The following is a 52011-nucleotide window of genomic DNA, read 5'->3' on the forward strand; positions in this document are numbered from 1 at the left end:
ATGCCAGCTTTTCTCCGTCGTGCCCGAGACAAGAATGTTTCTGCGGAAGAGTTGCTAGAAATGCTCGATAAGATCACCAAGCAGGAGTGATCATGCACGTCCCATATCGCCGAAAAACAGAAATAGATGCAATGGCGATGGATCTTCTTCAGAAGTATTACGTCTGGAAGGGAAAGAAGATTACTGTCCCTATCAATGTCGACGATATAATTGAAGGCTATTTCAATCTGGACCTGCAGTTTACAGACCTGAAGTCCTTGTTGCAGATCCCAGACGTCCTCGGAGCTACTTGGTTCGAGGATAATGTTATGAGGATTGATTCTTCTCTGGAAGATAGAGAGGGGAGACTGGCCTTTACGATGGCGCATGAAATCGGCCATTGGTGGGTGCACCGTCCGATCTACGAAATGGAAAAGGTAAGCCTTCCGTTATTTAGTTACGGAGAAAATTATCCACCAACACCCGCGCTGGTTTGTAGATCAGCCAGAAAAAAAGAACCTGCTGAATGGCAGGCAGATCAATTCGCTGCCATGCTCTTAATGCCGGCCCCCCTAGTCCGGGCCGCTGTAGCGAACATGCATGGTCCTGGTCCTATACTTATCGAGAAGCTGGAAGAATACAGTAGGAATGCAGCAGATAATCCAATATTGAGACAGACTGCAAAACTGTTCATTGATGAGCATGACTTCTCAAACGTATCAATTGAGGCCATGTGCTACCGCCTTACTGATCTGAAATGCGTGGCGGATGCTAACCCGCGACAACACACTCTTTTCAGCTGAACGTTATATTTTTTTGCCTGTGCTGTTTAGTGTTTAGGCAACAATCTACACAGAAAGGAGGTGATACTTATGGCGACAAACCCACCATCCGGTGATGGCCACAGGAATGGAGCAGTACGAGACAGGTCCCAAGTTCAGAATCCGATCAACAATAACTGGACAAAACGGGACACGAACACTGGTAGATTCATTGACCAGAAGGTTGACGGGACCCCTTTCAAAGGGGTGAGGAAAGAAAAGTAACAGTGAGAAGGTAGCAGTGTCATGCTGAATGGAGTATGACCATGGCTGATCCATACAGAATGCTGGGGGAACTAGGGAGTGTGACTCGATGCGGAAATTCCCCACGCATTAAACCCCAAACATGGTGGCGCTGCTATCCCTCCTTTTCTAATCTTCCTCTTTTCAGCAGTCGATACCTGATGTTGTGGCGTGCAGCGTTTGTGACGTATTTTGTCGCAGAATTAGTAAATAATAGCCAATATTTACATGTGCGGTGATGAGGATAGGGAGGATGTATGCAACCAGAGTTTGAGAAGAAAGTACAGGTGTCTGGGTTGTTGGAACGGGTTGCGACGCGGCTTGAGCTTTCGGATGCACAATACGATTTAGCAAAAAAACGATATGAGGAAGCCGGTAGCTGGCTTGCGGAATCCACAAACCCTCTTCTTAAATATCTCCAGATATACCCCCAGGGTTCAGCAAGCATTGGTACAACGGTTCGACCGCTCAAAAAGAATGAATTTGATATTGATCTTGTGAGTCACGTTCCCGACTTTCCTTCAACTATGCCACCTCATGTACTTAAACGCAGCATTGGTGAACGTCTTAAATTAGAAGGAGGGCCGTACGCCAAAATCGTTGAAGAAAAGCCACGCTGCTGGCGACTGAATTATGCCAATGAGTTTCACCTTGATATCACCCCCTCGGTCCCAAATCCACAGTGCGGACGAAATGGTGAACTCGTTCCAGATAAAAAAGTTCAGGACTGGAAGGAGTCAAATCCAAAAGGATTCCGAGATTGGTTTTCTAGTGCTGCGGAAAAGCAACCGCGGTTCCGTATTCTTGAAGCCGCTTTCGGGGAAAGAATGATCAAAGCAGCGAATATCGAAGCACTCCCAGAAAACGCGCCGTTGAAAGGCATTCTTAGGAGAACGATTCAGATATGTAAGCATCATCGGGACAAGTTTTTTTATGATAGGAATCCAGCTCATGCGCCTATATCTATAATCCTGACAACGTTAGGGACTCAAAGCTACTTGAATTGCATCTCCCGTTTTGAATATGACACAGAAATTGATGCCCTCAGAGATACCATAAAATATATGCCCGATTTTATTGACGTCAGGACTACCCCCCATGGCGTGAGATATCATGTATGGAATCCTACGACGAATAATGAAAACTTTGCGGAACGCTGGAATTATGACGTTGAACTTCCAAGGGCATTCTATGAGTGGCATACGAATGCCTTAGTAACCATAGATGGTTTCCTCGCTGCCGTGGGCGTTGATACTCTTCAGAAATCAATGAATGCTTGCTTTTCCGAACCCATCGTGGAATCAGCTTTTGCCGAAGTAATGGATTCTGTTGGCAGAGCTAGATTTACCGGTTCTCTGGGAATTGTCACTGGAGTGGGAGTTGGGATTTCTGGAGGGGCAAAAATTCCATCGAATACCTTTTATGGTCGCTAACAATGGCTTTTAAATTCGCACCAAGACATCTACCCATTTCGATACAGTACGAGTTACTACGGGCAGCTAGGCTGGAGGGAGGCAAAGGCAAAATTGACCATGGCGGATTTATATGGGATTTTCTTGCGCAGCCATCACCAATCGGTAGGATGTACAGAGTTAGAATCAAATATTCAAATAGAACTCAACCCAAAGTTTACGTTGTCTCACCAGACCTAAACGAGCTTGCTGAGGGGAGGAAGATACCTCATCTCTACTCGCAATACCCTCCTCACCTTTGTCTCTATCTTCCGAATTCAGGTGAATGGGACTCGAGTAAGGCCATCGCTGATTACATCGTTAGGTGGGCATATTTATGGCTGTATTACTTTGAGGATTGGTTGGCAACCGACGTATGGAAGGGAGGGGGGATTCATCCTGAAGATTTACCCACTTCGCGTTGGCGGCGTCGCAATCTCAAACGTTGAATTTGATTTGGAGAACGTATGTCATTTAAAATATTAAGCATCGACGGAGGAGGTTTTCGAGGACTTTATGCAGCACATATCCTTGAGAGAATGGAAGATGTATTCGGTGAATTATATCCGAAGTTCGACCTTATCGCTGGCACAAGTACGGGATCGATTATAGCTTCGTCGATATGCTGCAGAATTAGTGCAAAGGAAATCTCTCAGCTTTACATCCAACATGGGAAAAAGATCTTTTCTAGAAAACTTCACACATGGATTCCATTCACAGGTGGACTCTTCACCAGCCAATATCATAATCAGCATTTGTATTCCCTCTTGCTAGAAAGGTTTAGCGACGTAAGACTTGGTGAAATTGAAAAGCCATTAATTGTGCCTGCAACAGATATTGGCAATGGAACTGTGCATGTATTCAAATCTGGTTATGACAAGGGGTTTTACCGCGACACCAATGTTCTTGTAGCAGATGCAGTTTTAGCTTCATGCGCAGCTCCTATGTATTTCGATCCAGTGATGGTAAGTGGTAAGTATTGTTTGTCAGATGGTGGGCTTTGGGCAAACAGCCCCGCTCTAGTTGCAGTAATCGATGCCCATAAGCGGCTGGGAATCGATTTCAAAGACATAAAAATATTAACAATTGGCTCCGGTACAGTAAATGAGATGTACTCTCAAAAGCCCAACGTGTTAAAACTTTTTGCTGGCTGGGGCTTCTTGACAAAATGGGGGAGGAAAAAATTTATTAATACCCTTCTTCATCTTCAAAGCACAACTGCTAACAATATGCTTGGTCTGATCCTCCAACGTGAGCAGATCATGAGAATCGACTTTCCAACTGACAAGGAAATGCCCCTTGATGATGTTTCATTGCGACAAGATCTTCTTTCTCGTGCAGACAAAGATTTTACTCATCTATCGGCACAGATACGTGGTTTTCTGGAAATACCGTAACCAACAACTGTTTGGTAACAAGCTTGGGTGCAAGGTAATCTAGTGGGACGGTGCACTATTTACTGACTTGCCCATCAAAGATGTCTACCAACCTGTAAATCCTCGAGGGTAACCGGAGACGTTAGTCGTGCCATAGCAGTATTGATAGTCGGATGCCCATGCGCCCTGATTCTGGCTGCTCCGACGGCGATAGTCGCCACTATCGGCCGGGCGGCACGGGCAGGAATTCTTGTCAAGGGGGGAGGATTTCTTGAGGAGATCAGCCGGGCCAACGTGGTTTTGTTCGATAAAACTGGCACGTTGACCGAAGGCAAACCACGGATCGATGCCATTGTCACGGTCGATGGCGTTACCAGAGATGACATTCTGGCAAAGGCGGCAAGTGTCGAGCAGCACAGTACTCACCCCCTTGCCCGCGCCGTGCTGAAAGCTGCCCACTATGCGCGCGTTACAATCCAGCATGCAGAAGAGGTGTTCACCGAGATTGGCCTTGGTGTCCGTGCTCAGGTTGGCGGACGGCTCGTTGAGGTAGGGAGCGCATATCTGGGAGGGGGCAGTATGCAGGTGCCTATAACCTTGAGGAGTCATTTCGAGGCATTCAAGGATACCGGCGCAACACCACTGGTAATTTACGAAGAACGCAAGCCGCTTGCCGTGATGAGCGTAGCCGATCACGTACGGGAGATGGCATTGCTTACGGTTTCGAATCTTAAGTCCTTGGGAATTGAGCGTATAGGCATACTTTCCGGCGATCATGAGAAGTCAGTCAAGAGGGTGGCCGATACGGTAGGTATTAAAGATACGTGGTCGTGTTTGAAGCCGCAGGACAAGCTTAATGTGATTACGGACCTACAGGATAAAGATCATACCGTTATCTTTGTCGGAGACGGCATTAATGACGCTCCTGCACTGACAGTAGCCAACGTAGGCATTGCCATGGGAGCTGCAGGAACCCATGTGGCTTTAGAAACGGCCGACATTGCATTAATGAAAGACGATATTTCCAAGATTCCGTTTTTGATTAGTTTGAGCCGCAGAATGGTGAAAACCATCAAATGGAACATTGCTTTCGGAATGACCTTCAACGTCATTGCGGTCGTGGCAAGCGCTGCCGGTATGCTGACTCCCATCATGGGGGCGGTGGTACATAATGTTGGCTCAGTGCTGGTTGTGCTCTCCTCTGCCAGCTTGGCGTTCACCTCGGAATGACAGATGTAGGCTTTCTCATGGCAAAAACAGGAGGATCGTAAACTGCTTGAGCTATCCGGACAATTTCTGGCCATCCTTTCCGCAGCACTGTTCGGCGTTTCACCGGTTTTCTGCAAACTGATGATCGGCGAAATGTCCCCGGCGCTCCTGGCAGGACTCCTTTACCTCGGTTCAGGAATCGGCCTGCAGCTTCTGCTTCTTTTCCAACGCAAGAATCCTCTGCAGGAGTTAAGGCAGCTTTCCCCGCAGCATCGCATCAAGCTGCTGGGCGCGATTCTGTCCGGCGGTGTCATTGCCCCGGTATGCCTTACCTATGGCATCAAGTATGGCACTGCATCTGAGGTAACTCTGTTGCTCAACCTGGAGACAGTTGCGACAACGGTGATTGCCTGGCTGATCTTCAAAGAACACATCGGGCCGCGAGTCTGGATGGGCAAGATCCTTATCCTGATGGCAGCGTGTGTTGTAGTTCTGAAGACAGAGGGAGGATTGGCATTTTCGCTCTCCGGTCTGCTGGTCGTTCTTGCCTGTATTTTCTGGGGAATTGACAACAACCTGACCCGTGACGTGGAGGATTTGTCTTCAACGGTCCTTGCCTGCATCAAGGGTTTTAGCGCTGGTATTTTCACTATTGTGCTGACGTTTCTGTTTTCTTCCGGTTCCGCGGCCGGCTATCAAATCGGTGGCGCTTTGGCAATAGGTGCGCTGAGTTACGGCCTGAGTCTTGTCCTGTTTGTTGAGGCGCTGCGCAAAATCGGTTCAGCCAGGACCACGACTTTTTTTGCTGTCGGGCCGTTTATCGGCACACTGCTCTCAGTGGCCATACTTGGCGAACGTCCGCCCGTGTCTTACTGGTTTGCCGTATCGTTGATGCTTGCCGGCATCTTCTTGCTGTACAGGGAAATTCACAGGCATCTGCACACCCATGAAGTCATTGTCCACCGCCACATGCATATTCATGACGAACATCACCGCCATGACCATGTTGAGACCGAAACTGCCGAACCGCATGAACATATCCACGTCCATGAACTGATCACTCATTCTCATGTTCACTGGCCCGACATTCATCACCGTCATGAACATCGAACAAGGGAATAAGAATATGCCGGTGCACTGGCTTCCCTAGAACTGAAAAGGGACCTCAAAATCTGGTCCCTTTCAGTTTGCGCGATGATGCCTGGTGTTACGGCTGACTATGGTAAAGGATTCAATTTTTACGCTGTTGAGACGGCAGACTCCGTCATCTTGTCCGCTGCAGAAGCCTTGGTTGAGCCTCCCTTTTTCGCTTTTTCCTTTTCATCCATCGTAACGAGCGGATTAGTGAACCCTTTAGGCGGCTTGTACGTGTACCCCATTAATCCGCACATCTCCGCGTTCAGGAGGTTGATATCCTCCTTGATCCTCTGGCTGCGCTCGATAAATTCCTGAGCCTTGTCAAACGTGATCACCTTGATCCGCCCCATGTTCATCCGGAGTTGGTAGAGATAATAATCGAGCGAGTTGAGGATGTTGATGAAATCGCCCTGATCCAAGGTGCGCTTGGAGATGACATCGATGTCGTCCCGTTTTGCCTTCTCCAGCTTTCTTTCCTGCCAGGCATCGTGTTTCGAAATGCGGTCGTTGCCCTGGCTCCCCTTGCCATTGTTCTTTTCGTCTGCCATGTTCACTCCTTTTCTGGTTAACTTCTTCCGGTAGCCCTGCGGGCCACCCCTGTTCCAAAACGGCCTGCCAGTTCCGAGAAGACAGTGTCATCGAATCTCTTCATCGTAAGGACCAGCATCTCGATTGCGTTCATTTCGTTAACGACGTTGGCGTATCCCTGTTGCGCCGTGGTCAGAAGGACCCTTGTCCTGTTGGTCAACTGATCGACGTTTTTCATTCCGTCGAATAGCAATGCGAGCTGGCAGCTGCTGGGGCTGGCTCCCGCTTTGTTGTCCTTGTTCTGGGATTGGATCTGGGCGGAGAGGTTCTGTAGTTGGGTCGCCTCCTGCAGGAGGTCCAGCAGCATGTAGTAGGCGAATGCCCTGGCTGTTACTGCGGAAAGCTTGCCGATTACCTCTCCCTCGGTATTGGTGGCGATGGCGGTTTTCAGCACAAGGCTGATGGAGAGGGGAGTTGCGTTGAGAAACGGCACGTCGTTGGCCGCGTCGAGGGTCTGTTTTGCTTTCATCTTCGTCGATATCGTCTGCATCCTGGTTGAGACGTATTGCATGAGATTCGCGTTGGCGTCCGTTATGGTGCTGCATACTCCGGCTGAATCCTTCCCCTGGGCCGAGCCGTCGATGAAGGTATCGAAATCGGTATTCTTGTCGCAGGGGGGGATGTAGCTGGCGACATAGGTGCTGTTCGTCGTGGTGGGAGACTGAACTACCACGTCGCCGATGAACCCCCGGATGAGCTTCACGTAGTTGGCGTTCATCCCTTTCTTTGTGGCCAGGTTGTCGAGCACCGAGCCACCCCCGAAGATATCGGTGATGTCGCTGGGACAACCTGCCGTACCTCCCTGGGATGCCTGGGCAACGACGTTGCCGACCGGTGGCGCGTTCCCCATGGCGGAATTCATCACCGCCGTAAGGTTTGTTTTCGAGGTCTGATAGAGATCATTGACGCCGCTCGATACCATGAAGTCGTTCATGGAATTGCTCATCTCGTTTTTCACGCTTTGGCTCATGATCGGCGAGAAGGGTTCGGATGCGACGGCGACGAGGGCTTTTGCCGCCTTGCAGTCGTTCAACTGGATATTGTTCAGGCGGTCCGCGATCGCCTCCAGGGACTTGATGGTGTCCGATACCTGTGGCGCCAGGGTCTTCATGGCAATGTCGAAGGCTGCTGCCGGCGCTGCCGACAGAATCCGCTGCAACTTCTGGACGAGGTAATCGACATTCATGAAGCTGAAGCCCCCCAGAAAGGCGTCGATTCCGCCGCAGCCGCTCTTGATCGAGGGCATGGTGACGGTGACCGGGTAGTCAGTGCCATTGGGCCAGCGGGCGGAAAAGCTTCCGCCGGTATAGTAGCCGCGCTTTGCCCCCTCGTAGTAGCTGGGGGAGGTCGAGGTTTTCTGGGTCATCCAGTCATCGACCCAGCCGCTCCATGACAGTGCGGGCATTGTGGCTATCGAAAGGGCGAGAGTTGCTGCAATAGTTTTCTTTGCTGTTTGTTGTTTCACTGTTGAATCACCTCCTTTCAACGGTTGCTTGAAGTCTCTTGTTCCAGATCCATCACGGTCTGTCGAGGTTCGACGGCCTCTTCCTGACATCGAAGCCACCTCCTTTCTGGAAGTCATACAGGCTGAACTCCTCTGGAGTAATCTCGTCTTTCAGCAGGCGCACCGCCCGATAGGTCTTGTCCTCGATCTCCTCGGCAGTTATCAGTCCGCTTGATACCGGGAAGGAATTCCGGTTGCCTTTCTGGATCAGGATCATCGTTGGAGTTATCTCGACGCCGAACCTTCCGGCCAAGCCAGGGCTTTCCTCGATGTTGATCTTTTTTACCTGCCAGCCGGTGGAGTTGGTGAACCAGTCGATGATCGGTTGTTGCTGCTGGCAGTACTGTAGCGACATCTTTCATGGAGAGGCTGGTAGCGCACCGGACATTCGCCGGCCAGGATCAGGTGACTGAAAACGTCTGAGATCTCCAGGGCGACGTACAGCGTGCCGTCTTCGGCGATCCGGGAAATTTCTCCTGCGACGTTTTTCCCACGCAGTTCCTTCAACTCCTCAGCTTCACGCATGACTTGCCGCTTTTGCAGTTCCAGTTCGACATGGTGGATGATGAAACGACGCACCTTGCTTTTGATAACCGCCGGGGAGAGATCAATCGGTTCCCCCTGATCCGGGAAAACGGTTATCTCCATCCTGTCTTCGATCCTGACAGCGAGGCTTTTTCGCAGGGCAACGGTCAATGCTCGAGTAATTGCGAACTTGATGACCTCCATCGCTTCGGCTTCCTGAAGTCCGTATTTTGTCAGGAGGTCAGCGGGGAGCATGGCCAAAAACCGCTTCCCAGGGCGAGTCTTCCAGAGAACCGGCGGCAATTGCCACCTGCCTTTGTTCCTGCCGGGGACGCTGGAACGCTACCGGCTCTCGGCTCATCAGCCTGGCGATCCTGGACGCGTACCTGTTCCGTTTCGACGGGGTGCGCGAGTTGTAGCAACCGACCGCGGCCCACGTGTAGCCATAGTCCTGAACGCACTGGGCGAGCACCCAGGCCCCGACCTTGACGTTGGTACAGGGATCGGCGAGCATTTCCCAGGGGATGCCCATCTTCCGCAGAGTAGGCGCCCATGAGGAGTTGATCTGCATGAGACCGAAGTCGTAGCTCCCGTTGGTGTTGTAGTTAACGGCAGCAGGGTTGAAGTTACTTTCCCCCTTGGAGATGGTCCAGAGGAGGCTGGGGGCGATGCCGTACATGGCTCCTGCCTCCTCATAGCAGAAGGCGTTTGCCGAACCGCTGAAACCAATGGCTCCCAAGAGTATTGCCAGGATGAATCCACGCATAATCCCCCCATGTATATAATCACGAGGGGGGGAAGGTGTTTTGGGCGATTCAAAGAAAAATTGGAAAAGAGTTATGCCGGGCTCGATTTGGTGTGGCGGTAAGAAAGGTTCGTTCGTTATTCAAGGTCTGTGGGAATCAGGAAGGTAGGTAAACGAAGAGGGCCGGGACGCCGTTGGCCCGGTCCTGTATGATTTGAAAAGAATGATTACTTTGCGGGTTGTACCAGCAGGGCGGAATTTTCCTTCTTGGCGATGTCGCCCACCTTTATTTCACCTTTGACGATTTCCGCTTCGAAATAGTGTTCGCCCATAAAGCCAATAACTTTAACCTGTCCCACTTCTTTCTGTTGCTGGGCCTTACCGCTCAGACGATAGACAGGAAGAACGTCGCCGACTGCGATTTCCTTTTGTGCTTCCACGTTACTGCTATGGAAGAGATGCACCTTGTTGCCCATCTTCATGACAACCTCGCTCTTCGCCTTTTTGCCGGCGGCGTAGACGGTCAGAGGTGCGGCAACCATTACCAACAGGGTTAATATGGGGATAATTCTGGCGATTCTTTTCATTTTCTGCCTCCTTAGTGTATTTTGCTAATCTAAATGAAGACTATATCATATAAACGATAAAATTCATGAACGCGCTCCTAAATATTTTCAATATGCTTGGGCACTAAACCCTATGGGAAGATGATTGGCCAGTTGTCAGCAGTGTTTCCCGCAGTCTTCGGTCTGCATGATGAAGGAACAAATCCTCTGCGTTCCCTGATGAGCAAGGATTGCAGCCGGTTTTGCGAGCGTCAGGGAGAGTACGATGACTGACAAAATAAGCAATTTTAAGCCAAGCAACTTTTCCACGAATTTAACAGGTAAATCTTTCATGTTTGTTGTCTCCTTTACTGCTTTGTTAATGAGAATGGCCGCCGCTTGTGCCGCTTACGTTTCCGCCTCCATACTGTGGCCGATCATAATCGCGGGTGTGATCCAGATGTTTTCCGTCAAGGAAATCAATTACTGCGCAACCGGAGAGAACGGAAAGGTTGCTTGAAAGAAGAAACGCCAACAATATTCTTTTCCTGCTGCCTCCTGATGCGCGTTGAAATCTATTTCAATTATTCAGCGAGAAAAAGCGGGCGTACCCCAACAAAGGAGTATTTAAAACAGGGTACGCCCCATTACATCGGGATGTTGCGCACCCTAAGGAGGCTGAAAAGGAGTGCGCTCGAAGCATTTTTACAGCAAAAATGGAACAGAGCTTTTTGCCGGCAGGGAGTACACCAGCTGCCGGCAAGGGCCGGGTAGTATCCCCGGCCCCTATGAGCATGCGTTCCGTCATTAACTGAGGCAACAATTAGGAAGACCATATTTATCTGCAACCAGCTTGATCTTGCTCTTCAACTCTTTGATATCCGCTTCAAGGTCGTTTACTTTGCGAATATCTATTCCTTCGTAGCCGTACTGTTCGCGCAGTTCGCGCTCTTTTGCCTTCAGTGTGCTTGACAGTGGTGCCGTTTCCTGGCTGAACTGCTGAACGACCTGCTTATCGGTACATTTGGCACTGCTGCAGCATGAGCCATCTGCCGAAGCTGATACGGCGCCAACAGACAAAATCCCCATTGTCATTGCAATCCCGACGATCATGATCTTTTTCATTGTCTTCTCTCCTTTGAGTAGATTCGTTGTGTCAGGCGTGAGCCCGTTTGTTATGATTAACCCTATCAACTTGCATGCCACTTTTTAATACACTTGATAAGGTATCGTAAAAGCTAGCCAAACTGTAATTGTGTGTTGGCTGGATTGATTGTTTTGATAACGAATATGCTACAGTGCTTCTATGGAAACGGAGGATTTTCTGCAGTTATGCATTAAGGAATGGATGTCGTGATATATTTAGAGCGGATACACTGGCTTGGACAAGGGGGTGCTGGTGAACAAACAAAACGGGACTCGAAGCAAGATCATTTTCCTGGCTTGCGTGATCGGAATAATCGCTCTGCTGCATTACCTGACGCCGACCGAGCCGCATACCTATCACAAGCTGCATATCATCCTCAGAAAGCTATACTTTCTGCCGCCGGTCATGGCAGCTGCCTGGTTCGGGCTGAGGGGGGCGTGCGTAACGGCATTGGTTGTCAGTTTGCTCTTTATCATGCACGCGTTTTTGGATTGGCCGGGCAACTACATGGAACAGGCAAACCAGGTTGGAGAGTTGGCAGGATTCTGGGTGGCAGGGGTTATCCCTGGTTGGCTGTTCGATCGGCAACGGACACTTCTTCGGGAACTCGCCAATGCCAATGAGGAGACTCTTCTTGGTCTGGTCTCGGCGCTGGATCTTCGCGAGCACAACACCCGCCTGCATTCACAGCGGGTAAGGGAATATACCGAGCTGATTGCCAGCCGGTTCGGCGTCGATGAAAAGACTCGGCGAGAGATCGGTTTCGGCGCGTTGCTGCACGATGTGGGGAAAATCGCCGTGCCCGACCATATTCTCTTGAAACCCGGCAAACTGACTGATGAAGAGTGGCAGGAGATGCGCAAACATCCGGACGCAGGATACAGGATAGTGAAGCGTATAGGCTTTCTCAAGGACGCAGCGGAGATGGTTCATGCCCACCACGAACGGTACGACGGCAAGGGATACCCCTCTGGCCTGAAGGGGGAGGAAATTCCCTTGGGGGCGAGGCTGTTCGTTGTGGCTGACGTATATGACGCACTGACCTCACATCGCCCCTACAGATCGCCACTGTCATACGAAGAGGCCGCGACCGAGATACTGAGCCAGAAAGGCAAGCAGTTTGATCCCGCTGCTGTGGCGACATTTTTGGCGATACCACCTGAGGAACTGCGAATAATTGCTGAACGCTATCGGGACAGCAATAATGGCCTTTAGAATTTACTCCGCTGATATCTACGGAGTTCCGGCTTTTGCCAGTTTAAACAGTATCCGGTAATCATCGCCGAACTTGCAGAGCCCCCGGCAATGCTCCTCAAGGTCTGAAAATAGGATGTACTTGAGTCCAATGCAGCTGCTATTCCTGAACGAAGGACGCTTGAGTTGCGCAAGTACCTCCTTTTCCCGTGTATCTGGGGCCACCAGGAAGAAATCATATTGTTTGTCGCCGAGAGAAGATGCCAGGTCCATTAGTCTCAGAATGCCGGAATAGATTGAGGTGCTCTTTTCGACTTCAAAGGCGCATTCGATCTGCTTGGTATCCCTTGTTACCCATATGACGTCGATCAGCGACACGGTTCGTGACACCTCCGGACTAAAATTCAGTCGCGGAAGCTCGGGGAGCGTAAGGGATTGCAGCGAACGACCGTTCAGCGACTTGCTCCGGTCATTGGTTGCGACAAAAACATCGTATCCCAGGTCACGGCCGATTTCTGTTAGCATGAACTGTATTCTCAGATGCTCATTCTCTTCTCGTAACTCCTCCTGCACTTCCTGGTGTCTCTTTTCCAGCGCCTTGTCCAACTTTCCCTTCTCGAACTCCAAGGCGGTTTCCCAGTTCTGACCCAGAGAAATCTTTCCCACGCCGACATCGAACAGCAGGCCGGATATCGCTCCCAAATCCTTGGATAGCGCCGGATTCAGACCCTCATTAGCTTTGATGATGATTTCCCTCATCTCAAGGTAGTTTGTCCAGGAGCCCAGCTTCTTCTTTTCATCAAAAACCGAGTTGAAACCGTTCAGCATGGCAGTATTGAACGGGGGCATCAGGGTTGGATGAAGGAAATAGAGAATGTTAGCGACGGCCGGTCCAAGACCCTTGATCTTGCAGCCATCGAGTGAGATGATTTCTTTTATCAACCTGTCGGCAGATCCGGCTGAGAGACACGACTCCAGGAAGGAACCAAAAGCCCGTTTGTTGTCCTCATTCTCGTAAATGTCGGGTATGCGGAGCTTCGGCTTCCAGTAGAACGGATGCGCCGCGCCCTCGAAGACTTGCTTCTGCTCAGTAATGCACATAAGAACGAATTCAAGCGGAGATCCTTTGAAGTCACATCCGAAGGTTCCGACTTTTATCGCCTCCACGATGGTCATCACCCCTCGCCGGATGGAGCGGAATGCCTTCATCCGGGTGACGTTGTCAATGAACCATGTATTGTAGACCGACTCCTGGTCAGTCTTGTAACGTATGGCAAGAGCGTTAAGATTGGTTATAGTCATAAGTGAAGCTCAATCCCTTCATTTAATCGGCTTTAAAGGTTTTCTGAAGACTAGACCATAATGGTATGGAGGTAAGTCGTAGCGGTTTTGTTCGTTGAAATGAAATCCGGCTTCTTTTCCCTTATGACTTTTAGGCACGACTGAGACGAAGCTATGTGAGAGTATAGATTGACTCGCAGTCAAAGTTCTCGGCCTTATTTGGCTGTATAGATTATGCTGTATTTGAACGTGGCCGGATCAAGCCAGTCAATGACCTTACCGCCTAAGCGGGCATAGGGATACATCAAATAGTTAACCGGACCGCCCGGCTGTGGCGGGTTCAAGGTGAGATCCCGGCCGACAGAGAGCTTCACCCGGCACGGATCGATGCCACCCCAGAAGTAGGCCCGATACTCGGCAGTTTTGGCGTCTGACAGCGTGAGCTTTTCCGTCAGCATCGCCTTACGCACATCGGCGGCGTCAACCGGCACCCAGCCGTACCCCGGAAGGTAGAATTCCGCCCAGCAATGCTGCCAGGTTGTGACATCTTCACGATCCTTTTTACCCATGCGGATTCCGAATACCTCCCGCGCCGGCACCCCCGCCGCTCTTGCCAGGGTCACAAAAACTGAATGGATATCGGCGCATTTTCCACCCGGATTCGCCAACAGCGAGCACACATCACCTGTGCCACAACCACGGGTTTTGGGATCTCGAAAAGTGTTCTCGCAGGTCCAGTCATAAACAGCCTTCGCCTTCTCCAGCACTGATTTTTTACCGGCAGTAATCTTTGCCGCCAACTTGCCAACCTCGCCATCAATCGGCCCAAGTTTTGAAGCCTGCAGGTAGAGGGCATAATCTGCCTGATCCCAGGCAGTTTCCTTGGCCGGGAAATCCCGCCGGATTACTTCGTTGCGTTTTGCCCGGAATGAAAAATTTACCTTGCGGCTGGTCGTTCCTTTGTCCCAGCGGACATACAGCATGGGAGTACTGTAGATATTGTCGGTATAAACTGCTGAGGCCGCATAATCACCTGAAACTTTTACATCGGTGATTTCCTGGTCCTTATCCGACACCGGATAGGGTATCCAAAGTTCTGCCGGGTCTCCGGAATTGTGGGAAGAAAGGTCAACAGTCATGCTAATTGTTCCGGAATGGCTTTTTAACGGCGCTGTATACGCCGGACCGGCTACCAGAATAATTAGCGTGCTGAGAACGGAAAGTGATGTGAAAAACCGCATGGCTGTACCTCTGAAGTGAGAATTCTAAACTCATTTACATACCTGATGTGCTTGTTCAGGTCAAATAGTTAATATCGATTTAATGCATAAAGTATATCGATAATACCAATAACCGGCAGCGCAGCAATTGGGCAAATGAGTAGAATATTCTTCATCGATGGAGGATATTCCGCTGTAGCCAGCGGGTTAAGTTGATGGCAATATATGTAATAAATAAACGATAATAGCTAGTTACAAAGCAGGGACTGCCCTGGCATGTTCCTTGATAGTACTGGTGCATACGAGCAATGGTTCAATGGAGTCAACGATGAAAAACAGAATTATCAATGTCGGGTTACTGATCACTGTGGTTACGCTTCTATCGGTGCTGGCATTTTACGTCAGAGTTGGGGCAACAGCCGATTCGGTCGCAGTTTTGAAAACATCCGGTATGACCTGTGGCAGTTGTGCAAGCAAGATCACCAAGGTCCTTGAGAAATTGGAAGGCGTTGCAGTGACAGAGGTTGATATTGATGGGGGGTGGGTCATCGTCGGCTACGACACAAAAACCATCAAACCCGAGGCTCTGGCCGAAAAGGTCAAAGGCGCTGGTTTCGGAAGCAAGGTGCAGGCCGTTCTGACACCGGAGCAGTTCAAACAGATAACCGGCAGAGAGATTGGCAAAAATGCCTCGCCATCGGGGGGCTGCGGTGGTTGCGGTACCAAAGGTGGCTGTGGCACAAATAATCAAAGCTGAGCAAAAAGGAGATTGAAATGACAACAATTCGCACGAAACAGGTTGTATGGGCAGGTATTGTCACGGTGGCACTGTTGATTGGCGCAGTCAGTGTATTTGCCTTCTCGTTGGGCAAGTATGAAAAGGTCAAGGTTAGTAACGGTGTTGTAACGATACCTGTTGCCAAACTGTCTGACGGCAAGGCCCACTTCTACAAATTCGAGGATGGCGGCAAGGAGATCGCCTTTCTTGCGGTTAAGGCATCCGATGGCAGCTACAAGACCGCCTTCGACGCCTGCGATTCCTGTTTTCGCTCAAAGAAGGGCTATGAGCAGCAAGGGGACAAGCTAAATTGCAATAACTGCAATAAGAAGTTTGCCATCAACAATCTTGGGCCTAATGCCTCCGGCGGCTGCAATCCCGGCTATCTGCCGCATCAGTTGAATGGCAGCACCATTTCCGTTTCAGTCAATGACCTCAAAGGCGGAGCGAGATATTTCTGATGAAACTGCACACGATATCCATCAACAACCTGAAACGCCGTAAAGCCAAGATGGCCTTTCTGACCATCGGCCTGATGGTGGGGATCGCTACCATCGTCACCCTGGTGACCCTGACCCGCTCAATGTCCAACGACATAGAGCGGAAAATGGATGAGTTCGGCGCTAATATCCTGGTAACTCCCCAGAGCAACGGTCTGTCCATGAACTACGGCGGTATCAGCCTGGGGGGCGTAACCTTCGATCAGCGCGAAATCCGCGAAGAAGATCTGGCGAAAATCAAGACCATCAAGAACAGCAAGAATGTTTCCACCATCGCGCCGAAGGTGCTGGGGAGCGTCAAGGTCGGGACACAGGAAGTGCTTCTTGTCGGGGTCAACTTTGACAGTGAATTGAAGATGAAGCAATGGTGGAAGATCTTCGGCGATGCTCCCAAGGTTGATAACGAATTACTACTGGGCAGCGACGCTTCCAAGGTGCTCAACGTCAGTTCCGGAGACAGTGTCACGATTAAAGGTGAAGCGTTCAAGATTGCAGGCGTGCTGGACCAGACCGGCTCGCAGGATGACGCGCTTGTTTTCGCCAATTTGCCCAAGGCCCAGAAGCTGCTTGGCAAGGAAGGCAAAATTACCTTGGCAGAAGTGGCGGCTCTTTGTTCGGGATGCCCTATTGGCGACATGGTCACGCAGATTGCCGAGAAACTGCCTGACGCCAAGGTGTCGGCGATCCAGCAGGTTGTAGAAGGCCGTCTCAAGGCACTGGATCAGTTCAAACGATTTTCCTACGCCATGGCCGGTGTGGTGGTCTTTATCGGCTCGCTAATTGTCTTTGTGACCATGATGGGGAGCGTCAACGAACGAACCACGGAGATCGGCGTTTTCCGGGCCATCGGTTTCAGGAAGAGTCACATCATGCGGATCATCTTACTGGAGGCCGCGCTGGTCAGCCTGCTGGCCGGATTTCTGGGTTATGCCGTAGGCATGGGTGGCGCCAAGCTGGCCCTGCCATTCATGGCGGAGAGCAAGAATGCCCACCTGATCTGGGATGCAACCGTTGCCTTCGGCTCAATCGGGTTGGCCGTCACTCTGGGGCTCCTGGCGAGTCTTTATCCGGCGCTGCATGCCAGTAAAATGGATCCGACCGAAGCCCTGCGGGCACTTTGACACGAGGATAATATGGCACTGATTGAGATTTCCAATCTGAAAAAACACTACACAAGCGGTGGCGATACCGTAGAGGCTCTTCGCGGTATCGACTTTACTATCGAGGCAGGTGAATTCATCACCATCATGGGACAGTCCGGTTCCGGGAAAAGTACCCTCCTGTCGGTATTAGGGGGAATGAACCACCCCAGTGAAGGGTCGGTAACAATGGCCGGGGTAAAGCTGTATGATCTGCCCGGCGAAAAGTTAGCCGATTTTCGTGCAGGAAACCTCGGGTTCGTGTTCCAGTCGTTTCACCTGATTCCGTATCTGACAGCACTTGAGAATGTGATGCTGCCGCTGGCAATTGCGGATATGAAAGGGGCTAAAAAAAGTGCCAGCGCCAAGGAAGCTCTTAAGCGTGTCGGACTCGGCAACAAGATTGACCGGTTACCGAACCAGCTTTCCGGTGGCGAACAGGAACGGGTGGCCATCGCCAGGGCGATAGTCAATAACCCCCACATCCTGCTGGCCGATGAACCAACCGGCAATCTTGATTCGAAGACCAGTGATGAGGTGATGGCGCTCTTCCGGGAACTTAACGATAGCGGACAAACAGTGGTTATGGTTACTCATAATCCCGATAATTGTCAGTACGCTGACAGGACAATCCAGCTTAAAGATGGAGTTGTGGTCTGAGGAGAATCTGAACTTATTGAAGGGACGTACAAGTCAATCATTCGGCATGGAAGCAAACAATGACATGTCCTAAATGCAAGGCAAAAATCGGTATAGTCCAGCAACAAATTACCACTGACACAGGTAAGGTAACCGGTGAACTTTGCTATATGTGCGGCTATTGGCTGCAGAATTTTCAAAAAGCCGATGGCGCCATCGTTCTCAGGTCACCGGTTGCCAGTGAATTGGAGGCCGGGCAATTTCTGTAGGAGGACAAGCAGGTTTTCGCGGTTGGAGCGTAACCGGCAGTAACGAAATGTACCCCGCAACGTCCAATAGAGGAGTAAATATGGGCGGCATTCTCGTTGTGGATGACGACAAAGAAGGTCTTCGCTTGCTCAGGTGTGTTTTGGAGGGAGAAGGCTTTAAAGCTCACTATGCGTCAAGCGGAGAAGAAGCAATCCAAAAATTAATGGCAGGAATTTCCATTGCGATCATGATAACCGATTTGAATATGCCGGAAATGGACGGTATTGAGCTGGCAATGCTCACGAAAGAAATATCGCCACATACCACTATAGTGATGATGACCGGAGATACCTCTCCTGAAATTCCCCAGATGGCAGCAGATGCCGGCATCTCCAAAGTGCTTGCCAAACCATTCAGCCCGGGGCAACTACTGACCATTGTCAGGGGCAGCAAATATTTTGTCACATAACTCTGTCTGAACTATAACCCAATGAGACCTCCGGTTGAGCCGGAAGCATAAAGAATCTATTACCAACTGGAATGAGAGCGATACTGTTCAATCTATGATAAAACTAATACTCATTACCATAACGATTCTCACTTCGCTACCTGTTGCAGCTATGGCAGATTTAGATCTGCCGGTTGAGAACGGGGTCGTAACCTCCGGTATCGGATGGCGGATAGATCCATTCGGCAGTGGCAAACTTGTTTTCCACCGCGGGATCGATATTGCCGTTCCGGTCGGGACTCCGGTTCGTACCGTTCGCAAAGGGCGGGTTGTTTCGTCTGGAGAGCGTAACGGTTATGGTTCCACAGTCATTGTCGAACATGCAAATGGAGACCGCACGCTCTATGGGCATAACTCTCTTGTTCGAGTACAACCGGGTGATCTGGTGGAATCCGGCATGGTCGTAGCGTTTTCCGGCAACACTGGTAGGTCGACCGGCCCGCATGTGCATTTTGAACTGATGCCGAGTGATAAGCCGGTTGCCGAACAGCATGAAACAGAAGACACTCGTGCCCAACAGGCTATGGGTATCAGTAGGCAACGGGATTTGTATGAGCAGCAAATGGACGATGCAATAAGCTCTGTTTTCAAGACTATCGGCAAACCTTCGTCTTCTGGTCAAGGCGGACAATAGCTTACTTTCAACATCAAAGGAGATGTCATCATGTCTGATTCAATCAAATTATCCGTGGAAAATCTGATTGAAGCTGTGAAGAATAACCCGAAGCTGGCAAATTCCGTTTTCCGTGCCTCAACCTATTCAGACAATCCGGGGTTTACTGTCCGCTCGGAGGTTCGTGGCTTCACGATCCCCATTGACGAACCGCGAGATCTGGGGGGCAGCGACACGGCCCCCAATCCGGTTGAACTCCTGCTGGCCGCCCTGGGAGGATGCCAGGAGATAGTCTATCGTGCCTTCGCAGCGGTGCTGGGGATCGATATCCAGAGCATTCAAGTCCATGCCAAGGGGAATATCGATCTACATGGATTTTTGGGACTGGCGGAGGTTCCTGCCGGGTTCTCATCAATCAGTTTCACCACCTGCGTTGTCTCGTCGGCGTCACCGGAGAGTATTAGCCAACTTGCCACGTTGGTTGAGAAGCACTGCCCGGTGCAGGATACATTGACCCGATCCATACCAGTCAGCGGCAAAGTGGAGCTCATGCAGCCCGGCGATCCTGCCGGTGATGTTACTGTTATCACTTCTGCCAGATGAATTTTTGCTGTTAGGAGACCACCATGAACAAATTAATCCTGCTTTTTATGCTGATTACTCTTCCGAGCGCGGCCTTTGCCCTAGAACAGAGCTTTACCCAGCAAGGGCTCAAGGCAAGTGTAAAGCTTTCACCCGAAAAGCTCGAAACACAATCAACCGTCCAACTTTCACTCGGCTTGAGCAAAGATGGTGCGAGCCTTACAGATAGAAATGTGACCTTGGAAGTCTATGAACGAAATGTTGATCAACCGATCATCAAGCGTTCGGTCGATGTTCTTGATGGCGAGTATATCGATTCATGGAAGTTCGAGAAAACCGGCGATTACAAGGTGGTTATAAATATCTCAGATCATCAGAAACCGGATGAGATTATCCACTATGAGATCAATGCTACTGTCGGGGATGCTGTCGGGGAACAAGAAGATCATGGCTTTTTTGCACATCATTTTGGCGGGGGCAAATGGGGGTGGTGGGGCACCGGTCTGATGTTGCTTATGATGGTACCGATGATGATTATTGTGTTGTAGCCCGCAAGTCTTGAATTCTGTTTCGGTGAGGCAGTTGCACTCTCTGCTAAGGAAGTAAATTATCCCATGAATAAGTCATCAATCCTCCGGCCAGTTATTATCGCAACCTTCATTGTTTGTATCAGTCTGCTTCATTATCTGACGCCGCTTCATCTCCCTTATTTGCACGATATTTTTCAGCGACTTTACTATCTGCCGATCATACTGGCTGCCCTCTGGTATGGCTTTCGAGGCGGACTTTTTTGCTCAATCGTGGTCAGCATCGCCTATGCTCCGCACATTCTTTTCCAATGGGGTGGCCACCTGACCATGGAAATGGAAAAATATCTGGAGATCATTTTGTACAATACGGTCGGCGGGTTGACCGGTCTCTTGTCGCAACGGGAGCGTGAACGGACCGTCGAATTGCAGAAGACTGCCCAGGGGCTTGAGGAGTCCTACCAGAAGCTGCAACATCAATCTGAACGGATCATTGTCATCGAAGAGCAACTACGCCGCGCAGAGAAGCTGTCCACTCTGGGAGAAATGGCGGCGGTTCTCGCCCACGAAATCCGCAATCCACTCGGCTCGATTCGAGGTACCGCCGAAATCCTGAAAGATGATTATCCTCCCGAGGATCCCAAGCATGAGTTTATCGAGATTCAGATCAAGGAAACCGAGCGGCTGAACCGGGTGGTGGAGGATTTCCTGCACATGGCGCGGCCGCAGCCGTCTGATATGCAGCCATGCCCGGTCCAGGATGAGCTGGAAACGATCGTTACCCTGGTGTCAAATGATGCCCGGGACCGCAAGATCAAACTCTCATTGCAACCGCCACCTTTCCCGGTTATTGTTCGAGCCGATGGTGAGAAACTTCGCCAGGCCTTCCTGAACATCACCATCAACTCGTTACAGGCGACTCCGCCGGGCGGCAGTGTAACAATTTCCACAGCGGTCGTTCAGACAGCTCTATGTGAGATTCGTTTCCGGGATACCGGCCCCGGTATCGATGCCGCAACCATGGAGAGAATATTCGAGCCGTTCTTTACCACCAAGCAAAACGGTACCGGACTTGGGCTTGCAATCACCAGGAAAATCATTGAAAGCCATGGCGGCACGTTGCAGGTTGAAAGCGAGCCGGGAACAGGCACAACCGTAACGATCAGATTGCCCGTGCATACTACATCTGGGGGAGGAGCACCTTGAAAGCAAAAATACTGGTTATCGATGATGACACCTCGCTCCGGCGAGTTCTGGAATATAACCTTCATGAAGAAGGATATGAAGTCCTGGCCGCCTCTTCCGGAGAGGAAGGTTTGTTCCTGTTCGGACAGTTCCAGCCCAACCTGGTCATAACCGACATGAAAATGTCCGGCATGGATGGGCTTATGGTACTCAAATCCGTCAAGGAGCGCTCTTCGGAAACTCTGGTGATCATAATTACCGCTTTCGGGACCATTGATGTTGCGGTTGAAGCCATGAAGGCCGGCGCCTACGACTATATCACCAAACCGTTCAACCGGGATGCCCTGAAACTGACGGTCAAGAAGGCGCTCGAGTTCAGCGGCCTTGCCGAGGAAAACAAGCGTCTGAAGAATGAGCTGACGGATAAGGCCGATTTTCGGACCATCATCGGCTCGTCCAAAGAGATGGAGAAGGTCTTCGATGTTATCCGCAAGGTGGCCGACACCGAGGCGGCGGTACTGATCACCGGTGAATCCGGGACGGGGAAAGAGCTGGTTGCCCGTTCCATCCACGCCAATAGTTCCCGTCGTGACGCCCCGTTCGTTGCCATCAACTGTGCCGCCATCCCCCGCGATTTGCTGGAAAGCGAGCTGTTCGGCCATGTCAAGGGCGCGTTTACCGGAGCAGTCAAGGACAAGACCGGCAAGTTCCAACTGGCGGAAGGGGGCACACTGTTTCTGGATGAAGTCGGCGAACTCCCTCTGGAACTCCAGCCCAAGCTGCTCAGGGCGCTGCAGGAAAAGGAAGTGGAACCGGTAGGAGGCACAAAGGTTCAGAAACTGGATGTCCGCGTTGTATCCGCCACCAACCTGAATATCGACAAGGCGATAGCGGAAGGCACATTCCGCGAAGACCTCTACTATCGCTTATCCGTAATACCGATGCACCTGCCGCCACTGCGCGAACGGCGCAAGGACATTCCGCTGCTCATCAGATATTTTTGCGGCAAACATGGCAGCGACAAGGTGACCTTTGACAAGGAGGCTTTGAACACTCTGGTCATGTACCCTTGGCCGGGAAATGTGCGGGAACTGGAAAACACCGTGGAACGTCTGCTTATCATGCGTAGTGGTGAGACGATAACTCTGGACGAACTTCCGGATAAAATATTGCAGGATAAAACCCTGCGACAGCCCTCAGCCGCATTTATCAAGCTTCCCGATGAAGGCTATTCCCTGGAACAGCTGGAGCGGGAAGTTGTCGTCAACGCCCTGGAACGCAACAACTGGAATCAGGCGGCTGCCGCCCGTTTTTTACGGATTCCCCGCCACACGCTTATTTACCGCCTGGAAAAATTCGGCATTACCCTGCCTGAAAAGAAAGAGACCTAGAGATAATCCTTCACACATGCAGAATATTCTTCATCAAGATGGCATGCGCTTGCTGGATTATGGTTCAAATTGCTGTATATTCAATGTGATATAGAAATGGCACGTCCTGTGTATATATCTCCTTAACTTGCCGGATACAGAGGTCATTATGAAAATAAACAACGGTATAATAGTCATCACCTGCGCCATACTGCTGAAAATGAATATCGCTCATGCCGCAGATACCTCTCCACCTGAAAATCTCTCAATCCTGGTGGCCACCGCCCTCGACAATAATCCGGAACTGAAATCCTCCACATCACGCTGGCAAATGTTCAAAAACCGGATCGCTCAAGCCAGGACCTTCGACGACCCGATGCTGATGCTGAAGATCCAGAACGGCATTGTCTCCGACCCGTTCAACTTCCGCAAGGACCCCATGACCCAGAAGGTGATCGGGATTTCCCAGCAGCTTCCCTTCTGGGGCAAGCGGGATCTGAAGGGGGAAGTGGCGACCAAGGAAGCCGAATCCTACCGCTGGCAGGTGGAGGAGCGCAAACTCGAACTGCGCCGGATGGTGGTCGAGACCTACTACCAGATCTATTTCACCGACAAGTCTCTTGGGATCGTGGATAAAAACCTGAACATCCTCGGCGATTTTATCACCTTGGCTGAAACCAAGTATTCAGTGGGGCAGGGGGTGCAGCAGGACGTTTTCAAGGCCCAGGTGGAACGGTCAAAAATGCTTGATATGCGTATCTCCCTGGAGCAGCAGCGAAAAAGTCTTCAGGCAAATCTCAATACTCTCCTGTACCGGCCGGCAGAAACACCGATCGGTGCCATCCCTGATTTCGACATCAGGCAGATCACTCAATCTCCCGAAGAACTGCGAACTATTGCGTATGAAAATCGCCCGTTGCTCAAGAGTCTCTCTGCGCTGATCGAGAAAGGAAAGGCTGGACACAAACTGGCGGAGAAGGAGTCCTATCCCGATTTCAACGTTTCCTTAGAATACATGCAACGGGACCGATTTGAAGGAAGTAATGGCGACGACATGTATTCCCTGGGCGTTACGTTCAATCTGCCCGTGCAGAAGGAGCGTCGTCAAGCCATGGTCGCCGAGTCATCCTCTGAAATCTCCATGGCCAACGAAGAGTTGAACAGCGCCAAAAACAGCATCAATTTGAGTGTCTCTGATATCACGGCCCAGTTGGAGCGGAGGAAGAAGCTGATTGAGCTCTACAAAGCCGGCATCATCCCCCAGTCAGAGCAATCGCTGGAGTCGGCCGCCATCGGCTATCGCGTCAACAAGGTGGATTTTCTGACGTTACTGGATAGCCGCATGACTCTCTTCAATTACGAACGGGAGCTGTACGAGTCACAGGCAGAATACATGATGAAAATTGCCCAGCTTGAGGCGGTGGTCGGCACCGATCTTGTGACAGCGCCTTCGCAACAATCATTATCGCCGTTACCGGCCACTTCTGAAACGCCGCAAACGCCGGCAGTCGTACAGCCCACAGTTGAACATACACAACATCATTAAATTTCACGATACCGAGGTACGACCATGGCACTCAACAAGAAAATTGCAATCCCCCTGGTAGTAATCATATTGGCGGCAGCAGCAGGCGGCGGCTGGTTCATGTGGCAGAAGAGTCATTCCGGCAAGGCGACCGATCAAAAGGCGGCCCAGGGCAAACAGCTGTACACCTGCTCCATGCATCCGTTTATCATCAAGGACAAGCCGGGAACCTGCCCGATTTGCGGCATGGAATTGATCAAGAAGATCGATGGAGCGGCAGGCGGTGGCGCCCAGACCGCTGAGCAGAAACAACAGGCCGACATGCTCGGACATGTCTCGCTTTCCCCGACCCAGCGGGTTATGGCCAACGTCGCCACGGTGGCAGTGAAACGATCATCTCTGAATAAGGAGATCAATGCCGTCGGTATCGTCCAGTTTGACCAATCGCGCCAGGCTAAGGTAACCGCCTGGATCGCCGGGCGCATCGATCAACTCCATGTGAACACGGTCGGCTCATTTGTAAGCAAAGACAAGCCGGTGGCCGAGGTCTACTCGCCCGATCTGTTGGCAACCCAACAGGAATACCTGCTGGCCATCAAGAGCCGCGACCAGCTGAAAAACTCCCCCATACCCTCAATTTCCCAGAACGGCGAAGGTTTGGTGGCGTCCGCAAAACAGCGGCTGATGTTGTTCGGAGTCAAGGAAAACCAGATTGCCGAGCTGGAGAAGGCCGGCAAGCCGACCATCCGCCTGCCGATATATACCCCGCTCTCCGGCATCGTCATCGAAAAGATGGTACAGCAGGGACAATACGTCAATACTGGCGATGCCCTCTTCAATATTGCCGACCTCTCCACCGTCTGGGTTGAGGTGGAGGTGTACGAGAATGAATTCCCCAATATCCATATTGGCCAGCAGGTGGAAATCCGCTCCCAGTCTTTCCCGGGCAGACCGTTCACCGGCCGGATCGCCTTCATTTATCCCTTTCTTGATCCCAAGACCAGGACCGTCAAGGCCCGCGTGGAGATGCCCAACCCGGGTATGAAGCTGAAGCCCGACATGTTCGTCAATGCCATCATCAAGGTGCCGCTTGGTTCGGCAATAGTCGTACCTGTTACCGCGGTCATGGACACCGGCAAACGCCAGGTGGTCTGGGTAGAGAGTTCGCCCGGGATGTTTGAGCCGCGTGATGTCCAGGTAGGACAACAGACTGACGACAAGATTCAGATCCTGTCAGGCCTCAATGCGGGTGACAAGGTGGCGGTATCCGGTGGTTACCTGATCGATTCCGAGTCACAGCTGAAAGGTGGTGGCGGAGGGCATGAAAACATGCCGGGCATGAAGATGGATGATAAGAAGCCTGCGGCTACAGCACCGGGCGGCCATGAAGGGCATTCCGTGCCGCCGGCTCAGCAGCAGCCTGCCAAAAAGGGGACCTTGAAGATGGATGACATGAAGATGTAATGACGACTACCAACGATCTCCGACAAGGAATGCTGCCATGATAGAAAAGATAATAGATTATTCCGCCCGCAACAGGGTCATTATACTGATGATTTTCGGGCTGATCATAGCCTGGGGGGTCTGGTCGGTCTACAAGACCCCGGTGGATGCCATACCTGACCTGTCCGACAACCAGGTGATCGTCTTCACCGACTACCCCGGCCGTTCGCCCCAGGTTGTGGAAGACCAGGTTACCTATCCTCTTGCAGTCAACCTCCAGGGCCTGCCCCAGGTCCGTGCCGTCCGTGCGTCTTCCGCCTTCGGTTTCTCCATGATCTACGTGATTTTCGAGGACAAGGCCGATATCTACTGGGCGAGAACACGGGTGCTGGAACGCCTGAATTACGCTGCTTCGTTGCTCCCCCCTGGCGTTGTTCCGACACTCGGTCCGGACGGCACCGGCGTGGGTCATGTCTTCTGGTACACCATCGAAGGCAAGGGCTACGACTTGGAGCAACTGCGAACGTTGCAGGACTGGTTCGTGCGCTATCAGCTGAACACCGTCCAGGGGGTGGCCGAAGTGGCTTCCATTGGCGGTTTGGTGCGCGAATACCAGATCGACCTGGATCCTTCCAAGCTGTTTGCCTATAACATCAAGGTCAACAAGGTCATGGATGCGGTCAAGGCGTCCAACAAGGACGTGGGCGGCAAACTTATCGAGCAGGCCGATGCCGAATACCTGATTCGCGGTCGCGGCTACGTCAAATCCAAAGCCGATCTGGAAAACATCGTTGTCGGCGCCGACATGCGCGGCACTCCCATCTACGTCAAGAACCTGGGCACGGTGCAGATGGGCGGTGCCATCCGGCGCGGGCTATTGGAGATGAACGGCGAAGGCGAGGCGGTCGGCGGCATAGTCGTCATGCGCTACGGCGAAAATGCCCATGACGTCATTCACCGGGTGAAAGACAAGATCAAGGAACTGGAAAAAGGCTTGCCGCCAGGCGTGAAGATCATGGTCTCCTATGACCGCTCCGACCTGATCATGCGGGCCATCGACACCCTGAAGCATAACCTGCTGGAAGAATCGGTGGTCGTTTCCCTGGTAATATTGATCTTCCTGCTCCACTTCCAGAGCGCCCTGGTGATCGTGCTGACCCTGCCGATCTCGGTGCTGATCGCCTTCATCACCATGAAGCTGATGGGGGTCACGTCCAACATCATGTCTCTCGGTGGGATTGCCATCGCCATCGGTGTGCTGGTGGACGCCGGGGTGATCATGGTGGAGAACTGCTACCGCCACCTCTCAGAGATGCCGCCGGAGGAGCGGGCCGGGAAACGTCTGGAGGTCGTCATTACTTCAGCCAAGCAGGTCGGACGGGCAATTTTCTTCTCCCTGGCGATCATCGTGCTCTCCTTTGTTCCTGTGTTCATGCTGGAGGGACAGGAAGGAAAACTGTTCCACCCGCTGGCCTTCACCAAGACCTTCTCCATGATGGGCTCCGCCATGATCGCCATCACCCTGGTGCCGGTGCTGATGTATTACTTCATGCGCGGCAAGATGCCGCCGGAGAGTTCCAACCCCGTTTCAACTTTCTTCATCAAACTGTATTCACCGGTGATTCGCTGGGTACTGGTATGGAAAAAGACCACCATCGCCATGAACATCGTGGCCCTGGCCATTGCCGTGCCAATGTTCATGAAGTTGGGCTCCGAGTTCATGCCTCCACTGGATGAAGGATCTTTGCTTTACATGCCGGTCACGCTCCCCAACGTCTCCATCACCGAGGCCAAACGGCTCATCCAGGTTCAGGACACGATCATCAAGAGTGTCCCGGAAGTTGAACATGTGCTCGGCAAGGTCGGCCGTGCAGAGACCTCCACCGACCCGGCCCCGGTCTCCATGTTCGAGTCGATCATCATACTCAAGCCGAAAGACAAGTGGCGGCCGGGAATTAAGAAGGCGGATATCGTTGCTGAACTGGACAGTAAGCTCCAGCAGATTGGTGTCCGCAACGGCTGGACCCAACCGATCATCAACCGTATCAACATGCTCTCCACCGGGGTGCGTACCGATCTAGGGGTGAAGATTTTCGGCAATGATCTGAACGTGCTGAAAGACCTGGCAATTCAGGCCGAGGCGATCCTTAAACCGATTAACGGCGCAGCCGACGTTGTTGCCGAGCGGGTCACCGGCGGCAACTACATCGACATCGACATCGACCGCGAGGCTGCCGCCCGCTATGGTGTAAATGTGGGCGACATCCAGGATGTCATCGAGACTGCCCTGGGCGGCGAGATGCTATCCACCACGGTCGAGGGGCGCAACCGCTTCCCGATCAGGATACGTTACCTGAGGGACTACCGCGATAACATCCCGGCAATTCGCCGTATCCTCGTGGCGGGGATGGAGGGGGCACAGGTGCCGCTGTCGCTGGTGACCAAGCTGAAAATATCCACCGGAGCACCGGAGATCAACAGCGAGGGGGGACTGTTACGGTCTCTGGTATTTCTGAATGTCCGTGGCCGCGACATGGGGGGCTTTGTCACCGAGGCCAAGCAGGTACTTGAAAAGAATCTCAAGCTGCCCCCCGGTTATTACGTGGCCTGGTCCGGGCAGTGGGAGAACCAGATTCGCGCCAAGGCGCGCCTGCAGGTGTTGATACCGCTGGGGATGGTAATCATCTTTATCCTGCTCTATTTCACCTTCCATTCGGCCCTGGAAGCCAGCATGGTCATGCTTTCGGTCCCATTTGCCCTGGTGGGAGGAGTCTACCTGGTGGCTGCCCTGGGGTATAACCTCTCCGTGGCGGTCTGGGTCGGCTTCATCGCCCTCTACGGTATTGCCGTTGAGACCGGGGTGGTGATGGTCATCTATCTGCACGAGGCCTTGGACAAGAAGCTGATCAACGGCCCGTGCAGCGAGCAGGACATTTACGATGCAACCTTCGAGGGAGCGGTGCTCCGTCTGCGACCCAAGCTGATGACCGTCGCCGTGGCCTTACTTGGTCTGATTCCGATCATGTGGTCTACCGGCACCGGTGCCGACGTGATGAAACCCATTGCCGCGCCGATGATTGGCGGCATGATTTCCTCGGCCGTGCATGTACTGATCATGACGCCTGTCATCTTCGTTCTGATGAAGAAACGGGATCTGAAGAAAGGTAAACTGCACTATTCGGGGATGAAGCATTAATTGGCAGGCGATTGACGATTGTAATTGAAGAATATGCTACTCAGATGTTGAATATTCTCTATGCGGCAATACAGTTAATCCTAGTAAATTGCAGTAAACACATGGTGTTATGTGATGGCATGGCAAGTGCAATAACTAGATTAGCGCTGTAATAACATCTAGTCAAAGGAGAATAGTTTGTATGAAGAAAGTATCGTTTCTAGCAGGGCTGTTGCTTGTCGTCGCCATGTTGTCAGGTTGCGCTGAGTTTGACCAATCTTCCTATCGTTCCGACCAATATGACAATGGCCACAGCGGGCATTCGCATCATTAATACAACACACAAGCAAACATCAAAGGAGAACTCACAACATGAAAAAAATGACCGTACTAATCGCAACAATCTTTGCCCTTTCTGCGCCGCTTGCTTCCTTTGCCATGGATCACATGGATCATGAAGGACACGACCATGGCAGCATGGGACATGGGGATCACAAAGGGAATGTGGCTCACGAAGAAGTGGTCGATGGCGTCAAGGCGACATTCGTGATTCAAACTATGGCTGAATCCATGAAGGCTATGGGTATGGAAATGCCTATGGACGTCAAGGAGACGCATCACGTTCATGTGGAGTTTAAAGACACCAAGAGCGGCAAGGCTTTGACCTCGGGTGAAGTCACGGTAAAGGTCCAGGGACCGGACAAGGCCGAGGCGACCAAAGAGCTGATGGGGATGCAAGGGCATTTCGGCGCCGATTTCGACCTGTCCAAAAAGGGCAAATACGGCGTGATGTGCAAGTTCAAACTGGCTGACGGCAAAGTAAGATCGGCCAAGTTCTGGTATACGGTGAAGTGACAAAATGGAAGTTGGCGTTTAGGGGCAACCAGTGGTTGCCCCTAAGACCTTTAAGGGGAAAAACAATGTTCAGGAAATTCTCCCTTTTACTACTGGTTCTCGTCGCAGCGCTTGCCGTTGCATTGACCTCTTGCAAGAAGAAGGCGGAACAACCTGCAACGGTTCAGGCCCGGGTTGCCGCAACCAAGGCTTATGAAAAATATTTCGGCACTGCCCCCACGTCCGATAAGGGGTCCTGCTATGCCTTTGTCATCTACTTCCCGTCCGCCAAGGAGCCGGGCAAGGTGGTCCCGTTTCCTTTCTTTACGTTCGATGAATCAAGCATGAAGAAGGTAGCGGTTGAACGACTTTTAAGTGGCATGGACCTCGGCAGTTATCAGGGAGAGTTCATTTCTTTTTCAAGCGGGAGCCGGCTGATCGCGATTACTGATGACCAGGGGACGGTAACGGCGAACTTCAGCAAAGAACTGGAAAACAGTGACTCAGCGGTCGCCCGGGCGATCGATTTGACCCTGCGCCAGTTTCAAGGAGTCAAGACCGTCAGGCTGCTGGTCGAAGGCAAAGAAAGTAACCTGAGTGCCGTGGCAAAAAATTCCGATGACACCGCTGTTCTGCAACCATCCCCTCCGCGTCTTCTGAGTGTCACCGCCATGAGGGATAAAGGAGCCAAGGATGTTGAAGAGGTGAATGCTTTTTTTGACCGTCCGGTGGATGTCAAGGAACTGGTCATGATGTCAAAGGACGGGCAGAAGTTTGCAGGAGACCTGTATCATTCAGTGTTTGACATGGCTGCGGTGCTTAAGCCGAAAGAACCTTCAATGTTCAAGGAACGATTGCCGATTAAAGTGCGTTGGAAAGTGGTAGATAAGCTGGGGAGGCAGGCAGAGGGTGACAATGTCTGGTTCTTGGAAGTGAAGCAACATGAACAATAGAGTTGCGATGGAAGGAGGCGAGAAAAAATAGAGTTTATCCTAACTTTGTCAATGTAACTACTTGAAAGGAGATACGAACATGAAACGCGCAATCAAAATTATCACACTGCTTACCCTGTCGGTCATGCTGGCAATACCTGTTGTAAGCCAGGCTGCCGAAAAAAAGGCCAAAAGCGAAGTTGTCATGAAAATGGGCGGTAAAGTACATCTGTTTCATAGCAGCAATGTGGAGGCTCAGAAGGAAATTGCGATCAACGATGTGCTGCCGGTTTATCGAGTAATTGGCAAGAACCGTCAGGAGAAGGAAGTCGGGGCGGTGAAGGTGCTGTCATTCATGGGCGAACACTATTTCGAAGCGGAAATCGTCAAGGGTGAGGTCAAGGTCGGTGACATCGCCAAGAAGGATGCCTCCTCATTACTGGTTCAACCGGCAAAATAACATTTCCGTACAAAAGCGACGGGCCAACGACGTCCTGCCGCTTTCAGCATAATGACTGCATTCATAATCTGGAGAAGGTATGAGGAAATTGGTGAAATTTACCATGTCGCTTGGAGCGGTCGTGTTGCTGCAAGGAGCTATCGCTGCATCTGCTCATGATATGGGCGGTCATATGGACGCGCAGATGAAAAAACTCCATGCCATGATGCCGGTATTCTCGGTGGCATCTGCCGAATTGGAGTCGGCTATCAACAAAGGTGATGCGGACACGGCAAAAATTCGGGCAGACAGGATTCTGGCAGCTATTCCCGAGCTGAAGAAGTCCAAGCCTCATAAGCATGTCAAGGAACGGAAAAAGTTCGTGGCGCTGGCGACAAAACTGGAAGAAAACGTAATGATCACGGCGGACCAGGTAAAGAAAGGTAATTTTGCAGAAGCAAAAGCTGCCTTCAAAAAAGTTGAAGAGGTCTGTGCAGCTTGTCATGCCAAATTCCGCGATTGAGTCTGCTGCGACTTGAGAGGAGGTAATGGTATGGAAACGGCAACCACATTAACGAAAAGAATTCTCAACCGGATTGAACAACACCGGCATGATCTTGCCGACAAACAGCAACAGCTCGACGGCAAGATGAAAGAATTGCTGGAGCAGAGGGAGCGGTTGGCCGGTGTCGCCAAGAACAAGATAGAAACGATCATATTCCCCCGCATGCAAGAGCTGGCGCATCAGTTCGACAATGTCAGGGTTGAAATTCTGCATACTGATTCCGATTATTACTGCGTCTGCGAGTTCAGTCATACGCCACGCTTTCCGGCGACAGTCAGGCTCGATATAGCCCTGTTACCGGGGAGAAACGAAACCTTCACCGCCCGTTATGATCTCAACATCCTTCCCGTGCTGATGGAATATAACCGCAACGTCGAAGCAACATTCCCCTTTGAAGGTGCTGACGAAGAGTTTGCCGGATGGGTCGAAGACAGAATCCTCGATTTTGTCGATACCTACCTGCGTCTGGAAACCCATCCTTTTTACCAGAAGGACAATACCGTTATCGACATCGTTTGCGGCATGCACATTCCATCAACATCCGCGACCAGCACTGCTGAACGGCATGGCCGGCTATTCTATTTCTGTTCAGAGCACTGTCGAGAGGCTTTTATCAAGGGAAACGAATAAGTTCACAGGAGGAAACAGGCCATGAAACTGGTAGAACTCAAGGAGTTGGCAGCTCAAAGGGGCTTGAAAACCGATAAAATGAAAAAAGCGGAGATTATCCGGACTATTCAGGCCTCAGAAGGGAACACTACATGCTTTGATACGGGTAATGCTACGGAATGTGGTCAAAAAAACTGCCTCTGGAAGGAAGATTGCAAGTAACCGACAAAGCAAATGGAGGGAGTCATGAGCAGAGTTATATTATTAGTCCTCGGAATATCGATGTTTCTGCTGCCTGTGTTTATGTCGGCCTGCGCCACTGTTCCCCAGGCGAGGATCACAGTCCTTGCCAAAACAGGAGACACTGTCAACCTTTTTCATGGAGGCAGCAAGGTCGCCAAAGAGGAATTTTGCCTGAATGAAGTAGTCTCTGTCTATCGCTACACCGGCCTACGGCGGTATAGGTCCTATAAAGAAGTGGGAAAGGTCAAGATTACGGGCTATGTGGGTGATCACTATTTGGAAGGAGTAGTGGTTGAAGGAAATGTCAGGGGTGACGATTTTGCAATGAAGGAAAATAGCGCCTGCCTAATAAGGATGCCTGAACCAGAGGAAAAATAGGTTTTTGACAGAGAACTTCATATGGCCTTTCGTGAGACGGAAGGCCATATTTATTTAAAGTTGTGTGATGTGAAGGAGAGCAGATGATAAAGCCGATCTATCTCGATTACAATGCCACCACCCCTCATGATCCGGAGGTGATTGCCGCCATGCGTCCTTATCTGGAAGAGCACTTCGGCAATCCCTCCAGTTCCCACTGGTACGGCGAGCAGACCAGAAGAGCGGTTGAGGCCGCCCGCGAACAGGTTGCCTCTCTCCTGAACTGCCTTCCGTCGGAGATCGTATTCACTAGCGGCGGAACAGAGTCGAACAATTGGGCCATAAAGGGGATCGTTTCCGCCCATCGGAACAGGGGAAACCACATTATCACCACCAGGATCGAGCACCCGGCAGTAACCGAAGTATGCGCATGCTTGGAAGGACAAGGATTTGACGTCACGTATCTGCCTGTTGACGAATATGGAATGGTGCATGTTGCCGATGTGGAAAAGGCGATTACCCCGCAGACGATCCTCATTTCCGTCATGCACGCAAACAACGAAGTCGGCACAATCCAGCCGATCCCGTCGATTGCAAGCCTTGCTCGCGAACGAGGGATTATCGTGCACACCGATGCCGCTCAATCGGTGGGCAAGATCACGACGGACGTGAATTCCCTTGGAGTTGATCTCCTTTCCATCGCTGGCCACAAGCTCTACGCTCCGAAAGGGATCGGCGCCCTCTACATCCGGGAGGGGACACAGCTTGCGAAGTTCATACATGGTGCGGGGCACGAGCAGGGGAGAAGAGCGGGCACGGAAAACGTCCTGGAGATAGTCGGGCTTGGCAAGGCATGTGAAATAGCCTGGAGCGGCCTGGAAAAGAACGGACTACACATGAAAAAGATGCGGGACCGCTTGCATTCCGGGCTTTGCGACAGAATTCACACGGTAAAATACAACGGCCATCCCCGCGAATGCCTGCCAAATACCATGAGCCTGAGTTTCCACGGTTTGGACGCGACCGCGCTCATTTCCGGCATCAGCGATCAGGTGGCCGTGTCGGCAGGATCGGCCTGCCATTCGGGGGAGTGTAAAATATCTCCTGTCCTTCAGGCGATGAATCTGCCGGTTGAATGGGCAAGGGGAACGATACGTTTCTCGACCGGCAGAATGACGACCGAGGGCGAAATCGACAGGGCGGTGCATGCTGTTTGGAGTGCATGTCAACGGCTGGGAAAAGACCGGGAGAGACTGTGAAGCTTGATTGAATCCGGAAGGTGGTCCCATGGCAAACGTCGATAAAAACGGAGGCAGAGAGCAGAGTCCCAACGATAGCGGCGGGCGGGTGGCAAAAGATCCCATCTGCGGGATGGAGGTTGACCGGAACACCGCAAGTTACCGGCAGGAGCATGACGGAGAGCTTTACTTCTTCTGCAGCGAGCACTGCCTGGAAAAATTTCGCACTGATCCTGACCGGTACTTGGGACATATCACGCCTGCCATTGTTTCCCGTGAGGAACAAAAGACATCAGGAGAAACGGGCAAGAAATACACCTGCCCCATGCACCCTGAAGTCGTTCAAGAGGAGCCGGGTTCCTGCCCGATCTGCGGGATGGCCCTGGAACCTCGAACAGTGACCGGGGAGGAAGAGATCAGCCCGGAGTCGGTGGAGATGTCGCGACGATTCTGGATCAGCCTCGCCCTGACGGTCCCTGTTTTCTTTCTGGCCATGTCGGGAATGATCCCCGGCCGTCCGATACAGGGCCTTTTCCCCAAAGGACTCATCACCTGGGTCCAGTTGGCGCTTGCCACCCCTGTGGTGCTCTGGGGTGGCTGGCCCTTCTTTCAGCGGGGTTGGCGATCTGTTGCAAACCGCAATCTGAACATGTTCACTCTCATCGCCATCGGCACCGGCACGGCCTATCTCTACAGTCTGTTCGTTGCTCTTTTCCCGGGCGTAATCCCGGCATCATTCCGCGGCCATACCGGCGAGGTCGATGTCTACTTCGAAGCTGCTGCCGTGATCGTCACCCTGGTGCTTCTTGGGCAGGTATTGGAGCTCCGTGCCCGCAGCCGGACGAGCAGCGCCCTGAAATCTCTTCTGAAGCTTGCTCCCAAGACGGCGCGTTTGCTCCGCGAGGACGGTGCTGAAGAAGACATACCGCTGTGGGAAGTCAAGCCGGGCGACCGGCTCCGGGTCCGTCCGGGGGAGAAGACGCCGGTGGATGGTATCGTCCTGGAAGGGGCGAGCTACGTGGACGAGTCTATGATTACCGGTGAACCTGTCCCGGTCGAAAAAAAACAAGGGAGCCGCGTTACAGGGGGGACCGTTAACGGCACGGGGAGTTTCGTGATGCGGGCTGAGCGCGTCGGAAGTGACACGCTTCTCGCCCGGATCGTGCAGATGGTGAGCGAAGCCCAGCGTAGCCGCGCCCCGATCCAGCGCCTGGCAGACGTGGTTGCTTCATACTTTGTTCCGGCAGTTGTGCTGGTAGCGCTGCTCACTTTTATCGTCTGGTTCGTTGTGGGACCGGAGCCTCGCATGGCGCACGCCCTGGTCAACGCCGTGGCCGTGCTCATCATCGCCTGCCCCTGCGCGCTGGGGCTGGCCACGCCGATGTCGATCATGGTTGGGACAGGCCGGGGCGCTACTGCCGGCGTGCTGATCAAGAACGCCGAGGCGCTGGAGGTCCTGGAGAAAGTGGACACCCTAGTGGTGGACAAGACCGGCACCCTTACCGAGGGAAAACCCCGCGTTGTCTCGGTAGTGGCCATGTCTGAGCAAAGTGAGACTGAGATACTCAGCCTCGCCGCGACCCTGGAGCGGGGAAGCGAGCATCCTTTGGCTATGTCAGTGGTGAACGCCGCGCGGGAGAGGGGTGTGGATATTTCTGAGGCCGGGGAGTTCCGCTCCGTTACGGGGAGGGGCGTTATCGGTACGGTGAATGGCCGGACTGTAGCTGTAGGCAACCGCACCCACCTCGAAGAACTCTCGATAGATCCAGGCACTCTGACCGAGCAGGCCGAGAGGCTTCGTCAGGATGGTCAGACCGTGATGTTTGTCGCCGTTGACAACAGACCGGCCGGGCTTTTGGGAGTTACCGACCCTATCAAGGAGTCCACCTTCGAGGCAGTTGAGCTGCTCCATCAGGAGGGGATGCGCATCGTCATGGTTACCGGCGACAGTCGCACATCCGCCGATGCTGTGGCTCGTAAACTCGGCATCGACGAGGTGATAGCCGAAGTGCTCCCCGAGCAGAAAGGTGAGATAGTGAAGCGGCTTCAGGGCGAGGGGCGCATGGTGGCGATGGCGGGCGACGGGATTAACGACGCCCCTGCCTTGGCGCTCGCTCACGTGGGTATAGCGATGGGAACCGGAACGGACGTCGCCATGGAGAGCGCCGGGGTAACTCTGGTGAAGGGGGATTTGCGAGGGATCGCACGCGCCCGCAGGCTCAGCCGGGCTGTCATGCACAACATCCGGCAAAACCTCTTCTTCGCCTTCATCTACAATACGCTTGGCATCCCTTTGGCGGCAGGTGTGGTTTACCCTTTAATCGGGGTACTGTTGAGCCCGATGATTGCCGCCGCTGCCATGACCTTCAGCTCTGTCTCCGTGATCGGGAATGCGCTGCGGCTGCGGAAGGTGAACCTATGATCCAAAATCCGACTGTTTACGCGAAGGAGGATCAACCATGATGAACGGCGGAATGATGAGCTGGATGATGAGCGGAATGTTCATATGGGTCGAGGTGTCTTGCCCCGCCAGTGACATAAGTAAGAGTGGTGCAAAAACTTGCACGAAGCGGGCAAGGTTTTGCACCGACCAGGTGACCCAATTCTCATCACTCTATTCGTAACTACGCGTAATAATGCGTTTTACTGTAACATTCAAATATTGGCATATTTCGTGGAGTTCTTTCCTCTAGAAAATATTTGTTCCGGAGGATAAGATGTTAAAAAGCATTGGCAAATCGATCGCATTCATTGCAGTTTTTGGCCTGTTTACTACCGCCTGTGCTCCTTACCAATACCAAGGCGGCATTGCCGGGGGAACTATGGGGGGCATTGCCGGTGCGATACTCGACCATGGGAATCCATGGCGGGGCGGAGTAATCGGCGCAACTTTGGGTGCAATTGCAGGGACAACGATTGCCGATATCTCAGTCCAGGGGGCCAGAGAAGCTGCGTATGTCGGCAGGCCGGTGGAGTACCATACCGAAGACAGTCGAGTTTATTACTACGCGGAGCCTGTCGGATACGATTCGTATAACCACTGTCGAAAGATTCGGGAAAGACTCTATGAAGATGGTCAGTTGGTGCGGGAACGTGTTAAGATTGTCAGCATAGAATCATACTGATGGAAGTGCGGTAGAACCACCGATATGCATTATATAGATGGGACGGTGTGGCTGAAGAGGGATTGAACTATCGGTCGCATTTCAATCCTATCATGGGGATTATGCTCAAGAAATTTTTCCTTTTAACCGGGATTGCAATATCCCTGTTTCTCATATGGTTTGCCTTGAGTAATTATCGGGCTTCCCGCTCTATTGCCGAAGAAAATCTCCGTGGTCTCGCACATTCCCTCACCGCCGCCATCGAAAGCATGGCAGTACGCGATCCATCCCTTCACTCTCTTGCCGAATTCCATCCTACGGATATTGCCTTTTTTGCGCTGATCGATAGAAAGGGTGCCTACCGCTTCCACACCAACACCGATCTTATCGGAACTTCCAGCGAAGATAAAAAGTTCTTGGAGGTGCTTCAAAGTAAGTCCAGTCTAGAGTCGCGGGTAACTCTCGGTACAGGAGAAAAGGCATACGAATTCTACACCCCTTTTTACCTCCCCGGAGAAACGCTCGCCCTGCGCCTCACCCTCCATACCTACCGGGCCGATGCAGTGGTTAGGCGCGCCGAATTCAACGTGGCGGCCATCTTCGCGCTACTCGGCGTTGGATGGATTCTTCTGGCGATTCTTTACAGATTTTCCTTACGGGAAGAACGCCACCACATTGAGATGGAACGACGGGAAAGGCTGGCACAGTTGGGCGAGATGGGCGCCATGCTTGCCCACGAAATCAGAAATCCCCTGGCAGGAATCAAGGGGTACGCGCAAGTCATCGAGAAGAGACCCCGTGAAGACCGAAATGCCGGTTTTGCCCAAGGCATTGTGAGAGAAGCCCTCCGCCTGGAGAGCTTGGTGAGTGATCTTCTGGCCTACGCCGGAAGCGATTCTTCGCCCAAAACCGCAATCGGTCTCCAGGATTTGATCGCCTGGGCTGTCGCCCTCATACGACCCGAAGCAGAGGAGCAGCATGTGACGGTCACGAGCGAATGCAGCGAGGCTTTGCAAGTCCTCGGCAACCGGGACAAGCTGGGACAGGTGTTGCTCAATCTCCTGAAAAACGCCCTTCAGGCAATGCCCGATGGAGGACGCCTCTGCTTGAAGGCAAACGTATCCGGAAAAAACGTAACGGTTACGGTGAGTGATTCCGGTCAAGGCATCAGCTCTGAAGGTATGAACAGGATATTCGAGCCGTTCTTCACGACGAAGGCGCGGGGCACCGGCCTGGGGCTTCCCCTCTGCAAAAAGATCGTCGAGGAACATGAAGGCAGGATACGGGTGGAAAGCACGCCGGGAAAAGGAACGACCGTTTTCATCACGCTCCCCGTGCTGAAAGAACAAACCAAAGGAGGCAGTCACCCATGAAGGGACGCATTCTCCTTGTCGAGGACGACCAGACGTTCAGAAGCTTTTTGTGCACGATCCTGGAAGATGACGGGCATGAGGTGAAAACCGCTGAGGATGGAGTGAAAGGTCTTCATCTTCTCCGCCAGGAAGATTTCGATTTGGTCATATCGGACCTGAAAATGCCCAGTAAAAGCGGCCTTGAGCTCTTCCGGGAAACCAGAAACGATCCGAGCCGTCCTCAGTTTATATTCCTGACGGCCTTCGGTAAAGTGGATGAGGCGGTCGCCGCCATGAAAGAAGGGGCGGTGGATTTCCTCACCAAGCCGCTTGCCGATCCCGACACGCTTCTCGTTCTGGTGAACAGGGCAATCGAAAGCCAGAGCAGGACAAGGGAGTATCTGTCTCTGAAGGAGTCCGAATCGGCCGGACTACCTCCTGAAGAACTCATTTTTGCCGGCCAGGCGATGAAAGAAGTGCGACAACTGATCCATGAGGTGGCAAAGACCACAGCCAACGTGCTCATTTACGGCGAGAGCGGGACCGGCAAGGAACTGGTGGCTAGAACGATCCACCTGCTGAGCCCCAGGAGTACGGCAGGCTTTATACCCCTGAACTGTGCGGCGATACCGGAGAATCTGCTGGAAAGTGAGCTGTTCGGCCATGAAAAGGGGGCATTCACCGGAGCGTTACAGGCGCGACAAGGGAAATTTGAACTGGCCAAAGGTGGGACGATTTTCCTGGATGAAATCGGGGAAATGGCGCTGCCGCTGCAGGCGAAACTGTTGCGAGTCCTACAGGAACGTGTATTCGAGAGAGTCGGGGGAAGCAAAGAGATCAAGGCCGATGTCCGGGTTCTCGCCGCTTCCAATCGGAATCTACAGTCTGAAGTGGCTGAGCGCCGGTTCCGTGATGATCTTTATTACCGCCTGAATGTCTTCCCGTTGCATCTTCCTCCGTTGCGGGAGCGGGTGGATGCTATTCCCTTGTTGGCAGAATATTTCCTAGAACGATTCAGCCGGCAGATCGGCAAAAAACTCAAGGGGATCGATGCCGATGCCATGGCTGCCCTCAAGTGTTATGGCTGGCCCGGCAATGTACGGGAGTTACAGAATGTCATGGAACGGGCAGTAATTCTGGCTCAGGGGAATGTCCGATGTGTCAACCTGCCGGACGGAATCTTGTGTGAACCCGGCCCGGAACCACGCGATAGCAGAGATGTGCTGAAATCCGTGGAACGGGAAATGATTGTAAAGGCCCTCAACAAACACAACGGTAATAGGCGACTGGCAGCTGAAGAGCTGAACATTTCCCGCCGGACTTTACAGTATAAATTGAAAGAGTATAACCTTCTGGACAATATCGCATGAGGTGCAATACCGTTCTCATGAAGTGCAACTGTTTGCACCAAATCGCATGCCGATATTCATTGATATGATGACTAAATGTAATGATTACGGCTGTATGCGTAATATATGCGTTTTGGCATGTACTGTGAAATACCTCCATACAGCAATATCAACCACACGGAGGTAAATTGAAATGAAGAAAATCACCATCGTAACCGTAGCTGTCGCACTTGCCGTAGCCAGCCAGGCGTTAGCCGCGGGTGGAAGCAGAATGGGATCAACGTCGATGACCGCGACGATGCCCCGCACGACCATGCCGTCGAGCACCATGCCGACTGCAGGAACCGGCATGACCAATACCTCGATGACCGGCACCGGCACCATGACAACGACAATGACCGGCACCGGTACGACGACTATGCCGGCGGGTTCCGGCATGACGACCATGACGCCGAAAACTACAATGACCACCAAGTAAAACAGGAGCTGTTCGCGATGGTCCCAGACCGCTTTTTCTCAGTCATGATGGTGGTGATTCTACTGCATCACCTAATGGTCACTACCGTCTTTGCCGGGTTTGGTTTCGGCAGCGATGAGCTGGGGAAAAGCGGTCTGGACTTCGCCAATGGGTATGATGTCAACACGGTCACGACTGTTTCAGGCCGGATGGGTTCAAATCCCCAACCGGGAGAAAAGGAACAGGTTTTCGCTGAAATCAAGGTCGGTAACGAAACGATAAACCTCAGTCTTGGCCCTAAAAATGTCTGGGAGCGGAAGGGGGTTCCGCTGCGTACTGGCGACGACATAACTGTCAAGGGCTCCAAGGCCCAGGGCAAGGATGGGAAGACCTACCTCTTGGTTGAGAAACTAACGAATCGGACAACCGGAGCCCAGGTAGTGTTAAGGAATGAACGCGGGGGACCAGCCTGGATAGGGCGGAACGCCAGTGGGGCGATGTCCGATTCCCCGAGCGGCGGAATGATGCAGGGTGGTGGCATGAGTCGTGGCGGCGGTATGATGAGGCGTTGAACACCCGTTAAGGTGCAGGAATGAAGTACTAGATTTCAATGGAGAACAGACAGTGGCGCATAATTTACGAATTGACAGGTTGTTTCTCCTCTTAGCGGTCTTTACCGTTCTTGCCTTTCCGGCATGGTGTGACGCTGAGGGACCCAAATATTCCGTCAGCCAGGGCTTTGAATTCGCGTCCGGCGAGTATGGAACCGGCATCAGAACCGACTCCATATTCATGCCGCTCACGTTGGCCGTCAATCCGACCCAACGACTCGATTTCTCGCTTGAGATTCCCCTTGTTTACCAAAGCACCAGTGCAGTGGTCGCGGGTGAATTCATGGGGATGCAGCGGGCAAGCACAGGCTCGACGATGCAAGCGGCTTCGGTTGCCATGGTCGGCTCCGGCATGGGATCAAGTCCGATGACGAACGCAACAGCCGCGAACGTGGGAGACTCTCAGTTCGGACTCGGTGATATGAAATTGCGGACTGGTTATGTTCTATACACCGAAGAGGAGTATATTCCGAGCATCCGCCCCAATTTCTACGTCAAATTTCCCACTGCGGATAAGGGTAAATTCCTCGGGACCGGGGCCTTCGATACGGGATTTGCCGTGGAACTTACCAAGTGGATCGGAAACTGGGTTGCCGACGGCGAGGCCGGGTATGCCATTCAAGGGAAATCGTCGGTACTGGCCGTCAAAAATTATCTTTATTACTATGCCGGTGGCGGCTATCAACTCACGGAAAAGTTGCGGCCGATGTTGTTCCTCAAAGGGAGCACCGCTCCGGTCGAAGGCACGTCGTCACTCTTGGAGGCACGGCTGCGGGTCAAGTATCAGCTTACCAAACATACCGGCATCGATGGCTATCTGGCCAAGGGGATAACCACTGCAAGCCCCGATTACGGCATGGGCATCGCTGTTTCTTACGAATTCTAACCATCGCTTGCGAAAGCGATTAAGGGAGAAACGATCATGTTAAGAAAATCTCTAGCGGCAGCAGTGATAATCACTGCCGGCATTATGGCCGGGTGTGGCAGCGGGGGCGGCACTACAGCTTCAACCTCAACGGTGTCGGGGGTCGCAGCAACCGGCGCTCCGATGAGCGGTACCGTTTACCTGAAGGATTCCGCCAATAACCCGGAGATGAGCACTCAGATCAACCCGCAGACTGGCGGGTTTATGTTCAATGTTAACGGCAAAACGCCTCCCTTCATGCTAAGAGCGGGTACACTCTATTCAATGGGCGGTACCGGCACGGCGAATATAAATCCGTTGTCGAACCTTATGGTGGCCAACATGGCAGGGTTCAGCAATATGTCCACCATGAACTCCTTCTATAAGAATCCCAACGGAACCACGATGCGGACCATGTTCGGCAACATGAGCACTGCTCGGATGGATATGAGGCAAAAGATGGGCCCACTGCTGAATACCTATGGTGTTGCCAATGCTGATCCGATTTCGGCCCCATACGTGATCGGCCAGGGGCTTGACCGGATGTTCGATGATGTGAAAATGTCGATAGACCAGAACGGCAACGTAACGATGATGAACTCGAGCGGGATGCCCATATTCACCGGGCCGATGGGGAACATGATGGGCGGCACGATGATGTCCGGCAATATCATGCAGCCAGGCGCTGGACAAAATACAAGCAGCATATCCATAACTCCTGTAAATGCCTCATTGCAGGTAAACGGCACCCAGCAATTCAGTGCCAATATACCGGTCACCTGGAGCGTAGGTCTCAACAGCGGCATCATTACTTCGGGAGGGCTCTATACGGCTCCGTCATACCAGGGGATGTTTCTTGTCAAGGCCACCAGCATTGCTGATCCGACCAAATCCGTGACTGCCACCGTTCTTGTTGGAGGAATGGGCATGATGATGTAGACGTTGAGGGCATCACACAGCCATATGGACTGATCTGCACCCAAGAATTCCTACTTCCATTGCTTAAGTATGGCACTCAACGCGGAGCAGTTTTGTGAGAGAAAAGGCGGTTACTTGCCAGGTAATCGCCTTTTCGTTTTTCAACGCCCATTTGGACGGATGATAACGCACAGGAGTCATGAAGGGGGCCAACTCTACCCCCTCAAAATATATGAGTACGCCGCAACCGGTATATGTGTGCTGTCACGCTTTTTTCAATAAACATGAGATACCGATACAATGTGGTTAGCGAGGAATTCTACTGACATTCAGCAACGTCCGGTTTATTTTTAAGTATTTCCAGAAGAAGGCCTTCCCATTTGAGGAGGGCTTCTTTTTTCTCGTTGTCGTAGCGGTACTTGTTATACACTCCCACAACTCCAGGCTTTATGTGGTTCACCACCTCCTCGCCTACCTCATCTGATACCCCGACCCGCGCCATATTTGTGCGGGCGGTGCGACGAAGATCATGGGGTGACCACGGCTTCATGCCGAAGTACGGTTCTTTTCTTGCCTTGATTTTCCGGTTGCCCACGATTTTCACCACTTCGTCGCTCAAGTAACCGCGATTAATCGCTTGGGATAGGGTGTTCCCAGAAACATGCCCTCGCTTTCCACTCTCCGAGGGGAAGATATACCCCTTGCCATCCCCGATCAACTCAAGGGCTGTGTCTGTCAGGTACACACGATGCTCCCTTTCATTTTTCCCAGCCACCTCAGACGGGATGGTCCACCATTTTCCCTTAATCTGATCGCGGTGCATTTGTGCCACTTCACCGGGACGCTGCGCGGTCACGAGGATGAGCTTCAAAGCTCGTTTTACTTCGTGAGAGCTCGATGATTTGCTGATCTCATTCCACGCCTTGACGACCTCGTCATCATCAAGGTGGCGTTCATCGGTTTTCGGCGCGATCTTAGGTACCGATTCCGTAATCTCGATGAATGGCTGAATCTCGGCCCATTCCTGGCGACAAGCATACTTGAACATCTGTCTGGCAAATTTCATAGTATTGCGTGCCGAGCCCGGCACGGTGGAAGCAATCTTTTGGATGAGGGTTACAGCATGTTTGTGCCTTACGGCCGCGATTTCCATTTGTCCTATGTTCGGAAGGATGTGGACTTTGATGCAACTCACCGCGGACCCTTGCCAACGCTCGGAATGGTTCTCTTTCGAGTAGTTGACGAACCAGACGCCGGCAAGCTGCTCAACGGTGGTAGGAACGAAATTCTCGGGCACCCCCTCCGTGACAAGAGTGTCAAAGGTATATTTTTGGAGGTGGGTCGTTGCAGCGACAGCAGCCTCCGCTTCCTGGACCGCTTCCCTTGCGGCCTTTGCCTTTTCCTCGGCAACAGTTTTCTTCTGGTCACGAGGGTCAATGCCTTGTTTTACTAGCTTGTAGGCATCGTTGTATGCTATTCTTGCATCGGCGAGCGAGCAATCGGGGTAATGGCCGAGCAGTACGTACCCTTTGCTCTTGTTCAGTTCGAACAGATACACGAACGCTTTTGCACCGGAGGGTAGGATCTGCAGGGCGAATCCCCGTCCTTCCCGAAGATAGTAACGAGCCTCCTTCGGCTTTGCTGCAGCAATGGCTTTTTCCGTGAATTGTTTGCCCATTTCGCTTCCTTTTCGTGTTTCCGTTTTGTTTCCGTTTGTCGTTTGGAATGACCCCGTTGTCTCCGTTTTGTTTCCGTTTGGTGGTTGGCAGGCAGAGATGGATCGAGAAACACACAGAAAGAAAAATAGAGTAAAAAGCACGAAAAGTCAAGTAGATGTAAGGTGCGGGTGAGACATCAAGAGTCAATTTGAAAAGCGCATAAACAGAGAAGTGTCAGCTTCCCAAGCTGAAGGTCGCGGGTTCGAATCCCGTTTCCCGCTCCAAAGAAATCAAGGACTTAGCAAGATTTGCTAGGTCCTTTTTCTTTTGTAGGTAACACATAGGTAACGTCTGACCGAAATAACCGCCCGTAAAAGCTGGTAGTGTTACCTTTTGTTACCTGCCTTTATTCGATGATTTTTTTCGGCTCGGATCTCGAAAGATGCATTTGCCGGTTCTTGGCAAATGAATCTTGAGAGACCGAACGAGGCGAAGCCTCGATCCAAATCGGCACTGATCTTGGCATACCGATTGCGAATTCTTTCCTAATCGCCAAACCGCCGTCACTACTCTCCACCAACATCATTATACATCCGCCACACCAAACCAGCGCCAAGGGGTTTCTAGGTAAAACCAGCGTCATTAACTCCTGCGGGCGTGGAGGTGGAGGATCATCTTCTTACCTGTCTTTCGCTACTGGCCTGCACAGAAGGTAACTACATGAGCCCCCTTTCCACGAAAGATGTGAACTCGTCTTCCCCGATAACGATATGGTCGAGCAACTTGATCCCAAGAATGTCGCTGGCCTCCTTCAGTCGCTTGCTGATCTCCAGGTCTTCTCTGGACGGACTGGTATCGCCGCTGGGATGGTTGTGGACTAGGATGATTGCCGCGGCACTGGCCAGTAATGCGCTTTTGAAGATCTCTCTAGGGTGAACGATACTCTGGTTGAGGCTGCCGATACTGCACACGTCAACAGCCGATAATCGGTTCTTGCCGTCGAGCAAGAGAACCAGCATCCATTCCTTACTCTCCCTCCCCAGAAACCTGAACATTTCCCATACCTGTCTTGGAGCGGTGAGTCTGGTTTTAGGATTAATGTAGTCTGGTACGTTCTCCTTGATGGTAAGCGTCTCAAACACAGGCCGTATGGTCCGGAATCTGAGACTGCGCGGTTTTGATGGTGATTCTTCTTTGCCGAATATGGTTTCTATGGTCATGGCGATGGCTCCTTTTAAATGAGATAGCGGATAAGTCTGCGGACGATGCTTTCGGGGGGAAGCTGCTCCCACTTGGCTCCCAGGGTTTCTTTGATCTCCCCCGGCGAATAAAGAAAGATCGTGTTGATGGCATCCGGTTCAGGAGCCATGTAGGTGTTGAGCCCCACGTAGCCGACAGCGGTGTTGATCGTGAGCACATACAGGCATATCCCCTGGATGAAGACGTGGATCTTGTCCCTGGTTCCGCCGTGCAGATGAAAGTTGCTGCCGTTGTACTCCAGGATCAGGGCCTCTATCTGCATTCCTGCCCCCTGAGCTAGCAGTGATGTCATAAGCCTGATGGTTGGTGTAATTGCAGTCATAATCGCCTCCAGAACGACAAAAGGGGCAAAGCCTAAGCTTGCCCCCTCTTGTCTGGTGAAAGTGTGCTGTGTCGTGAATATTGATTACTTCCGCAAACGGTTGCCTCCTGCAATGGCGTTCAGTTTTGCCACCAGCACTGGTTTCAGGAATTCCAGATGCAGGTTGCCATTCAGGCAGCTCCTGAACTTGAAGTACTCCGTTGCCCCGGTTCCGTCCGGACTGTCGGTAATGGCATCGTACAGAGGACCATGATAGCTTTTGACCGGCCCCTTGCCGTCGATCATGTGGAATACGTTATCCAGGGCAGTCAGGTATTTCTCCCGATGGTAGTTGACGCGGAACTTGCCTCTATTCCATCCCTTTTCCACCATCCAGGTCAGGATTACCCTCTTGCCCAGTTCGTATTCCGTGTTGGTCTTGAAACTGCTACGCGGTGGCCTGAGAAAGTCGAATACTTCTTTGACTGCCTCCTCCAGGTAGGAGTTGACGTTCGCCGCTGAAGTCTCGAACAGCGCCATCACGTTTTCATCGGTCAATTCCGGCAGCTCTCCCTTTTCAATCTGGGAATCAAGCTCAGCCCGTCTCTGTATCGACAGCAGACGTCTCAACTCCATCCGTTCAACAATCACAGCCCAGGCATCTTTCTTGATCCTGGCATTGATCTCGTCGCTGGCCTTTTTCCCGACATCGGTATTGTTGCGTTCGTTCACGCTGAAGCGATAACCGGGAGCATCGAGGAATACCGAACGAAGGGTAGTTTGGGCAGCCTCAAGGATTGCGTAGGCTTCTTGGATTTTGCATGTAGCGTGCTGGTACGCGCCAATCATGGTGGCAAGTGTTTCTCGTTTGGCAAGATCGGTTGTTAATGGTGTGGACATTTGTGTTCTCCTTCCCTCTTTGATGTCAGTCCGTGGCCACGGCTCTGCGAATAAAAAAAAGGCCGAAATCGCGGCTAGCGATATCGACCTTTTTCATGACTTTGGGAACGAGGGGGTGGGGTTGCAAATAGTTCGTTAGGAGTCCCGTTTCCTTTCTTTCACCTCTCCTTGGGCATTTTGTGTTCAGGTATTTTCGAGCTCGCCCCAGCCTTTTTTCTGAACGGGTCCCATCTCTTGATTTTATGGGACATTTCGAACTTATTCCGCCAGATGAATTTATCAACAGACTGGGGATCGGCATGAGTACGCTACACCTGTGGAAGTCCAAGGGGTGGTTGGTGCCCAAACGACACTTCATCAAGATCGGCGCGAAGGTCTGGTACTTCTGGTCAAAAGACCGGTTGATCGAGATACACGAGATCTGCAACAGCGAGAATGAGACGAGGGGGTCGAAGCCGAGTCAACCGGATTGCGTCCCAACAAGCCAAAGTGAACGGATTAACTGGGAGTACTGATTGGTTGTTGCCATTTAACTTTCTCTTTTGCTACGCTGGTTGACGGACTCAAGGCCAGACAGAGAGGAGGTGACGGAAAGGAGCAGCACCTTGGGAAAGAAGAAGGCCGAAAAGGCCGAAACGATTCTCGAGTGGGGAGAAGGGAACATTGTCAGGAAAGGCGGGTCGAAGCGTCTCTATTTCGATTTTATGTACCTGGGCGAGCGCGTGGAGATATCCACTGGACTGACCGATACCCCGGAAAACAGGAAGAAGGCGCTGGCGTGGCTGTTCTGTCAGCGCGAGAAGATGAGGACAGGTGAGTTCCGCTTCGCTGAAGCCTTCCCCCAGGCCTCTTCGCAGAAGAAGTCGCTGTTTGCGGCAAAGGAGGGGGTTGAGATCACTGCCAAACCCCAGCATGTCAGGTTTGGCGACTTCGTGACCGGCTGGTACGAAGAGGTCTGGGCTCACTACGACTCGGAGACGAAGAAGACGGACCACAAGTCGGCAGTCGACTACTGGATCGTCCCCTTTTTCAGAGCCAGGACGTTCTTTGACATCAACACCAACCTGATCGGCGAGTTCATCCGCTCCCTCAAGCAAAAACGGGAGAGGAAGAACAGAGGGAAACGGCTCTCACGGAAACGGATTGCCAACATCCTTCTGCCGCTGCGGGCACTCTGGAACGATGCGTGCGACAAGTACCGCTGGGAACTGCCGGACCCGTTTCGCAAGGTGCCAGACCAGATGCCGAAGGACGAGGCGGTTGACGAATGTTGGGACGATGACGGCAACGTCCCCGAGAGGGTCATCGGGGCTCGGGACCCGCTTCGTTTCGATGAGTTCATGGCCTACATCGAGAACATCGATCCTTGGTATCTGCCGGTGGCCGAACTCTGGATGCTGACCGGTCTGATCCCGTCCGAGATGGCGGGGATAACCCCCTTCCACGTCAGGGACGGCTACCTGTACATCCGGCGTTCGATCAGCCGGGGCCACGAGAGGAAACAGGGTAAGACGAAGTACCGCCGGCGGGAGATCAGGATCACGGCAGCGATCCAAAGGGTCCTGGATGTGTTTCTTGCCCGCTTCCAGGACGGCAGGCGCCTCATCACCCTGAAAGGCGGCAAGCCCATCACGCCATCGGAGTTTTACGATGCCTGGGTGAAGGCTGGAAAACAGGCGGGACTCCCCCACCGCGTGCCATATGTGCTCAGGCATTCCTTCGCTGCCTGGGCACTGACGATCGGCATCACCCCCCACCGTCTGGTGGGTCTCATGGGTCACGGGTCGAAACAGATGGTGTACGAGGTGTACGGGGACTACGTTGAGGGTCTGGAGGAGGACCGGGAAAAGATCCTCGGCTATTTCGGCGAGGACTTCGTGGGAACCGAGTTCAAGAAGGTGGCCTAGGTACAAATTGCGAAAGAAATTGCGAAAGTCAGGCCAATAAAAAAGGAATCCCGAAGGATTCCTTATAGTTATTTGGAGCGGGAAACGGGATTCGAACCCGCGACTTCAACCTTGGCAAGGTTGCACTCTACCACTGAGTTATTCCCGCTCAATGAACTCTGGCTTTATAGCAAATAGCCAATGGCCTAGTCAACATTTTTTTCCAGCAGCATCAAAATCATCTCCGGTTCCCCTCAACAACTCAGTCACAGACCACCTGCATAGCAGGTGGCTTGAGGAAAGCCCCTAAAAGGGGCTAGTTGCCTAAGTTCAGTTCTTCCTGTTTCTCCAGTGATTCTTGGTTACGGACGTATGCTCGGATGGTCTCTTCATCCATCCCGACAGTGCTGACACAGTAGCCGCGTGACCAAAAATGCTTTCCGGTGAAACCTTTTTTCACGGCTTGTATCTGTCGGTGTATTTGAATGGCTGACTTGCCTTTCAGATAACCGCACAAGTGGAGCAAGGGTCCTGATCCTAGACGATGATGCGCTTCTTATTAGGCCCCTTGATGTTGAATAGCCCATGGGTGCGAAAGATGGCCAGATGCCTTGCTGGGCCTTCTCCAGCATCCCTTTCTTCGTCTCCTCACTCAGGTTGTCAACCACCCTCTCGGCCATTATCACATTCATCCCATGGACGAACTTTTCGTGACAGGAGGAGTTAGGACCGATCACCATGCCCTCTTTGATCAGATGCGTGGTTGCACCGACATCCCTGATGGCGACCATATCTGTGGCATTGCGATAGAAACGATCCGTTTTCTCCACCAAAGCAGTCAGGCACTTTTCGTTGCTGGGCGGCAGTTTCGATTGCTTGCGGAAAAACGCTACCATGGCTTCAAAATCTTTCCTGCCCGGAGTTTTGGCGGTTTGCACATCCATGAAATATGTGGACAAGATCCATATTCGGTTATGTCCCCAATTAGTTGACATGTGGCACCGACTTGCATTATGATTACCTTGTTCAAATTCATTTTTCGCCGGAGGCAATTAGATGAGCGAGCTTGAGCAATGTTTCTGTCCCAACGAACAATGCAAGGATTACGGCCTGCGCCGACAGGGCAACATTGCGATTCGTGGCAAGTATGGCAAGGACAAAAGCCGCGACCTGCTTTACTGCCGCACCTGTGGCAAGCGTTTCGCCTCAACCCAGGCCAGCGCCCTATTTGGCCTACATCTGCCGGCCGAGGCGATCCGACAGATCATCCACCACGCGGCTGAGGGAGTTGGCGTACGAGCCACCGCACGCCTGCTGGAACTGGACAAGGACACGGTCAACCGGGTGATCCTGCGGGCAGGCGAGCATTGCGCCCATGTGCTCTCCGGCCTACTGACTTCATTGAACCTGACCGAGGTGCAGCTCGACGAGCTGTGGTCCTTTGTAAAAAAAAGGAAAGTTCTGGCTGCGCCGAAGACCTTGAGCACCAGTACGGACGGACATGGATCTGGACGGCTGTCGATGCCCCCACGCGCCTGTTGATTACGTTCTGGGTTGGCGGACGCGGATTGGACGATGCCCGGCAGATGCTGAAGGATTTGACCGCTCGCTGTCAAGGCAAGCCCTTGTTTGTCTCTGATGAACTGCCCCATTACGGCACTGTACTGGGTGAGCTGTTTCACGAACTAGTTCCGCCAGTGCCGACGGGTAAGCCGGGACGACCTCGGAATCCAGAGAGAGTCATTGATTCGGATCTGGATTATCCATCATATCGATGAGTACCCTGACAACAATAGCCCTGATAACCTCTTGGCTTTACATGACCATTGACAACGAACTGATCGACCGCCTACTTGCCAACTACAACAAGAAGCCCGAAGACATCATCGGAGAAAACGGGCTGTTAAAGCAGCTCACCAAAGCAGTTTTACAGCGAGCGCTCCAAGCGGAAATGACCGAGCACCTGGGGCACGAGAAGCATGCTGTTGTCGCCAACAAGAGCGGTAATACACGTAATGGCAAGTCGGCAAAGACCATAAAAGGTAAATTCGGCACCATGCCGATTGAGATCCCGCGTGACCGCGACAGCAGCTTTGAACCGGTCATTATTCCCAAAGGGCAGACCCGGTTCGTCGGCTTCGACGACAAAATCATCTCCCTCTATGCACGGGGGATGACCACGCGGGAAATCCAGGGGCACTTAGAGGAAATCTATGGTGCTGAGGTCTCTCCCAGCCTGATTTCCACCGTCACCGATGCTGCGGTCAAAGCCTGGCAGAACCGCCCGCTGGATGCGCTCTATCCAATCGTCTACATGGACGCCATCCGGGTTAAAGTCAGAGGCAATGGCCATGTCGTGAACAAGGCCGTCTATCTGGCTATCGGCATCAACCTGGATGGTGTCAAGGAAGTGCTGGGCATGTGGGCCGCCGAAACTGAAGGGGCCAAGTTTTGGTTACAGGTTGTTACCGAACTGAAGAACCGTGGCGTCCAAGACATCTTTATTGGGCTGTTTCTGCCGCCACGGAGCAACGGAAGCCAGAAGTTTCACTTTCGCGTCATCAAGGAGCACCAGCAACTGGGGGATGACATAACTGACCGACAGTATCTGTACCCAACGATGGAGTACCTGTCGTGACTGCTGCCAGGTTTCCTTCCAACCCCAGCGATTCTTGAGCTGGTTGAACAGATCCTCAACCGACCATCTGCGCCCGTAGTTGAGAATAATCCGGGCGGCAGACAGTGATATGTCGGTAGAGAGGATCAAGCTTGGCTTGGTACGAGAGCCATCCTTGTTTACAAGCTGGCTCCAGACAATCCGCACTGCCCTGCCGTTTAGGAAGCGGGCCAGCACAACAGCAGAGCGGTAGTACACCATCTGGGTTTCGCTATAGAT

Annotated in this window: 54 protein-coding genes, 2 tRNA genes and 3 pseudogenes (1 of these 59 cut by a window edge); 43 read left to right on the forward strand and 16 right to left on the reverse strand. The window is 52.2% G+C overall.

The features are described 5' to 3' along the window. The 6 genes and pseudogenes from JN12_RS07650 to JN12_RS07680 form a co-directional block, all read left to right on the forward strand. Positions 1–90, forward strand: partial view of a helix-turn-helix domain-containing protein gene (locus tag JN12_RS07650; RefSeq protein ID WP_145020658.1) — the end only. It extends 255 nt beyond the left edge of the window; the window shows 90 of its 345 coding nt (coding positions 256–345); its start codon lies off the left edge, out of view; its stop codon occupies positions 88–90. A gap of 2 nt (positions 91–92) precedes the next feature. After that, positions 93–782 carry an ImmA/IrrE family metallo-endopeptidase gene (locus JN12_RS07655; protein ID WP_145020661.1) on the forward strand — a complete coding sequence of 230 codons (690 nt, stop codon included), beginning with the start codon at positions 93–95 and terminating at the stop codon, positions 780–782. A gap of 518 nt (positions 783–1300) precedes the next feature. Further along, complete coding sequence (locus tag JN12_RS07665) at positions 1301–2476, forward strand: nucleotidyltransferase domain-containing protein (RefSeq protein ID WP_145020667.1); 1176 nt, start codon at positions 1301–1303, stop codon at positions 2474–2476. Between the two features lie 485 nt (positions 2477–2961). Continuing rightward, complete coding sequence (locus JN12_RS07670) at positions 2962–3891, forward strand: CBASS cGAMP-activated phospholipase (protein WP_145020670.1); 930 nt, start codon at positions 2962–2964, stop codon at positions 3889–3891. A 120-nt stretch (positions 3892–4011) separates the two neighbouring features. After that, positions 4012–5100, forward strand: a pseudogene (locus JN12_RS07675) (heavy metal translocating P-type ATPase); the annotation flags it as partial. A 66-nt stretch (positions 5101–5166) separates the two neighbouring features. Continuing rightward, complete coding sequence (locus tag JN12_RS07680; protein ID WP_246125795.1) at positions 5167–6201, forward strand: DMT family transporter; 1035 nt, start codon at positions 5167–5169, stop codon at positions 6199–6201. Between the two features lie 116 nt (positions 6202–6317). Here JN12_RS07680 and JN12_RS07685 read toward each other — a convergent pair whose 3' ends face one another. The 6 genes from JN12_RS07685 to JN12_RS07710 form a co-directional block, all read right to left on the reverse strand. Further along, the gene (locus JN12_RS07685; protein ID WP_145020676.1) at positions 6318–6764 is read right to left on the reverse strand and encodes a hypothetical protein; all 447 of its coding nucleotides are present in this window, start codon (positions 6762–6764) and stop codon (positions 6318–6320) included. 17 nt (positions 6765–6781) lie between these two features. Further along, entirely contained in the window at positions 6782–8269 is a 1488-nt protein-coding gene (locus tag JN12_RS07690) for a conjugal transfer protein TraH (RefSeq protein WP_246125788.1), read from the reverse strand. Positions 8270–8321: 52 nt separating this feature from the next. Next, positions 8322–8663, reverse strand: a complete 342-nt coding sequence (traF, locus tag JN12_RS07695; protein ID WP_145020682.1) for a conjugal transfer protein TraF — start codon at positions 8661–8663, stop codon at positions 8322–8324. Continuing rightward, a complete protein-coding gene (locus JN12_RS07700; RefSeq protein WP_170241869.1) occupies positions 8591–9088 on the reverse strand; it encodes a hypothetical protein in 498 nt (165 codons plus the stop codon). The genes traF and JN12_RS07700 overlap by 73 nt, the downstream gene beginning before the upstream one ends. After that, positions 9075–9599 (reverse strand): lytic transglycosylase domain-containing protein, encoded by a 525-nt coding sequence (locus tag JN12_RS07705; protein WP_145020687.1) that lies wholly within the window; start codon positions 9597–9599, stop codon positions 9075–9077. Before JN12_RS07705 ends, JN12_RS07700 begins: the two co-directional genes overlap by 14 nt. A gap of 206 nt (positions 9600–9805) precedes the next feature. Next, positions 9806–10165, reverse strand: coding sequence for a hypothetical protein (locus tag JN12_RS07710; protein WP_145020690.1), 360 nt, complete (start codon positions 10163–10165; stop codon positions 9806–9808). Between the two features lie 244 nt (positions 10166–10409). On the opposite strand from JN12_RS07710, the gene JN12_RS07715 reads away from it, so the two are divergent. Continuing rightward, entirely contained in the window at positions 10410–10643 is a 234-nt protein-coding gene (locus JN12_RS07715) for a hypothetical protein (RefSeq protein WP_145020693.1), read from the forward strand. A 287-nt stretch (positions 10644–10930) separates the two neighbouring features. On the opposite strand, the gene JN12_RS07720 is transcribed toward JN12_RS07715, so the two are convergent. Then, positions 10931–11248: a hypothetical protein gene (locus tag JN12_RS07720; protein WP_145020696.1), complete on the reverse strand. Its 318-nt coding sequence runs from the start codon at positions 11246–11248 to the stop codon at positions 10931–10933. A 274-nt stretch (positions 11249–11522) separates the two neighbouring features. On the opposite strand from JN12_RS07720, the gene JN12_RS07725 reads away from it, so the two are divergent. Continuing rightward, on the forward strand, positions 11523–12485 hold the full coding sequence (locus JN12_RS07725; protein WP_145020699.1) for an HD-GYP domain-containing protein: 963 nt from the start codon (positions 11523–11525) through the stop codon (positions 12483–12485). A gap of 18 nt (positions 12486–12503) precedes the next feature. On the opposite strand, the gene JN12_RS07730 is transcribed toward JN12_RS07725, so the two are convergent. Further along, positions 12504–13640, reverse strand: coding sequence for a hypothetical protein (locus JN12_RS07730; protein WP_246125789.1), 1137 nt, complete (start codon positions 13638–13640; stop codon positions 12504–12506). Positions 13641–13960: 320 nt separating this feature from the next. After that, positions 13961–14986 (reverse strand): transglutaminase-like domain-containing protein, encoded by a 1026-nt coding sequence (locus JN12_RS07735; protein WP_145020704.1) that lies wholly within the window; start codon positions 14984–14986, stop codon positions 13961–13963. Positions 14987–15293: 307 nt separating this feature from the next. Here JN12_RS07735 and JN12_RS07740 point away from each other — a divergent pair, with 307 nt between their 5' ends. From JN12_RS07740 to JN12_RS07885, 30 genes are all read left to right on the forward strand, one after another. Continuing rightward, positions 15294–15722, forward strand: a complete 429-nt coding sequence (locus JN12_RS07740; RefSeq protein WP_145020708.1) for a heavy-metal-associated domain-containing protein — start codon at positions 15294–15296, stop codon at positions 15720–15722. A gap of 17 nt (positions 15723–15739) precedes the next feature. Next, positions 15740–16204 carry a DUF2318 domain-containing protein gene (locus JN12_RS07745; protein ID WP_145020711.1) on the forward strand — a complete coding sequence of 155 codons (465 nt, stop codon included), beginning with the start codon at positions 15740–15742 and terminating at the stop codon, positions 16202–16204. Beyond that, entirely contained in the window at positions 16204–17364 is a 1161-nt protein-coding gene (locus JN12_RS07750) for an ABC transporter permease (RefSeq protein WP_145020714.1), read from the forward strand. Before JN12_RS07745 ends, JN12_RS07750 begins: the two co-directional genes overlap by 1 nt. A 12-nt stretch (positions 17365–17376) precedes the next feature. Then, complete coding sequence (locus JN12_RS07755; protein ID WP_145020717.1) at positions 17377–18042, forward strand: ABC transporter ATP-binding protein; 666 nt, start codon at positions 17377–17379, stop codon at positions 18040–18042. 328 nt (positions 18043–18370) lie between these two features. Next, the gene (locus tag JN12_RS07765) at positions 18371–18739 is read left to right on the forward strand and encodes a response regulator (protein ID WP_170241870.1); all 369 of its coding nucleotides are present in this window, start codon (positions 18371–18373) and stop codon (positions 18737–18739) included. 34 nt (positions 18740–18773) lie between these two features. Further along, positions 18774–19412 (forward strand): M23 family metallopeptidase, encoded by a 639-nt coding sequence (locus JN12_RS07770; RefSeq protein ID WP_281287720.1) that lies wholly within the window; start codon positions 18774–18776, stop codon positions 19410–19412. 30 nt (positions 19413–19442) lie between these two features. Next, positions 19443–19994: an OsmC family protein gene (locus tag JN12_RS07775; RefSeq protein ID WP_145020726.1), complete on the forward strand. Its 552-nt coding sequence runs from the start codon at positions 19443–19445 to the stop codon at positions 19992–19994. A 23-nt stretch (positions 19995–20017) separates the two neighbouring features. Next, positions 20018–20521, forward strand: coding sequence for a hypothetical protein (locus JN12_RS07780; protein ID WP_145020729.1), 504 nt, complete (start codon positions 20018–20020; stop codon positions 20519–20521). 66 nt (positions 20522–20587) lie between these two features. Beyond that, on the forward strand, positions 20588–21706 hold the full coding sequence (locus JN12_RS07785) for an ATP-binding protein (RefSeq protein WP_145020733.1): 1119 nt from the start codon (positions 20588–20590) through the stop codon (positions 21704–21706). Next, positions 21703–23076 carry a sigma-54-dependent transcriptional regulator gene (locus JN12_RS07790; protein ID WP_145020734.1) on the forward strand — a complete coding sequence of 458 codons (1374 nt, stop codon included), beginning with the start codon at positions 21703–21705 and terminating at the stop codon, positions 23074–23076. The genes JN12_RS07785 and JN12_RS07790 overlap by 4 nt, the downstream gene beginning before the upstream one ends. Positions 23077–23275: 199 nt before the next feature. Further along, the gene (locus tag JN12_RS07795; protein WP_246125796.1) at positions 23276–24601 is read left to right on the forward strand and encodes a TolC family protein; all 1326 of its coding nucleotides are present in this window, start codon (positions 23276–23278) and stop codon (positions 24599–24601) included. 24 nt (positions 24602–24625) lie between these two features. Beyond that, positions 24626–26044, forward strand: coding sequence for an efflux RND transporter periplasmic adaptor subunit (locus JN12_RS07800; RefSeq protein WP_145020740.1), 1419 nt, complete (start codon positions 24626–24628; stop codon positions 26042–26044). A gap of 37 nt (positions 26045–26081) precedes the next feature. Continuing rightward, the gene (locus JN12_RS07805) at positions 26082–29219 is read left to right on the forward strand and encodes an efflux RND transporter permease subunit (protein ID WP_145020742.1); all 3138 of its coding nucleotides are present in this window, start codon (positions 26082–26084) and stop codon (positions 29217–29219) included. Between the two features lie 181 nt (positions 29220–29400). Continuing rightward, complete coding sequence (locus tag JN12_RS20990; protein ID WP_281287721.1) at positions 29401–29532, forward strand: hypothetical protein; 132 nt, start codon at positions 29401–29403, stop codon at positions 29530–29532. 38 nt (positions 29533–29570) lie between these two features. Then, entirely contained in the window at positions 29571–30053 is a 483-nt protein-coding gene (locus JN12_RS07810; RefSeq protein WP_145020744.1) for a hypothetical protein, read from the forward strand. Positions 30054–30118: 65 nt separating this feature from the next. Further along, entirely contained in the window at positions 30119–30985 is an 867-nt protein-coding gene (locus JN12_RS07815) for a GerMN domain-containing protein (protein WP_145020747.1), read from the forward strand. Between the two features lie 79 nt (positions 30986–31064). Beyond that, the gene (locus JN12_RS07820; RefSeq protein ID WP_145020750.1) at positions 31065–31424 is read left to right on the forward strand and encodes a hypothetical protein; all 360 of its coding nucleotides are present in this window, start codon (positions 31065–31067) and stop codon (positions 31422–31424) included. Positions 31425–31503: 79 nt separating this feature from the next. Next, positions 31504–31926: a cytochrome c gene (locus JN12_RS07825; protein ID WP_145020753.1), complete on the forward strand. Its 423-nt coding sequence runs from the start codon at positions 31504–31506 to the stop codon at positions 31924–31926. Positions 31927–31956: 30 nt separating this feature from the next. After that, positions 31957–32598: a YHS domain-containing protein gene (locus JN12_RS07830; protein ID WP_145020756.1), complete on the forward strand. Its 642-nt coding sequence runs from the start codon at positions 31957–31959 to the stop codon at positions 32596–32598. A 21-nt stretch (positions 32599–32619) separates the two neighbouring features. After that, a complete protein-coding gene (locus JN12_RS07835; protein ID WP_145020759.1) occupies positions 32620–32799 on the forward strand; it encodes an SAP domain-containing protein in 180 nt (59 codons plus the stop codon). Between the two features lie 24 nt (positions 32800–32823). Next, positions 32824–33198: a hypothetical protein gene (locus tag JN12_RS07840; RefSeq protein WP_145020762.1), complete on the forward strand. Its 375-nt coding sequence runs from the start codon at positions 32824–32826 to the stop codon at positions 33196–33198. 83 nt (positions 33199–33281) lie between these two features. Further along, on the forward strand, positions 33282–34436 hold the full coding sequence (locus JN12_RS07845) for a cysteine desulfurase family protein (protein WP_145020765.1): 1155 nt from the start codon (positions 33282–33284) through the stop codon (positions 34434–34436). A 28-nt stretch (positions 34437–34464) separates the two neighbouring features. Next, positions 34465–36837, forward strand: a complete 2373-nt coding sequence (locus JN12_RS07850) for a heavy metal translocating P-type ATPase (protein WP_145020768.1) — start codon at positions 34465–34467, stop codon at positions 36835–36837. A 295-nt stretch (positions 36838–37132) separates the two neighbouring features. Next, the gene (locus tag JN12_RS07855) at positions 37133–37540 is read left to right on the forward strand and encodes a glycine zipper 2TM domain-containing protein (protein ID WP_145020771.1); all 408 of its coding nucleotides are present in this window, start codon (positions 37133–37135) and stop codon (positions 37538–37540) included. A 47-nt stretch (positions 37541–37587) separates the two neighbouring features. Continuing rightward, positions 37588–38892, forward strand: coding sequence for a two-component system sensor histidine kinase NtrB (locus JN12_RS07860; protein ID WP_246125790.1), 1305 nt, complete (start codon positions 37588–37590; stop codon positions 38890–38892). Next, positions 38889–40241, forward strand: a complete 1353-nt coding sequence (locus JN12_RS07865) for a sigma-54-dependent transcriptional regulator (RefSeq protein WP_145020774.1) — start codon at positions 38889–38891, stop codon at positions 40239–40241. Before JN12_RS07860 ends, JN12_RS07865 begins: the two co-directional genes overlap by 4 nt. Positions 40242–40413: 172 nt before the next feature. Continuing rightward, positions 40414–40698, forward strand: coding sequence for a hypothetical protein (locus JN12_RS07870; protein WP_145020776.1), 285 nt, complete (start codon positions 40414–40416; stop codon positions 40696–40698). Positions 40699–40715: 17 nt separating this feature from the next. Continuing rightward, complete coding sequence (locus tag JN12_RS07875; RefSeq protein ID WP_145020779.1) at positions 40716–41249, forward strand: DNA-binding protein; 534 nt, start codon at positions 40716–40718, stop codon at positions 41247–41249. Positions 41250–41301: 52 nt separating this feature from the next. Then, entirely contained in the window at positions 41302–42174 is an 873-nt protein-coding gene (locus JN12_RS07880) for a transporter (protein WP_145020781.1), read from the forward strand. A 36-nt stretch (positions 42175–42210) separates the two neighbouring features. Continuing rightward, positions 42211–43131 carry a hypothetical protein gene (locus JN12_RS07885; RefSeq protein ID WP_145020784.1) on the forward strand — a complete coding sequence of 307 codons (921 nt, stop codon included), beginning with the start codon at positions 42211–42213 and terminating at the stop codon, positions 43129–43131. Positions 43132–43429: 298 nt separating this feature from the next. Here the strand turns inward: JN12_RS07885 and JN12_RS07890 are convergent, their stop codons facing one another. After that, entirely contained in the window at positions 43430–44788 is a 1359-nt protein-coding gene (locus tag JN12_RS07890) for a tyrosine-type recombinase/integrase (RefSeq protein ID WP_145020787.1), read from the reverse strand. 164 nt (positions 44789–44952) lie between these two features. On the opposite strand from JN12_RS07890, the gene JN12_RS20450 reads away from it, so the two are divergent. Beyond that, a tRNA-Gly gene (locus JN12_RS20450) sits at positions 44953–45052 on the forward strand. 432 nt (positions 45053–45484) lie between these two features. Here JN12_RS20450 and JN12_RS07895 read toward each other — a convergent pair. The 3 genes from JN12_RS07895 to JN12_RS07905 form a co-directional block, all read right to left on the reverse strand. Then, positions 45485–45988, reverse strand: a complete 504-nt coding sequence (locus tag JN12_RS07895) for a JAB domain-containing protein (RefSeq protein WP_145020790.1) — start codon at positions 45986–45988, stop codon at positions 45485–45487. Between the two features lie 14 nt (positions 45989–46002). Next, complete coding sequence (locus JN12_RS07900; RefSeq protein WP_246125791.1) at positions 46003–46290, reverse strand: hypothetical protein; 288 nt, start codon at positions 46288–46290, stop codon at positions 46003–46005. Between the two features lie 144 nt (positions 46291–46434). Next, positions 46435–47229, reverse strand: a complete 795-nt coding sequence (locus JN12_RS07905; RefSeq protein ID WP_145020796.1) for a DUF4942 domain-containing protein — start codon at positions 47227–47229, stop codon at positions 46435–46437. 299 nt (positions 47230–47528) lie between these two features. Here JN12_RS07905 and JN12_RS07910 point away from each other — a divergent pair, with 299 nt between their 5' ends. Both JN12_RS07910 and JN12_RS07915 read left to right on the forward strand, forming a co-directional pair. Then, the gene (locus JN12_RS07910) at positions 47529–47744 is read left to right on the forward strand and encodes a hypothetical protein (RefSeq protein WP_145020799.1); all 216 of its coding nucleotides are present in this window, start codon (positions 47529–47531) and stop codon (positions 47742–47744) included. 90 nt (positions 47745–47834) lie between these two features. Further along, complete coding sequence (locus JN12_RS07915; RefSeq protein WP_145020802.1) at positions 47835–49136, forward strand: Arm DNA-binding domain-containing protein; 1302 nt, start codon at positions 47835–47837, stop codon at positions 49134–49136. 73 nt (positions 49137–49209) lie between these two features. On the opposite strand, the gene JN12_RS07920 is transcribed toward JN12_RS07915, so the two are convergent. The 3 genes and pseudogenes from JN12_RS07920 to JN12_RS20760 all read right to left on the reverse strand — a co-directional run. Continuing rightward, positions 49210–49284: transfer RNA gene (locus JN12_RS07920), tRNA-Gly, on the reverse strand. Positions 49285–49431: 147 nt separating this feature from the next. Further along, positions 49432–49575 carry a transposase gene (locus JN12_RS20755; protein ID WP_407925379.1) on the reverse strand — a complete coding sequence of 48 codons (144 nt, stop codon included), beginning with the start codon at positions 49573–49575 and terminating at the stop codon, positions 49432–49434. Positions 49576–49732: 157 nt separating this feature from the next. Then, positions 49733–50167, reverse strand: a pseudogene (locus tag JN12_RS20760) (recombinase family protein); the annotation flags it as partial. 4 nt (positions 50168–50171) lie between these two features. Between JN12_RS20760 and JN12_RS07935 the strand changes: the two are divergent. Further along, complete coding sequence (locus JN12_RS07935; RefSeq protein WP_145020811.1) at positions 50172–50657, forward strand: helix-turn-helix domain-containing protein; 486 nt, start codon at positions 50172–50174, stop codon at positions 50655–50657. Between the two features lie 277 nt (positions 50658–50934). Further along, positions 50935–51621: pseudogene (locus tag JN12_RS07940) on the forward strand (IS256 family transposase); the annotation flags it as partial. Positions 51622–52011: the final 390 nt, after the last annotated feature.

Source organism: Geobacter argillaceus (genome assembly GCF_007830735.1).
Classification (GTDB): Bacteria; Desulfobacterota; Desulfuromonadia; order Geobacterales; family DSM-12255; genus Geomobilibacter; species Geomobilibacter argillaceus.

Bases quoted from the DNA above. Each gene is read 5' to 3' on its own strand.
- JN12_RS07655 (WP_145020661.1), top strand. From the start codon at position 93: ATGCACGTCCCATATCGCCGAAAAACAGAAATAGATGCAATGGCGATG.
- JN12_RS07665 (WP_145020667.1), top strand. From the start codon at position 1,301: ATGCAACCAGAGTTTGAGAAGAAAGTACAGGTGTCTGGGTTGTTGGAA.
- JN12_RS07670 (WP_145020670.1), top strand. From the start codon at position 2,962: ATGTCATTTAAAATATTAAGCATCGACGGAGGAGGTTTTCGAGGACTT.
- JN12_RS07685 (WP_145020676.1), bottom strand. From the start codon at position 6,764: ATGGCAGACGAAAAGAACAATGGCAAGGGGAGCCAGGGCAACGACCGC.
- traF (WP_145020682.1), bottom strand. From the start codon at position 8,663: ATGTCGCTACAGTACTGCCAGCAGCAACAACCGATCATCGACTGGTTC.
- JN12_RS07700 (WP_170241869.1), bottom strand. From the start codon at position 9,088: ATGCTCCCCGCTGACCTCCTGACAAAATACGGACTTCAGGAAGCCGAA.
- JN12_RS07705 (WP_145020687.1), bottom strand. From the start codon at position 9,599: ATGCGTGGATTCATCCTGGCAATACTCTTGGGAGCCATTGGTTTCAGC.
- JN12_RS07710 (WP_145020690.1), bottom strand. From the start codon at position 10,165: ATGAAAAGAATCGCCAGAATTATCCCCATATTAACCCTGTTGGTAATG.
- JN12_RS07715 (WP_145020693.1), top strand. From the start codon at position 10,410: ATGACTGACAAAATAAGCAATTTTAAGCCAAGCAACTTTTCCACGAAT.
- JN12_RS07720 (WP_145020696.1), bottom strand. From the start codon at position 11,248: ATGAAAAAGATCATGATCGTCGGGATTGCAATGACAATGGGGATTTTG.
- JN12_RS07730 (WP_246125789.1), bottom strand. From the start codon at position 13,640: ATGACCATCGTGGAGGCGATAAAAGTCGGAACCTTCGGATGTGACTTC.
- JN12_RS07735 (WP_145020704.1), bottom strand. From the start codon at position 14,986: ATGCGGTTTTTCACATCACTTTCCGTTCTCAGCACGCTAATTATTCTG.
- JN12_RS07740 (WP_145020708.1), top strand. From the start codon at position 15,294: ATGAAAAACAGAATTATCAATGTCGGGTTACTGATCACTGTGGTTACG.
- JN12_RS07745 (WP_145020711.1), top strand. From the start codon at position 15,740: ATGACAACAATTCGCACGAAACAGGTTGTATGGGCAGGTATTGTCACG.
- JN12_RS07750 (WP_145020714.1), top strand. From the start codon at position 16,204: ATGAAACTGCACACGATATCCATCAACAACCTGAAACGCCGTAAAGCC.
- JN12_RS07755 (WP_145020717.1), top strand. From the start codon at position 17,377: ATGGCACTGATTGAGATTTCCAATCTGAAAAAACACTACACAAGCGGT.
- JN12_RS07765 (WP_170241870.1), top strand. From the start codon at position 18,371: ATGGGCGGCATTCTCGTTGTGGATGACGACAAAGAAGGTCTTCGCTTG.
- JN12_RS07775 (WP_145020726.1), top strand. From the start codon at position 19,443: ATGTCTGATTCAATCAAATTATCCGTGGAAAATCTGATTGAAGCTGTG.
- JN12_RS07780 (WP_145020729.1), top strand. From the start codon at position 20,018: ATGAACAAATTAATCCTGCTTTTTATGCTGATTACTCTTCCGAGCGCG.
- JN12_RS07785 (WP_145020733.1), top strand. From the start codon at position 20,588: ATGAATAAGTCATCAATCCTCCGGCCAGTTATTATCGCAACCTTCATT.
- JN12_RS07795 (WP_246125796.1), top strand. From the start codon at position 23,276: ATGAATATCGCTCATGCCGCAGATACCTCTCCACCTGAAAATCTCTCA.
- JN12_RS07800 (WP_145020740.1), top strand. From the start codon at position 24,626: ATGGCACTCAACAAGAAAATTGCAATCCCCCTGGTAGTAATCATATTG.
- JN12_RS07805 (WP_145020742.1), top strand. From the start codon at position 26,082: ATGATAGAAAAGATAATAGATTATTCCGCCCGCAACAGGGTCATTATA.
- JN12_RS20990 (WP_281287721.1), top strand. From the start codon at position 29,401: ATGAAGAAAGTATCGTTTCTAGCAGGGCTGTTGCTTGTCGTCGCCATG.
- JN12_RS07810 (WP_145020744.1), top strand. From the start codon at position 29,571: ATGAAAAAAATGACCGTACTAATCGCAACAATCTTTGCCCTTTCTGCG.
- JN12_RS07815 (WP_145020747.1), top strand. From the start codon at position 30,119: ATGTTCAGGAAATTCTCCCTTTTACTACTGGTTCTCGTCGCAGCGCTT.
- JN12_RS07820 (WP_145020750.1), top strand. From the start codon at position 31,065: ATGAAACGCGCAATCAAAATTATCACACTGCTTACCCTGTCGGTCATG.
- JN12_RS07825 (WP_145020753.1), top strand. From the start codon at position 31,504: ATGAGGAAATTGGTGAAATTTACCATGTCGCTTGGAGCGGTCGTGTTG.
- JN12_RS07830 (WP_145020756.1), top strand. From the start codon at position 31,957: ATGGAAACGGCAACCACATTAACGAAAAGAATTCTCAACCGGATTGAA.
- JN12_RS07835 (WP_145020759.1), top strand. From the start codon at position 32,620: ATGAAACTGGTAGAACTCAAGGAGTTGGCAGCTCAAAGGGGCTTGAAA.
- JN12_RS07840 (WP_145020762.1), top strand. From the start codon at position 32,824: ATGAGCAGAGTTATATTATTAGTCCTCGGAATATCGATGTTTCTGCTG.
- JN12_RS07845 (WP_145020765.1), top strand. From the start codon at position 33,282: ATGATAAAGCCGATCTATCTCGATTACAATGCCACCACCCCTCATGAT.
- JN12_RS07850 (WP_145020768.1), top strand. From the start codon at position 34,465: ATGGCAAACGTCGATAAAAACGGAGGCAGAGAGCAGAGTCCCAACGAT.
- JN12_RS07855 (WP_145020771.1), top strand. From the start codon at position 37,133: ATGTTAAAAAGCATTGGCAAATCGATCGCATTCATTGCAGTTTTTGGC.
- JN12_RS07865 (WP_145020774.1), top strand. From the start codon at position 38,889: ATGAAGGGACGCATTCTCCTTGTCGAGGACGACCAGACGTTCAGAAGC.
- JN12_RS07870 (WP_145020776.1), top strand. From the start codon at position 40,414: ATGAAGAAAATCACCATCGTAACCGTAGCTGTCGCACTTGCCGTAGCC.
- JN12_RS07875 (WP_145020779.1), top strand. From the start codon at position 40,716: ATGGTCCCAGACCGCTTTTTCTCAGTCATGATGGTGGTGATTCTACTG.
- JN12_RS07885 (WP_145020784.1), top strand. From the start codon at position 42,211: ATGTTAAGAAAATCTCTAGCGGCAGCAGTGATAATCACTGCCGGCATT.
- JN12_RS07890 (WP_145020787.1), bottom strand. From the start codon at position 44,788: ATGGGCAAACAATTCACGGAAAAAGCCATTGCTGCAGCAAAGCCGAAG.
- JN12_RS07895 (WP_145020790.1), bottom strand. From the start codon at position 45,988: ATGACCATAGAAACCATATTCGGCAAAGAAGAATCACCATCAAAACCG.
- JN12_RS07900 (WP_246125791.1), bottom strand. From the start codon at position 46,290: ATGCAGATAGAGGCCCTGATCCTGGAGTACAACGGCAGCAACTTTCAT.
- JN12_RS07905 (WP_145020796.1), bottom strand. From the start codon at position 47,229: ATGTCCACACCATTAACAACCGATCTTGCCAAACGAGAAACACTTGCC.
- JN12_RS07910 (WP_145020799.1), top strand. From the start codon at position 47,529: ATGAGTACGCTACACCTGTGGAAGTCCAAGGGGTGGTTGGTGCCCAAA.
- JN12_RS07935 (WP_145020811.1), top strand. From the start codon at position 50,172: ATGAGCGAGCTTGAGCAATGTTTCTGTCCCAACGAACAATGCAAGGAT.